The following is a 54,890-nucleotide window of genomic DNA, read 5'->3' as shown; positions in this document are numbered from 1 at the left end:
CTGCTCATGTCGAAGAACCCGACCAGGTCCGCCACATGCGCGATCCAGACGGCGTCGTCCTCACATGGCCATCCATGCACCACCAGCAGCCGGGCCGCCTCGTCGTAGGCCTCCTCGGCCCCCTCCCCCGCCCGCGCCACCGCCTGCACCAGCCGGTGCACCGAGACGGTCCCGTCCTCGCGCAGGCTGATCATGCTGTGCGCGGCCAGCCGCCGCAGGGCCTCCGTGACGTCCGCCGCGTCGGCCAGCGGGTCGAGGTACGTGCGGGGGATCCCGTCCGGCGCCCACCACGCGATGACGCGCAGGATGCGCTCCGCGACCGGCGTGTCCGCCAGCCGGTCCATGGTCACCCGCCACACCCGGGCGACGGTCTGCTCGCCGTCCGCGCCCTCGGCGCCGCTCGCGAAGACACGTTCGGGACTGCGCGCGAGCAACTCCCGGTAGGCGGCCGGCGTGATCCGCGCCTCGGCGCAGTAGGCCGCCGCCTGTTCCACGGCCAGTGGCAGACATCCCAGCTCGGCGCAGAGTTCCTCGACGCCCTCGGCCGTCCCGCCGTGGATCCGCTCGAACAGCTCGACCGCCTGGGGCAGTTCCAGCACGTCGAGCGAGAGCGGCTCGGCGATCCCGTGCCACCCCGAGGCCCGCCGCGTGGTGATCAGGAAGCGGCCGCCGGTCGTCCGCCCCAGCAACTGCCGTACGTCCGCCGGGTCGGAGACGTTGTCCAGCACCAGCAGCCAGCCCTCGTGCTCCGCGAGCCACCGCACGGCCCGTTCGCCGCGCGCCTGCGGCGACAGCGCGTCCCGCAGGGCGGGCTGGAGTGCCACGGCCAGGTCGGCCAGCCCGGCCCGGAGGTCGTCCGGCGTCTCGGCGGTGATCCACCAGACCGGGTTGTACGCCCCCGTCCGCCCCGCGGCCCACTTCGCCGCCAACGTCGACTTGCCGATGCCGCCGAGACCGTGCACGGCCTGCACGACGACGCCGCCCGTGCCCTCGAACGACGCGTCCAGCCGGGCGAGTTCGGACTCCCGGCCGATGAACAGGCCGGTCCGTTCGGGCAGGTTGACCAGGTTCGGCGGAGCTTCGAGCGGTAGCTCCAGGGCCTCCGGCGGCAGCGTCAGGGACGTCTCCACGTAGTGCGCGACGACGCCGTCCCCGGTGAGCGCCTGCCGGATGGCGCCGGCCGTGGCGATCGAACGCTCCCCGGAGGCCTCCGTGCCCCCGCTCACGCGTCGTCCCCCGTCGACACGGAACCGATGTCGCCGCCGGCCGCGACGGACCGTTCCCCGGAGGCGGTGACAGGACCGCTCGCCGGCCGGGACGGCGCGGCGGGCATCGTCGGCGCCGGCCCGGCCGTGGCCCCGTCCCCCGTCGCCACGGCCCCGATACTCCCGCCCGCGGCAACCGACCGCGTGCCACTCGCCGTCACGGAAGACGGGGAAGCCGCGGCAGCGGGCGCCGCTGCGAGGAGGGCGTACAGCGTCACCGCCAGCCCGATCAGCCCCGCCGCTCCCCCGGCCACGCTCGCCCAGGGATCCGCGGCGTCGACATCCAGCACACCGCCGACGATCAATCCCACGGCCCCTGCGACGCAGAGCCCGACTCCCGTCCACACCAACGCCTTCGACCGAGTCGCCATGGCCCCATCATGGAGCAGTCCGGGCGTGACGGGTGAGGGGCTCCCCGGAAACCGCACATCACACCCGCCCGCCGAACAACGCCGCGAGCCCGTGGTCCAGTTCGGCACCCACGGTCTCCTCGCCGGGCGCGATCACGGTGTAGGTACGGGCCAGGAAGCGGAACAGGTCCGAGGTGGCGAACCGCAGCACGGCCGGCCCGACCGGCGAGTGGTACTCCACGTACGTGTGCGCCGCCCCGCACGGCCGCACCCGCACCGTCCCGAGCCCGGCGGGCCCGCGCAGCCCCTCGCCCAGCAGCACCCGGGCGAACGTCCAGGTCGTGCCCTCCCCGTCGAGCGTGACGTGGGGCGGGAAGTCGATGTGCACGGCCAGCGGGTCGGCCGAGGTGTAGCGGAGGGTGGCCGGTATCGCGAGGTCTTTGTCCGCGGCGATGACCAGACGGGCGCCGGTCGGCTGCTCCAGGGTGACGTGCATGGGCGGGCTCCGATTCGAAAGGGCGGGGGGCCGCCGTGGTGCGGGTGTGTGTGCCTGTGAGACCGGCCAGGGCGCCCGCGCATTACGCCACTTCAGAAGCCTTTTCCTGTAACCCCCGTCACCTTCCGTCCCTCCCGCACCCCCCGCGCGATCCGCACGGCTACGGTCCCGGGATGGAGATCTTGCGATACGTGGCCTTCAGCAGTGATCCCGCGGGCGGCAACCCGGCGGGCGTGGTGCTCGACGCCACCGGGGCCGACGACGCCACGATGCTCGCGACGGCCGCCGACCTCGGCTACTCGGAGTCGGCGTTCGTCGTCCCGGCCGGCGATGACGGCACCCTGGGCATCCGGTACTTCAGCCCGCTCGCCGAGGTGCCGTTCTGCGGACACGCGACGATCGCCACGGCCGTCGCCTACGCGGAACGGCACGGCACCGGCCGGCTGCTGCTGCGCACCCAGGCGGGCCCGGTCACCGTCACCACCGACCGGACCGCGGACGGCGCCGTGGTCGCGACCCTGGTGAGCGTCCCGCCGCATACGACGCCGATCCGCGAGGCCGACCTGGCCGAGCTGCTGGCGATCCTGGGCTGGACCGCGGACGACCTGGACCCGGCACTGCCGCCGCGGGTCGCCTTCGCCGGGGCCCGGCACCCGGTCCTCGCCGCCTCGACGCGGAAGCGACTGGCCGGCCTGGACTACGACATGGCCGCGCTCGGCGCGCTCATGGCCCGCGAGGACTGGACCACCGTCGACCTGGTCTGGCGGGAGTCCGCCACGGTGTTCCACGCCCGTAACCCGTTCCCGCCCGGCGGCGTGGTCGAGGACCCGGCCACGGGCGCGGCGGCGGCCGCGTTCGGCGGCTATCTGCGGGAGCTGCGACTCGTCGCCCCGCCCGCCACCCTGACGATCCATCAGGGCGTGGACATGGGCAGGCCGAGCACGATCACGGTGACGGTACCGGCCGAGCCGGACACGGGCATCGGCGTGACCGGCACGGCCGTACGGATCTGACGAGCCGACGAGCCGACGGGTCCGGCCGTCGGCTGACGGAGCCGCGCTACTGCCGCTGGGCGGGCCGCATTCCGAGCGGTCCGCCGATCTCCTCCGCCATGACCTTGCCCGCCTCGAACTCCAGCGTCTCGTCGCCCATCATGCCCTGGTCCGTGTCCAGGCCGTCCAGCTCCTCCAGGGGCTGGTTCAGGCGGACGTGGGCCAGGACCGAGTGCAGGGCGCGCAGGGTCGCGGAGGCCGTCGTGCCCCAGTTGGAGAAGTACGAGAACTGCCACCACCACAGGGCCTCCGTGGTGCGGCCGGCGCGGTAGTGCGCCATGCCGTGGCGGAGGTCGGTGATGACGTCGGCGAGGTCGTCGGAGATCCGGGCCGGCACCGGTGCCTTGCGGGGCTCGTAGGGGTCGAAGACCTCCGAGTAGACGTCCACCGGGTCCAGCAGGCGGGCGAGGTTCTCACGGAGTTCGTCGACGTCGCCCTCCGGGCCCAGGTCGGGCTCGTAGCGCTCGTCGGGGACGATGTCCTCGTGGGCGCCCAGGCGGCCGCCGGCCAGGAGGAGTTGGGAGACCTCCAGGAGGAGGAAGGGCACGGTCGAGCCCGGCTCGTCGCCCTTCGCGACCTCCGTGACGGCGACCAGGAAGCTCTCGATCTGGTCCGAGATCTGGACCGCGAAGTCGTCCGGGTCCGGCTCGGTCGCGTGCAGCGTGGCGTCAGACATCTAGGAGTCGTCTCCCCTCGAAGGCGCGGCCGAGGGTGACCTCGTCCGCGTATTCCAGGTCGCCACCCACCGGGAGGCCGCTGGCCAGGCGGGTGACCTTCAGGCCCATGGGCTTGATCATGCGGGCGAGGTACGTGGCCGTGGCCTCGCCCTCCAGGTTCGGGTCGGTGGCCAGGATCAGTTCCGTGACCGTCCCGTCGGCCAACCGCGCGAGAAGTTCCCGTATCCGCAGGTCGTCCGGTCCGACACCCTCGATGGGGCTGATCGCGCCGCCCAGGACGTGGTAACGGCCGCGGAACTCACGGGTCCGCTCGATCGCCACGACGTCCTTCGGCTCCTCGACCACACAGATCACCGCCGGGTCACGGCGCGTGTCCCGGCAGATGTTGCACAGCTCCTCCTGCGCGACATTGCCGCACGTCGCGCAGAAGCGGACCTTCGCCTTGACCTCCATGAGTGCCTGGGCGAGACGCCGTACGTCCGTCGGTTCCGCCTGGAGGATGTGGAAGGCGATCCGCTGCGCGCTCTTGGGACCGACGCCGGGCAGCCGCCCCAGCTCGTCGATGAGGTCCTGGACCACGCCTTCGTACAACGGACTGCCGTCCTTCCTGGGGTTCCTTACGGGACGTACGGTAGTTGGCGGCGGCCCCTCTTAGAAAGACAAGCGGGGAACACCCGGAACGTCGGGACGTCAGAACGGCAGACCGGGGATGCCGCTGCCGCCGCCGCCCAGGCCCTGGGCCAGCGGGCCCAGCTTCTGCTGCTGAAGCGTCTGCGCGTTCTCGTTGGCCGCCTGTACGGCCGCGATGACCAGGTCGGCGAGGGTCTCGACCGTCTCTTCAGCGGATGCAGCCTCGGGGTCCACCGCCTTCGGGTCGATCTTGAGCGCCCTGAGTTCGCCGGAGCCCGTCACGGTGGCCTTCACCAGGCCGCCGCCCGCCTGGCCCTCGACCTCCGTCTGAGCCAGTTCCTCCTGCGCCCTCGCCAGGTCCTGCTGCATCTTCTGGGCCTGCTGGAGCAGCTGCTGCATGTTGGGCTGGCCACCACCGGGGATCACGATCAGCTCCTTGCGTATGACGGGTGCTGTACGGGGTTTCCGCTCGGGTTTCCCGTTCAGCACGAGCCTACGTGGTCGGCGTGGCCGTCGCCGCAGCACTCTTTCGAGTGAGAGGAACTGGAGTCCTATATCTGAGCAAGACCTGATCAAGACCCTCTTCTGGGCGGAAAAGAGGCGAAAGGCATCTCTTCGCCACCCATTGGGCGGTAGGAAGGGTCCGGCGCGTCAGCCTCAGGTGTGGCGGGACGTTCCGTGCGCCGCGGGGGTCGTACCCGGGTCGCACGCGAGGTCACGCACCGTGATCAGTAGGGAGTGCCGGGTGGGTCAACCGGAGATGCAGCCCGACAGGTCGCCGCAGGACAGGCGGGGCGGTGAAGGGACGGCCGGGCTGGGGCCGGGCGATCTGCGGGGGCGGGCGTTTCCGCTCGGGGACTGGGGAGAGCCGGCGGTACGGCTGCACGAGCTGTACCGGTGGGTGGAGCGGGGGGCGCTGGACACTGCGGCGTGGTATCTCGCGGATCGGGTGTGGAAGCGGCGGGGCGCCTGGGCGTTGCGGGGCGGGGCGGCGGCGGGGGCGGTCGTCGGGGCCTCGTTGCCGCTGCTGGATCTGACGGGGGTCGCGCGCGGGGCGGCGCCGTGGGGGTATCTGGCGTTGCTGCTGGCGGTGGCGTGTGTGGTGGTCGACCGGTTCTTCGGGGTGACGTCCGGGTGGATAAGGGACCTCGCCACGGCTCAGGCGGTGCAGCGGCGGCTGCAGATGCTGCAGTTCGACTGGGCTACGGAGAGCGTGCGGGAGGTGTTGGGCCCGGCCGAGGGGACGGCGAGTGAGGCGGCTGAGCGGTGCCTCGGGGTGTTGCGGCGGTTCTCGGAGGACGTGGCCGAGTTGGTGCGGGCGGAGACGGCGGACTGGATGGTGGAGTTCCGGACGGGGTCCGCGCCTCTGGGGATCCAGTCGGCTGTGGCCGGTGCGGCTCGGCAGGATGTGGGGGTGGGGTCGGGACGGTTCGGTGTGGCACCGGGCCATGGGGCTCGGCCGAACATGCCTCGGCAGCGGCCGCCGGAGCCTCGGTGAGGGGTTTCGCCCCCGCCGCCCCTACCCGTCCCATCCCTTGAAGGGGCTCCGCCCCTTCGACCCCGCCAGGGGGCTCCGCCCCCTGGACCCCCGTCGGCCCTTCGGGCCTCGTCCTCAAACGCCGGACGGGCTGAAAATGCAAACGCCGGACGGGCTGAAGGTGCCAGGGGTCACTGTCTGGTGTACGTCAGCTTCTCCCCGCTGCTGGTGTTCAGCCGCTCCAGCCGGCCGTCCGGGAGGAGGGTGATCTCGGTGGCCTCGCCCGGTGAGCAGGAGGTGGCGGGCTCGCCTGTGGTCACGGTGGAAGGGCCGATCTTCAACGGGCCGTCCGTGCCGGGGGCTTCGGTGAGCGCGGCCGTGAACTCGCAGTGGTAGGTGCCGGTTCCGGCCGGGCCGTCGGCGACGAGGGTGAGCACCGTGTCGCCGACCTCGCCCTGCCGGATGGTCAGCCGGCGGGAGTTCTGGCCGGTGGCGTTGTCGATGGAGGCGGTCCAGGTGCCCAGGTAGCGGGTCGGGATCGCGCCGTCCGTGGGCGCCGAGTCGGTCGGGTCCGGGGTCGGGGAGGTGGCCTGGTCGGTCGGGCCGGAGGTCGCGGTGGTGGGGCCGGCCGTCGGATTGCCGTTCGCGCCGTCGTCCCCGCCGCCGTTCATGAGGGCGTAGACCGAACCACCGGCCGCGAGCGCGACGACCAGCGCGACGAGGACGAGCGCCACCGTGGAACGGCCGCTGCGTCGGGGCTCTTCGGGCGGGGGCGCGGGGAGATACGGCAGGGGCGGGCCGTAGGGCGGGGTGGGGTTGTACGGCGGGGTCGGGCCGTACGTGGGGGTGGGGCCCTGGGGCGGGTACGGGCCGGCCTGCGGATAGCCGTAGCCCGGCTGCTGCGGCTGCTGCGGCTGTTGTGCATGTTGTTGCGGGTGCTGCTGCGGGGAGCCGTATGCCGGGTGGGCCGGGGTGCGGCCGGGGGCGGCGGCCTCTCCGAAGGGGCCGACGGGCGGGGTGCCCGGGGGCGGCGGGGTCGGGCCGGTGTGAGGCGCGGCCATGGTGGGGAGCTGGTCGGGCGGGGTCGGCGGGGCGGCCGGAGCGTGCTCGGGGGAGGCCGCGGGGGTCGGCTCGGCGGCACCCGGCACGCCACCGGAGCCCGGAGCCCCCGGACCGCCGTCACGCGCCGGGGCCTGCGCTTCCCCGGCCCCTGCCGCCGGACCCGCCGGACCCGCCGGACCCGCCGGGTCCTCGGTGTCCAGCAGCCGTACCGCGTGCCGGCCCAGCTGTGCCACCAGCGCGCTCGGCAGCCACGGGTCCCGGGACCGGCCGCCGTAGACGGTGTCCTCGGCGCCCGTGCGCTCCAGGATCCGGTCCAGCGTGGGCCGGGCGCCGGGGTCCTTGCGCAGACAGTCCCGCACCAGGTCGGCGATCCCCTCGGGCACGCCCTCCAGATCGGGCTCCTCCTGGGCGATCCGGAACATCACGGCGTGCGCGCCGCTGTCGACGGAGCCGAAGGGCAGCGTGCCGGTCGCGGCGTAGGCGAGCACCGAGCCCAGGCAGAACACGTCGCACGCGGGCGTGATCCGGTCCCCGCGCACCTGCTCGGGGGCCATGAACCCCGGCGACCCGACGAGCGCGCCGGTGCGGGTGAGCCCGGTCTCGTCCACGGTCTCCAGGGCGCGGGCGATCCCGAAGTCGATGACGCGCGGGCCGTCGATGGTGACGAGCACATTGGACGGCTTCAGGTCCCGGTGCACGATCCCCGCGGCATGGATGTCCTTGAGCGCGTGCGCGAGGCCCGCCGCCAGGATCCGGACCGACCGCTCGGGCAACGCCCCGTGGTCCCGCCCGACGACCTGCTGGAGGCTGGGCCCGGCGACATAGCCGGTGGCGACCCAGGGCACGTCGGCCTCGGTGTCCGCATCGAGCACCGGTGCCGTCCAGAACCCGCCGACCTGCCGCGCGGCCTGCACCTCCTGCCGGAACCGGGCGCGGAACTCCTCCTGCGCGGCCAGTTCCCGCCGTACGAGTTTCACGGCGACGGTACGGCCCCGGTCCGACCGGGCGAGATAGACGTCCCCCATGCCGCCCGCGCCCAGCCGCGCCAGCAGCCGATAAGCCCCGATCTTCCCCCAGTGCTGAACGCCTGGGGGGACCCCCAGTGGATCACCCGATCCCAGCTGCTCCATGCCACGCCCCCAACCCCGCCGACGCACGCCCCCGCTTGCGCAACGTCCCCACGATAGTGCGGCATATGGGGAGGTGAGCGGGTGGGCGTCTACGGTTCCGTAACAGGAACGGCGATCTGGTCGAGAGCCTTCGACAACCGTTCCAGAACCCGTACGGCCTCGGCGAGTTCCGCCTCCCCGACGGACTCGGCCAGCCGGTCGGCGAGGGCCGCGTGGCCGGGGTCGATGCGGGAGACCGCCGCGCGTCCCTGCTCGGTGGGCGCGAGGAGCTTGGCGCGGCGGTGGGCGGGGTTGGGCCGGTACTCGGCAAGACCCTTGTCCACCAGCAGGTCGGCGATGCGCTGCACGCTCTGCCGGGTGATGCCCATGGCGCGGGCGATCCCGGAGACGGGCAGGGGCTCGCCGAGCACCGCGCCGAGCACCTGCCACCAGGCCGCCGTCAGTCCGACGGGCCTGGCCAACTCCTCGGCGACCGCGAGGAACTGGCCGTTGAGCCGGAAGACACCGAGCGCGCTGCGGCTGAGCAGATCCTGTCGTTCCCGGCTCACAGGACACCGGCCTTCTCCAGCACGGCGTACGCCTCGGCGTCGGAGTCGTGGAACAGGCGGTACCAGGCGTCGACGGCCTCGTCGTCGTACACCTTCAGCAGCCGCAGGATCTCCCGGGCGAAGGCGACGGGTTCGGTGGGGCCGGCGGTGACGAGCCCGCCGTCGGTGACGGCGTCGGCCTCGACGTACCGGTGGCCGCCGGCGTATCCGGTCGCGGCCAGATAGAAGGAGACCGCGCTGGTGTGGTCCCGGTCGTCGAGCAGCCCTTCGCGCGCCACGCCGACGGTCGCTCCGCAGATCGCGGCCACCGGCACACCGGCGTCCAGGAAGGCGCGGGCCATGCGGGCGAAGGGGGCGAGCTCGTCGCCAGCGTCCCAGAGGTCGGCGCCGGGGAGGATCAGCAGGGACGCGTCGGACGGCCGTACGTCGGCCAGGGCCAGGTCGGGCTGGATGCGCAGTCCGCCGACGGTGGTGACGGGTTCGCGGGTCGGGCCGACGGTACGGATCTCGTATCCGGCGCGGGCCAGCTGGGCGGTGGCGTGGCCGGGTTCCCAGTCGGCGAGGGTGTCGTAGACGGCGAGGTGGACGGGCTTGCGGGCGTTCATGGCTCCTCCTGGGGATTGGACCTCAAGAGCGCCGCCTCGAAGGCGATGCCGTTGACAACATGCTGTCACTCAGACAGCACACTGTCAACGCTCCCCTCGGCATCCGATCGACACCAACGGGGCATAACAGGACATCCTCTCGCCGTCACCGTCGTTGGGCCGGGCATGAAGATCATCGCTGCCGCCGCGCTCGCCAGTGCGGCTCTCCTCGCCGCCGCCCTCCCCGCCGCCGCGGACGACGGGCCCCTCGACTTCGGCATCTTCCAGGGCGTCAACGACACCAAGGGTTCGAACTCCACGGGCAACGGTCCGGCCTGGGGCCAGACGGACAACGGGACGGACGGGACCGTCCCCCGCTCGGCGCTGGGCCTGCTGGTGGAGAGGCTGGTCTAGGTGGAGAGGCTGGTCTAGCAAGACAGGTCGACAACCTGTCGCGGAAAGCCACCGACCGCAGACATGACGCCGATATCGCGTCGCGGCGCCGGTTCCTACGCTCGGCTGTATGACCCCTCAGCCTGATCCAGAGACCGGCGCCGCCGTGAAGGCCGCGGACCGTGCGCACGTGTTCCACTCCTGGTCCGCGCAGGAACTCATCGACCCGCTCCCCGTCGCCGGTGCGGAGGGGTCGTACTTCTGGGACTACGACGGCAAGCGCTACCTCGACTTCACCAGCGGGCTCGTCTACACGAACATCGGCTACCAGCACCCGAAGGTCGTCGCCGCGATACAGGAGCAAGCCGCACACCTGACCACCTTCGCGCCCGCCTTCGCCATCGAGACCCGCTCCGAGGCGGCCCGGCTGATCGCCGAGCGGACGCCGGGCGACCTGGACAAGATCTTCTTCACCAACGGCGGCGCGGACGCCGTGGAGCACGCGGTGCGGATGGCCCGGCTGCACACGGGCCGTCCGAAGGTCCTCTCGGCGTACCGCTCGTACCACGGCGGCACCCAGCAGGCCGTGAACATCACCGGCGACCCGCGACGCTGGGCCTCCGACAGCGCCACCGCCGGGGTCGTGCACTTCTGGGCGCCGTTCCTCTACCGCTCCCGTTTCTACGCCGAGACCGAAGAGCAGGAGTGCGCGCGGGCGCTGGAGCACCTGGAGACGACGATCGCCTTCGAGGGGCCGTCGACGATCGCCGCGATCATCCTGGAGACGGTCCCGGGAACGGCGGGCATCATGCTGCCCCCGCCCGGCTATCTGGCGGGCGTCCGCGAACTCTGCGACAAGTACGGGATCGTCTTCGTCCTGGACGAGGTCATGGCCGGGTTCGGGCGGACCGGGAAGTGGTTCGCGGCGGACCTGTACGACGTCACCCCCGACCTTCTGACCTTCGCCAAGGGCGTGAACTCCGGCTATGTGCCGCTGGGCGGCGTCGCCATCTCCGGGGCCGTCGCCGAGACCTTCGCGAAGCGGCCCTACCCCGGCGGTCTCACGTACTCCGGTCACCCGCTGGCCTGCGCGGCCGCCGTCGCGACGATCAACGTCATGGCCGAGGAGGGCGTGGTCGAGAACGCAGCCCGGCTGGGCTCCGAGGTCGTGGCACCCGCGTTGCGCGAGCTGGCCGAGCGGCATCCCTGTGTGGGCGAGGTGCGGGGTGTCGGCCTGTTCTGGGCCGTCGAGCTGGTCAAGAACCGGGAGACCCGTGAGCCGCTGGTGCCCTACAACGCCGCCGGTGAGGCCAACGCTCCCATGACGGCGTTCGGCTCCGCCGTGAAGGCCGGGGGTGTCTGGCCGTTCATCAACATGAACCGAACCCATGTCGTGCCGCCGTGCAACGTGAGCGAGGGGGAGTTGAAGGAGGGACTGGCCGTGCTGGACGCCGCGCTGACCGTCGCCGACGAGTACGCGGAGCAGACCTCACGGTAGGCAGCTCGGCACCTTTCGACGCCGCCCCGGACGCTTTCAGCCCGTCCGGCGTTTGAGGACGAGGCCGTTCAGGCCGATGGGGGTCCAGGGGGCGGAGCCCCCTGGACGGGGTCGAAGGGGCGGAGCCCCTTCAGGGAAACGTGGCCCGGAACCCGAACGCGTAAGGTGGCGTGCTCGTAGACATATACGTGTACGCACAGACCCAGACACGCCACCACATCGCGACGACGGGAGACGCCCCGACCATGCCCGGCCCCGGCGGCAACGGCTCCGTTACCCGGAGCACCCTGCGGCAGCAGATCGCGGACGCCCTCCGCGACGAGGTGCTGGCCGGCCGCCTCCAGGCAGGACGGGAGTTCACCGTCAAGGAGATCGCCGAACAGTACGGCGTCTCCGCGACCCCCGTCCGCGAGGCCCTCGTCGACCTCTCCGCGCAGGGCCTGCTGGAAGCCGACCAGCACCGCGGCTTCCGCGTGCACGAGTACTCCGTGGACGACTTCCGCGGCATCGTCGAGGCCCGCAGCCTGGTCACCAACGGCATGTTCCAGGTCCTGGCCACGGACACCGCCCGCCACCGGGACCCCGACGACCCCCAGGTCCACGCCGCCGTGGTCGGGGTACGCCGCCGCGCCGAGGAGGCCCAGCGCGCCGCGACGGCAGGCGACCTCACCGTACTGATCGGCTACGACCTGCGTTTCTGGCGCGAACTGGGCGCTCTCTTCGGCAACCCCTACCTCTCCGACTTCCTGCACAGGCTGCGCGTGCAGTCCTGGGTCTGCGCCGTCCAGCACCTGCGCCACATCGACGATCTCCGCGGCCACCTGTGGTGCGGGCACACCGACCTGGTCGACGCCCTGATGCGCCGCGACCTGTCCAAGGCCCGCTCGATCATCGCCGACCACGACGCGGGCTCCCTGGCCCTGATCGAGCGACTGGCAGCCGAATGAGCCGCGAGCGGGAGCTGCCGAAGGCCCCCGACCGCTCCCAGGCACCGGCCCACCCGGACCTCTCGGTCGTCATCCCCGCCTACAACGAGGCACACCGCCTGCCCCGCACCCTCGACGCCCTCACCGACCACCTGTCCACCGCCGACACCCCCTGGGCGAACTGGGAGATCATCGTCGCCGACGACGGCTCCACCGACGCCACCGCCGATCTCGTCACCGCCCGCCAGGACCCCCGTATCCGCCTGGTCGCCACCCCCCGCAACCGAGGCAAGGGCCACGCCCTCCGCCTGGGCGTCGCCGCCTCCGCCGGGCGCCGGGTGCTCGTCACGGACGCCGACCTCGCGACGCCGGTCGAGGAGCTGGAGCGGCTGGACAAGGCGCTCGCCGAGGGCAACAGCGCGGCGATCGGATCCCGTTCGGTCCCCGGGGCCACGATCGGCGCCCGGCAGCACCGGCTGCGCGAACTCCTGGGCCGCGCAGGCAACTTACTCATACGCCGCACGGTCGTCCCGGGCATCCGCGACACCCAGTGCGGCTTCAAGCTCTTCGACGGCGACCACGCCCGCGAGGCCTACGCCGCCTCCCGCGTCAACGGCTGGGCCATAGACGTGGAGGTGCTACGGCAGCTGCGCCGAGCCGGCCTGACCATCGCCGAGGTCCCCGTCCACTGGTCCCACCAGCCCGGCTCGAAGGTCGCCCCGCTGGACTACGCCCGCGCCCTCACCGAGTTCACCCGCATCGCCCTCCGCCCGCCGCACTCCCCCCGCTCCCCCAGCTTCCCCCGCTCCCCCCGCTTCCCACGGAGCCCGCGCCGCCCCGCCGACCTCCTCGCCCCCTTCCTCTTCCTCCTCATGTCGGTGGCCCTCTACTCCGGCCGCTTCTTCGACCCGGCCCGCCGCTACCTCCCGGACTCCCTGCGCGACCAGGACCAGTGGGAGTGGTTCTTCGCGGTCACGGCCGACAACGTCGCCCACTTGCGCAACCCCCTCTTCTCCGACCTCCAGGGCTTCCCCGACGGCGTGAACCTCATGGCCAACACGGTCATGCCGGGCCTGTCCGTCCCGCTGACGCCCCTCACCCTGGCCGCCGGTCCCGCGGTCACCCTCAGCCTGGTCATGACGCTGGGCCTGGCCGCCACCGCGGCCGCCTGGTACTGGCTGATCGTCAAGCACGTCGTACGCGGCCGGATCGCGGCCTTCCTCGGCGCGTCCCTGGCCGCCTTCGCACCGCCCATGGTCAGCCACGCCCACGGGCACCCGAACTTCATCGTCCTCTTCATGATCCCGCTGATCATCGACCGCGCCCTGCGCCTGTGCACGGGCACCCGGGTCGCCCGGGACGGGATCGTGCTGGGTCTGATGGCGGCGTACCAAGTCCTCCTCGGCGAGGAGCCGTTGCTGCTGGCGGCGCTGGGCATGCTGCTGTTCGCCGCCGCCTACGCCGTCGTACGACGGGATGTCGCACGCGCCGCCTGGCGGCCGCTGCTCCGAGGCCTGCTCATCGGCGCCTCCGTCTGTCTCCCCCTCGTCGTCTACCCCTTGGTCTGGCAGTTCGCCGGGCCGCAGAGCTACACGGACATCGAGCACAACCCGCGCTCGTTCAACAGCCCTCTCGCCCTGCTCTCCTTCGCCGAGCGGTCCTGGCTCGCGGGCGACGCCGAGACGGCGAACGCCCTGGCCTTCAACACCACCGAGCAGAACGCCTTCTACGGCTGGCCACTGGTCCTCCTCGCCTCCGTGATTCTCGTACGGCTGTGGAGGCAGGCCCTGGTCAAGGCGCTGGCGTTCACGGCGGTGGCGGCGGCGTTCCTGTCCCTGGGACAGGAGTTCCGCATTCCGCTGACGGACGTCACCCTGCCCGGCCCCTGGGCACTCCTCGCCGACAAGCCGCTGTTCGAGGCGGTCATCGAGAGCCGGGTCGCCATGGTCTGCGCCCCCGCGCTGGGCATGCTGATCGCCATCGCCGTGGACCGGCTGCCGGCGGCCCACCCCGCGTGGACGCGCCAGGTCGGCCTACTCGGCGTCGGTCTCGCCCTGCTCCCCCTCGTCCCCGCCCCGCTCCGGGCGGTCGACCGCGCCGAGGTGCCCGCGTTCATCGCGGACGGGACCTGGTCGGCGTACGTCCGCGAGGGCGAGTCGCTCGTGCCGGTGCCGCTGCCGGACCCCGGCGACGCGGAGGCACTGCACTGGCAGACCGAGGCCGGCCTCGGCTTCAAGCTGCCCGGCGGCTACTTCAACGGCCCCTACGGCGACGAACGCGTCGGCATCTACGGCGCCGAGCCCCGCTTCACCTCCAACCTCCTGCGGGACGTACGCAACTCGGGCGAGGTCCCCCCGGTCAACGCGTCCTGGCGGGAGCAGGCCCGGATCGACCTGGCGTACTGGCGGGCGGGCGTCCTGGTGCTCGCCCCGCACCCGAACGACAGCGCCCTGCGTGAGACCGTGGAGAAGCTGGTGGGCCGCCCGGGGAGGTGGGTGGACGGAGTGTGGGTATGGGACCTGCACGAGCGGGGACTTGTCCGAGGGACCGCACGAGACGGGGCCTAGGGGGGTCCGCCCCCGAGCCGCACCGATTACCCTTCCCTGACCGACGTGCTACGCGACTGTGCGAGGAGCCCTCTTTTGGCCTGTGACCTGTGGCTGGTACCGCTTGTCGACGTGTTGTGCCACACCCCCGACAACCCCTTCGCCGAGGAACTCGCGCAATACAACAAGGTGCTGGCCGAGGCGGGGCTGCCGCCGGTGCCGGTGTACCAGTACATGCCGGGCCTGTCCGGGGACGTCGCACCGGTCGCCGGCTTCGACTACGACGCGCTGCACTTCCTGCGCCGCGCGTACCTGCTCCAGGTCTGCGGCCTCCCGGTGACCCCGGTCGACGAACTGGGCGGCGACTACGAACAGCTCCTGGAGATGTTCGAGACCACGGCCAAGCAGTCCCACCTGGTCTGGCACTACGACCACGCGGGCGCCTACGTCCCCGTGGACTTCCCCGGCCCGCTCTCCAACGACGAGCTCCTCGCGGGCGGCGGCCCGCTGGGCTCCTCCCAGGCGCTCCTGCGCGAGCTGGAGTTCGTGGCCCCGGTCATCGGCATCGACCCGGCCAACCCCCCAGCGGCCCCCCAGGCCCCGCTCACCCCGACGGCCTTGGAGGAACCGGCGGTCCCGGCTCCCTACGACCCGAGCCCGTTCGCCCGTGAACGGCACGTGTGGCTCGGGCTGCACGCGGCGGCGACACGGAGCCTGGCACAGGGTTCGATGATCGTCTTCAGCTGACCGCTGACCTACCGGCCTACTTCAGCTGGGACAGCCCCTTCTGCACGTCGTCGAGATTCATCACCGGCGTGTAGTCCACCTGTGCCCCGAACTGCTCGAAGAGCGGCTCGGTGAGCGGCGGCATCTGGGCGGAGTCCTGCATGTCGAAGACCAGGAACATCGTGCGGACCCCGTTGGTCGCGGTGAAGTAGGACGCCTCCGGCTTGAACGCCTCCATGAGCTCCTGCATCACCTGCGGCATCTTGCCGCTGCGGATGACGTCGTTGGTCTTGCCCGTGTCGAGCCGGGCCTGGAGCAGCACGCGCATAGCACTCCCCTTCCTCGGGTCCTGTTTCCACGCTATGCGCGCTATGCGGGCTATGCCCGCTGAGGGGAGGGAGCCAAGGCCCCTCCCCTCGGGATCATCTCCGGGTCACCGCTGACACGGCAGCCTGATGGTGCGAACGAGGGGCATGTCCGCGTACTGATCCGGCTCGACCGTCAGGACGTGACGCCCGTCCGGCCAGTCGGGCGTCGGCCGGGACAAGTGGACCGCATGGCCGAGCCGCCACTCCACCCCGTCACGCAGCAGAGCGCCCACGGTCGACGCACCCGCGAAGTCCAGCTCGACGATCTCAACGGCGGGCAGAGCTGCGACATGCTCGGCGAGCCCCTTGCGCATACCGTCGGCGGCGGCCAGGCAGAGTGCCGGAACGTACACATGCCGAGTGGGCCCGTGCTCGGTGTTCGAGACGAACTGCGAGGCCAACGAGTTCCCCGAGCCCAGCGCCAGCAGAGCCGACTCGTCGAAGACGACGCCGGTCGACCCGGCCCTCGTCGCACTCACAGGCTGTCCACGGGCCGACCGGCCTCAAGGTCCTGCCAGACCTTCTCCACCCTGTCGTGGTCCTCGTCCGTGAGCGTCACACCGAAGTGCGTCTCGCAGTACGCCTTGGTCTCCTCGTACCGCTTGCGCAGCTCCTCCTGCGTCGGCGTGGCCCCCGCCAGCTCTGCGATCAGGTCGCGCATCGTCATCCCGCGCTCGCGGGCGAGCACCATGAGGCGGTCACGGACAGCGGGGTCGACCTTGACGGTGGTGTCAGCCATTACGCCAGTATACCTGCGGTATACCGTCTCGGTCCGCTCAAGTAATGCAGTCATCGCATTCCTTCCTGTTGAGTTGACCCGGCCCTACGGCTGCACGACCGGGAGTCCCCATTCGCCTACGCGGGCACCGCTCGCCCCTTCAGCAGCCCCCGGACGAGTTCACCGCCTCGTCGCACGGCCGACCGCCACGACCAGGCATCGGACCTGCGGAGCTCGACCTCGACCACCGTGACGGGAGAGACGGTTGGCGCGGGCGGACAGCCGCGCCTCAGGCACGCCTCGACATGGGCCGCCGCCGAGTACACCGGCCCCGGCCACTCGTACGCCAGCGCCGCCCGCACCCGCGCGACGCCGGCACCCCGCGCCCACCACTCCTCCACGAGCGGCGCGAGCCGCATCGCCTCGGGGCCGTCGAGCGTGAGCCGGGGATCGATGTCCCGGAGCGAGATGAGCAGGTGCGCGGCACGCACGGTCATCCGGCTCGGCGCGTGCCGTTCCTCGGTTTCCTCGACTTCTGCGAATTCACCCGTGGGTGGTAAGACTTCGCACGGCGAGTCGAACACCTCGTAGACGACGGTACGTCGACCGGCCCGGTCACCCTCCCGCACCACCCGCCGCAGATACCGCAGTTCCTCCAGCTCACGCAGGGCGGCAGCGCTCCCGCCCCGACCGGTTCGGGTGCTCACGCGGGCACCGTTCGGGAGGGTCCATAGGTACGCCAGTACGTCCACCGCGGGCCAGGAGATGCTCCGGTCGCGGAGAAGGGCGGCAGAGAAGCCTGAAAAGACGCGCGCAGGCGTCGTACGATGAGAAAGCATCCGGAGGTGTTCGCTCCTGGTGTCGAGCCCCCGGGTGTTGGCGCACCGCGGGGGCATTTCTTTGCTGCCGTGACTCTAAGGCCACGCAAAGCGCGGATTGCAAGCTGAAACCACCTTTTCCCAGGCGGAAGTTCACGTTCTTCACTCCTGCGAGTGAAGGACGGTGCACAGCAGGCGCGTGTGCACCAGGCGGTCGGGGGTCGGGCCAGGCGCGGTGGGACGTACTGCCGACCGGCACGAAGAAGTAGACCCCGCGCCGGCCCGTCGCAGACTCGACGATCGGCCCCGGATCACCACCGGTCATCCGAGCGAGCCAGTCGGCGACGTCCCGGCCCTCCTCGCCGTCGACTCTGATCGCGTCGAACTGGACGCCCGCCTTGCGAAGTTGAATGCCGGTCGCCGGAACCCAGCTCAGGTCGGTTTGCGTTTTCACAGGGCCAGTTTGCGGGCGCGCAGCTAGCTTGATCCATGACTCTGAGTCGCCGGTTGAACACGGTTGAGTGGCGGCGTCCGCGAGTTGTGACCGGTTGAGTTCGGTTGAGTTCGGAGGTGACCGCAATGGCGCGGGCGGAGAACAAGTCGGAGGCGGGCGGCACGGCACATCTGGTCGCCGCCCTGGCGAAGCGTTGCGTGAGCAACAGGGGCTTACGCAGCCGCAGTTGGGCGAGAAGCTCGGGTACACGGCGGCGGCGATCAGCGCGATGGAGACATGTGCGCAGCCCGCGAGCGATCAGATGCTGGTGGGGTTGGAAGCGGAGCTCGGGAGTGGGCTGGGCGTCTTCGAGGAGGCGCGTAGGTGGATGTTGCTGGAGAAGTACCCGGCTCGCTTCCGGGGGTTTTCGGGGCTGGAGGCAGGGGCGAGCACGATCTGCTCGTACGAAACCTTGGTCGTCGACGGACTGTTCCAGACCGAGGACTACGCACGGGCACTGATCGGCGGTGGCTATCCCCCGGTGTCCGAGCAGAAGCGCGAGGAACTGGTCGAGGCCCGGCTGGCCCGTAGGGCCCTCTTCGAACGGGACCCGGCACCGCTGATCGAGCTGATCCTCGAAGAAGGCGTGCTGCGGCGGCCGTTTGGTAGCCGGGAGATCATGCGTGGACAATTGCGCTCGCTGGCCGAGGACGCGCAAAGGGACAATGTGTGCGTGCAGGTGCTGCCTCTGGAGCGTGCGCTGCGCGGAACGTACGCAGGCGCCTGCGGCCCCATGAAGCTCGTAGAGACCGAGGACCACCAGCACGTCATCTACTTGGAAGTCGAAGACCAAGGGATTCTCGTCAGCGATCCGGCGGAGGTATCCCCCTGAGTCCCGACGAATCACTGGCCTTCATCGAGCGGTTGGCAGGAGAGGAACGATGACAGGCACCGGAAGCCTTCGCTGGTTCAAGTCGAGCTACAGCGACAGCAGTGGCGGCAACTGCCTCGAAGTCGCCGCATGCCCCCACACCCCCACCGCCACCGCCACCATTCGCATCCGCGACTCAAAGAACCCGGACGGGCCCATGGTCGCGGTGTCCGGCGATGCCTGGGCGGCCTTCCTCCCCACCGCCCCCCTCACCCCTTAGCTCGAAAAACTGCAACACCTTCTCCTCATCTGTCGCACTTTCGCCGAAAGGCTCCCTCCCTCGGGCTGCCATGCTCCCCGGCATGAGCGGATCGACCCCCTCCGTCTGGCAGCCGGGCCGGGCCACGGTATATCGCGCGGTCTTGGACGCGCTGACCGAGTACGGCCCCCGGCGGACCGGAGTGACACACATCGCGCGCCTGGCCCGCTGCAACCGCTCGTACCTCTACCGGAACTGGGCGAACCCGCAGGCGCTGCTCCGGGAAGCCACGCTGTCCGAACTGCGACGCGTGCTGCACGTGGCCCGTGAGGTACGGGAACCTTTGCCGGCCGGGTGCCTTGAGGCACGCGTCGTGGTGCGCGCGGCGCGCCTGGTGCGGGAACACCCAGTCGTGCGGACCATGGCCCGTACGGATCCGGAGCTGTTTCACGCCGCGATCCTGCGACCGACCACCGCCTGGCACACACTGACGTGGTTCTGGCTGCACGAGCATGTGACGGGACGCCTTACAGGAGCCGCGGAGCGAGACCGCACCAGCCTGGCCGTCCTCACCACGGCACTCCCCTACGCCCTCACACCCCCCGCGGACCCCTCAGACGCCGAGGAACGCGCCAAAATCGACGCCCGACTGAACACGACCATCCACCTCTGCCTCACACTCCCCTTGCCGTGCACTGACTGTGACCTCTGAAGTGCCCGGCAACCGAGGCTTGACATCTCCAACTGTGGCTCATCACACGGTAGTTGACCACCGCCCTCTGGGGATGCTCCGATGGTCCGTTGCTGCTGCTCGCTGTCGTCGGTCCCTGTGGGCAGCGTGGCGCAGACATCTCTGTCCAGGCGGCTGGGCCTACGCCTTGAGCGTGGCACCGTCCACGAGCTGAAGCGGGCGGCTCATGCCGAGCGCTCGGAGGCCAAGAACGCCGTCGACGCCACCGAAACTCGGCGGCGGCAACGCATCCACACGTTGGAGCGTCAACTGGCCGAAATACGCTCGCCGAGTGACCCCTTGTTGCGACCTCGACTGGGCGAGCTGGCACTGCACCGATCGCCGACAGACGCCGTACAAGTGCCCGCACGCACAGTCGACGAAGCCGAGTTTCTCGAAAAACGTGAGGCAGACGAAGCCAGGCTGAAGGAAGAACTGGAGCTTGCCAGGGGCGACACCTCCGATCAGGACGCAGCGCGTGAGCGACTGTCGCAGGTGACGCTGGAACAACAGCAGGACCCCCGCCCCGAGCACGCCCGCCGCGAGCTGGAGGCGGCGCGGGACCGCTGGCAGGCGCTCACCGGACGTCGTCCGCCCGGTTGAGCGCCTGCCGCGGAGGGATCTACAGGAACGAGTTGATCTCGATCGTCTCGTCCCGGCCCGGCCCGACGCCGATCGCGGAGATCGGCGCGCCGGACATCTCCTCCAGCGCCTTGACGTACGCCTGGGCGTTCTTCGGGAGGTCGGAGAAGGACTTGGCCTTGCTGATGTCCTCGCTCCAGCCCGGCAGCATCTCGTAGACCGGCTTCGCGTGGTGGAAGTCGGACTGGGAGTACGGGAGTTCCTCGACGCGCTTGCCGTCGATCTCGTACGCCACACAGACCGGGATCTGCTCCCAGCCGGTCAGGACGTCCAGCTTGGTGAGGAAGAAGTCGGTCAGGCCGTTCACGCGGGTCGCGTAGCGGGCGATCACGGCGTCGAACCAGCCGCAGCGGCGGTCACGGCCGGTCGTCACGCCCCGCTCGCCGCCGATGCGGCGCAGCGCCTCGCCGTCCTCGTCGAAGAGCTCGGTCGGGAAGGGGCCGGAGCCGACGCGGGTCGTGTACGCCTTGAGGATGCCGATGACCCGGCTGATCTTCGTCGGGCCGACACCGGCGCCCGTGCAGGCGCCGCCCGCGGTCGGGTTCGAGGACGTGACGAACGGATACGTCCCGTGGTCGATGTCTAGCAGCGTGCCCTGGCCGCCCTCGAAGAGGACCACCTTGTCGTCCTCAAGGGCCTGGTTGAGGATCAGGACCGTGTCGGCGACGTACGGCTTGATCTTCTCGGCGTAGTCCAGCAGCTCCTCGACCACCTGGTCGACGGCGATGGCGCGCCGGTTGTACAGCTTGGTGAGCAGCTGGTTCTTGACGTCGAGGGCCGCCTCGACCTTCTGGGTGAGGATCGACTCGTCGTACAGGTCCTGCACGCGGATACCGACGCGGTTGATCTTGTCGGCGTAGGTCGGGCCGATGCCGCGACCGGTGGTCCCGATCTTCCGCTTGCCGAGGAAGCGTTCCGTCACCTTGTCCACCGTCACGTTGTACGGCGTGATGATGTGTGCGTTTCCGCTGATGAGGAGCTTGGACGTGTCGACGCCGCGCTCGTTCAGACCGCTCAGCTCGGAGAGCAGGACCGACGGGTCGACGACGACGCCGTTGCCGATGACCGGGGTACACCCCGGGGACAGGATTCCGGAAGGGAGCAGGTGGAGGGCGTACTTCTGATCACCCACGACTACCGTGTGGCCGGCGTTGTTGCCGCCCTGGTAGCGCACCACATAGTCGACGGATCCGCCTAGCAGGTCCGTCGCCTTTCCCTTGCCTTCGTCACCCCACTGAGCACCGAGCAGCACAAGTGCGGGCACGCGCGTACACCCCTTCCGGGCGGGGCATGTCCAAGGTCAGGGGTGTACACGGAGGGTCTTGACCGTGTACACCACGACAGGTCGCGACCGTCGTTGGCCGTGAACCGTCGGACCGGATGGCCCCGGAATAGACGAAGCCCCTGGCGCAATAGCGCAAGGGGCTCTTGCACAAAGATGCTACCCGAGGAAGCGAGGCATGGCCGAGGTGGCGACTTTCGCGATGTCCGATCAGCTGCTGGTGGTGATCGATCCGGTTGCCCGGCGGACGGACGGGGAGTCCGTCAGGATCGCGAAAGACGTGCTCAGCGCGGGTGCGGCGACGAAGGTGTGTCTGCCGGACGATCCGGACGAGTTCGCCCGCGCACTGACCCGCAGGGGCTCGCGGCGACCCGTGGTCGTGGGCGACGACCGGGCGCTGACCCGTGCCGTGACGTTGCTGCACCGGCAGCGGGAGCTGGCGGAATGCGTGCTGTCGGTGGTGCCGGTCGGCGCCGCGCTGTCGCTGGCGGAATCCCTCGGGGTGCCGACGGGGGCCGTGGCGGCGGCCCGGGCCGTCCTGGACGGCGCGGAGCGGCGCCTGGACCTGCTCGTGGACGACAGCGACGGCGTGGTTCTCGGCGGACTGCACATCCCGCCGATACGAGACCCCGCCGCGCCGGCCGGGGCCACCGCGGTGGGGGCGGGCGCGGGACGGCCCTGGCTGCGGACCTGCCAGTCGCTGGTGCGGACCCTGGTGCCTGCCCGGGGCGACTCCCCGGCCGCGTCCGGGCCGTCCCGGCTGCGCGTCGAGGTCGACGGGGCGACGCTGGTGGACCTCGACCAGCCGGTGGAGGCGGTGTCGGTGGCGCCGGGGGTCGCCGGGGTGGCCGAGGTGGAGGTCCGGCCGCTGTCGGTGGGCGCGGAGGCCTCGCCGCTGCTGGCCGCGGGGCGGACCGTGACCGTGTCGGGGGCGCATTTCCGGTACCGGGCGGACACGGAGGTGTCGGGGCCGGTGCGGACGCGGACGTGGGTGGTTCGGGAGGGGGCTTGGGGGCTTACGGTGCCGGGGCGGACGTGACCACGTCGTCGTCTTCGGGTCCCTCGAAGTCGGCGGTGTCAAGCGGGCAGTCGAACGGCTCCGGAAGGTAGAGCTTTTCACCGAAAGGCTTGGTGAACCGCCCCTGGTAGCCCTTGTCCGACGGGGACCAGAAGACGGTGGCCTGCTCCTCCTGCATGTCCAGGACCAAGTAGACGGGAACGCCTGCCTTGCCGTAGACCTCGACCTTGTCGGTCAGGTCGTCGTCCCGGGTGGAGGGGGATGTCAGCTCGGCGACGAAGGAAAGGGCTTCTCCGTCAAGACGGTTGCTGGTGCTGCGGCGGGCCCGCCGGTGAGCAGCGTGGATGTCGGGGCCGTAGGCCCGTTCGAGGCCTGGGAAGACGTAGAGCAAGGGGCCCCATGTGATGCGGTGCTCGTCGGGCAGATGAGGACGCAGTTGATCGCAGACCACATCCATCACGTCCGCGTAGTACGCCTTCGACCACGGCGACATGACGATGCTCCCCCTGATGATCTCGGCCTTGTAGCCGTCGGGCACGTTCAGCTCGTCGAGGAGGTCCAACAGCTCCTCGAATTCGTTGCGAGGCTTGGTGCCGCTCATCACCGGTCGCTCTGCCATGAGTGTCATGATGCGCCCTCCCCCTCGATACGGACCAGCCGCAACTCAGCGTAGCCACTCCACTACACCTGCGCAGTCGATCACCGGAATAGGAGATCAGCCCTGCCCGAACGTCCGCTCCCGGTGCACCCGCCAGCGCTCCATCATCGACGCGACCTCGACCTCGACGAACTCGAAGAAGGCGAGGGTCTCGGCCAGGCGGCGGCCTGCCGGGGTGTCCGGGCCGAGGCTGTTGACGCCGTCGCGCAGGGCCGCCTCCCATCGCTTGAGGACGGCCTCCCGGTTCGTCAGGGCCTCGTACCACTGGTCGCCGTGCACCCGGTAGCGCTCCCGGCGCGAGCCGGGCTCCCGCTCGCGCGACACCATGTGCGTCTGGGCGAGGTAGCGCACCGCGCCGGAGACGGCGGCGGGGCTGATCTGGAGCTGTTCGCTCAGTTCGGCGGAGGTCAGCACGCCCTTGTCGGAGGCGAGCAGCGCGGCGAAGACGCGGGCGGCCATGCGCTGCATGCCGGCCTCGACGAGCTGCGCCGCGAAGGACTCCACGAACTTCGACACGGACTCCGCGTCCCGGCCGGCCCCGGCTGATTCCGTCATGCGCGTATCCGTGTGCCCGTCCATGCACCCATCCTATCGGGGCTTCATACGCTTCCTTAACTTCACAAATTTCTGAAAGAAGCGTACGTTCTGAAGCATGACGAAGGCAATCACCGTCTCCGGACTGCACAAGTCGTTCGGCAGGACGCACGCGCTCGACGGCCTCGACCTGGACGTCGAGACCGGCGAGGTCCACGGTTTCCTCGGTCCCAACGGCGCCGGCAAGTCCACCACCATCCGTGTCCTGCTCGGCCTGCTGCGCGCCGACTCCGGCGGCGCGCAGGTGCTCGGCCGCGACCCCTGGGCGGACGCGGTGGAGGTGCACCGGCGCATCGCCTACGTGCCGGGTGACGTGACGCTGTGGCGCAACCTCTCCGGCGGCGAGGTCATCGACCTCTACGGCCGGCTCCGCGGCGGCCTCGACAAGGGGCGGCGGGCGGAGCTGATCGAGCGATTCGAGCTGGACCCGACCAAGAAGGGCCGGACCTACTCCAAGGGCAACCGCCAGAAGGTCGCCCTCGTCGCCGCGTTCGCCTCCGACGTCGACCTGCTGATCCTCGACGAACCGACCTCCGGCCTGGACCCGTTGATGGAGGAGGTCTTCCAGCGCTGTGTCGAGGAGGAGCGCGAGCGCGGCCGTACGGTCCTGCTCTCCTCGCACATCCTCAGCGAGGTCGAGGAACTCTGCGACCGGGTCAGCATCATCCGCAAGGGCCGTACGGTCGAGAGCGGTTCGCTCGCCGACCTGCGCCATCTGACCCGGACGAACGTCACGGCCGAACTGGCGGGCCCGCCCAACGGGTTGTCCCACCTCCCCGGGGTCCACGACCTCGACGTCCAAGGCATGCGCGTCCGCCTCCAGGTCGACACCGACAAGCTCGACGCCGTACTGCGCTCGCTCAGCGAGTCCGGCGTACGGTCGCTGACCTCGACGCCGCCGACGCTGGAGGAACTGTTCCTGCGGCACTACCAGGACGACGTGCCGGAGGAGGTGGCCGCACGATGACCGCCACCGCCTTCGGCGTACGACCGGCGGGCTCGCGCCAACTGGCGGGCACCGCGACGCTGTTGCGCTTCGCACTGCGCCGCGACCGGCTGATGATCCCGGTCTGGGTGGGCGTGAACGCGCTCATGATCCTCTCCATGCCGAACACCCTGGAGAACCTCTACGCCAGCCCGGCGGACCGCGCCAACCTCGTCCAGGACACGGCCGCCAACGCCTCCTTCCGCGCCCTGATCGGCCCGGTCTTCGACGACTCGATCGGCGCGCTGACAGCCTGGCGCGTCGGCGTGTACGCGGGCGCCCTCGCGGCCGTACTGAGCATGCTCCTCGTCGTACGGCACACCCGGGACGAGGAGGAGAGCGGCCGTCAGGAGCTGGTGGCGTCCGGGATGGTGGGGCGCAGGGCCTCTCTCACGGCGGCGCTGCTGACGGCGGTGGTCGCGAACGCCGTACTGGCGCTGCTGGTCACGGCCGGGCTCGCCGGCCAGGGCACCGCCGGCGCACTGGCGCTCGGGCTCGGTCTCGCCGGGGTCGGCATGGTCTTCGCCACGCTGGCCGCGATCGTCGCCCAGTTCACGGAGAGCGCGCGGCTGGCGCGGGGGCTGACGGCGGGGCTGGTGGGCGCCGCGTTCGTGCTGCGCGCGGCGGGCGACTCGGCGTCGGACGACGGTTCGTCGGTGCTGACGTGGGTGTCGCCGTTGGGGTGGCTGGAGAACCTGCGGCCGTTCGCGGGCGAGCGGTGGTGGGTGCTGCTGCTGTTCGCGGGGGCGGCCCTGGTGCAGGGTGCGGTGGCGTACGAACTCGCCGGGCGCCGGGATGTGGGGATGAGTTTCCTGCCCGCCCGGCCCGGGCCGGCCACCGGCCGCCTCGGCACGGCTGCGGCGCTGGCCTGGCGGCTGCAGCGCGGGAGCGTGCTCGGCTGGTCGATCGGCTTCTTCCTGGCCGGGGTCGTCTACGGCGGGCTGACCGACGGGGTGGCCGATCTGGTCGGGGACAACGACAACGCGCGGGAGATCTTCGAGCGGATGGGGGGTCAGGCCGGCCTCACGGACGCGTTCTTGGCGTCGATGGTGGGGATGCTGGGACTGATCGCCGCGCTGTATGTGGTGGCGTCGGTGCTGCGGCTGCACGGCGAGGAGACGTCGGGGCGGGCGGAGCCTTTGCTGGCCAACGCGGTCGGGCGCCTGCGGTGGGCCTCCGGCCATCTGACCATCGCCTTCGGCGGCTCCGCGCTGATCATGCTCCTGGCGGGGCTGGGCTTCGCGGTCGGCTACGGCAAGGAGGTGGGCCCGATCCTGGGCGCCTGCCTGGTACAGCTCCCGGCGGTGTGGGTCGTCGGCGGCCTGGCGGTCCTGCTGTACGGGGTGCTGCCTCGGGCGGCGATGGGGGCGTGGGGGGTGGCGGGGGCTGTGCTGCTGATCGGCTGGGTGGGCCCTGCGCTGGATGCTCCGCAGGCGGTGCTGGATCTGTCGCCGTTCGGGCATCTGCCGAAGTTGCCGGGTGGGGGGATGGAGTGGGGGGCCGTGCTGGTGCTGCTGGTGCTGGCGGTGGGGCTGGCCGCCGCGGGGCTGGTGGGGTTGCGGCGGCGGGACATGACGAGCTGAGGGGATCGGTTCAGTCGACGTACTGCTTGAGCTTCTCTGTGTCGAGTTCGATGCCGAGGGGCTCCGGGACTACGAGCGGGACACCGAAGGGTGCTGTGCGGCAGTTGCCGTACCCGACATCCCGTTCCGGATCGCTGTAAAGCTTGGCCGTGCAGGCGTCCCGGTCGATCAACAAGTAGAACGGGATACCTGCGGCGCCGTAGGCAACCGGCTTCTCCTGGCGGTCACGCTTGTCGGTGTCGGAGACGTACGACGTGACCTCAAGTACCAGGAGCACTCCGCTCGGATCGGCCCACTGGCCGTGCCCGGCGAAGTAGTCCTCGGGCACGACCACCGCGTCAGGAACAGCCCGCCCCTCGCGGTACTTCTCCACCCTCAGTCCTTGCCCCTGGTACACGTCCAGGTCCGGCCTCGCTCGCAAGCAGCGCTTGTTCAGCCACACGACAGCGCTGTTGTGGTCGCCATCGGCCACCTTCTTGACCCCGATCCGTCCGTTGATGAACTCCAACCTGACGGCGTCGTCGGTCTCCCTGGCCGCGAAAGCGGCGATCCTCTCGAACTCTTCCACCGACATCTGGGGCGACTGCAACACGCGCTCTGCCATAACCGTCATGGTGCCTCCCTTCGCAGGCGGGCACCAGCTTGACGAGACACTCGTGAAGGCCGCTCGGAATCGCTCGCTGATCACTCGAACAGGTGATCACCGAACCTCAACGCTCAGCCCCTCCAACCCCCGGATCACGAAGTTCGGCTTCCGCTCCGGCTCGGCGGCCAAGCTCAGAGTCGGCGCCTGTTCCAGCAGCGCCGTCATCGACGCCGCCAGCTCGATGCGGGCCAGCGGAGCCCCGATGCAGTAGTGGATGCCGGCGCTGAAGGAGATGTGCGGGTTCTCCGTGCGGGTCAGGTCGAGGCGGTCGGGGGCGTCGAAGACCTCGGGGTCGTGGTTCGCGGAGCCGAACAGCATCGCGATCTCCGTGCCCCTCGGGATCACCGTCCCGTCGATCTCGATCTCGTCCAGCACCCACCGCTCGAAGAGCTGCAGCGGGGTGTCGTAACGCATCAGCTCCTCGATCGCCGACGGGACAAGGGAGTGGTCGGCGCGCAGGGCGGTCAGCTGGTCGGGGTTGCGGAACAGGGCCCACCAGCCGTTGACCGTGGCGTTCACCGTGGCCTCGTGGCCGGCGTTGAGGAGGAGGACGGCCGTGGAGATCATCTCCTGCTCGGTGAGGCGGTCGCCCTCGTCGTGCGCCTCGATCAGGCCCGAGATCAGGTCGTCGCCCGGCTCCTTGCGGCGGGCCGCGATCAGCTCACGGAGGTACTCCGAGAACTCGACCGAGGCCCGGACCGCCTTCGTCGCCGTCTCCTGCGACGGGTTCAGCTCGTACATCCCGCAGATGTCCGCCGACCAGGGGCGGAGCGGGGCCCGGTCCGACTCGGGGATGCCCAGCATCTCGGCGATCACCGCCACCGGCAGGGGCTCCGCCACGTCCGTCAGCAGGTCGCCGCCGCCCGCCTCCACCAGCCCGGACACCAGCTCACCCGCCAGCTGCTGCACATACGGCTTCAGCCGCTCCACCGTGCGCGGCGTGAACGCCTTCGACACCAGCCGTCGGATCCTGGTGTGGTCCGGCGGCTCCAGGTCGAGCATCCCGTGGTCGTTGAGGACGTGGAACGGCTCGTGCTCCGGCGGGGGCGCGGTCCGTCCGAAGTCGTCGTGGGTGAAACGGTGCTGGTACGTCCGGCCCAGGCGGCGGTCGCGCAGCAACGCCGAGACGTCCGCGTGGTGCGGGACCAGCCACTGGTTCGTGGGCTCGTAGCGGTGCACCCGGCCCTGGGCACGCAGTTCCGCGTAGGCGGGGTACGGGTCGGCCAGGAACGCCGGGTCCCACGGGTCGAAGGCGAGGGCGGAGGGAGCTGCCATGTCCGGACGTTAGCCCGGGCTCCCCCTGCCTGACCAGGGGGTCGGTCGGTGGGCGCGGGTCGGTCGGCGGGTGCGGATCCGCTCAGCCCGGTGTGACCAACCGTGCCTCGTACGCGAACACCGCCGCCTGCGTACGGTCCCGCAGCCCCAGCTTCACCAGGATCCGGCTGACGTGGGTCTTGATCGTCGACTCGGCGACCACCAGCCGCTCGGCTATCTCCGAGTTCGACAGGCCCTGCGCGATCAGCACCAGCACCTCGGTCTCCCGCTCGGTCAGATCCCCGTACGCCGCGTGCGCGGAGGACATCAGACGGGGGGAGTCGGACAGCTTGGAGAACTCCGTGATCAGGCGTCGGGTGACGGAGGGCGCGAGAAGGGCCTCGCCGGCCGCCACCACCCTGACCCCGTCGGCGAGCTGGCGGGCCGAGGCGTCCTTCAGCAGGAAGCCGGAGGCTCCCGCGCGCAGCGCCTGGTACACGTACTCGTCGAGGTCGAAGGTGGTCAGCACCAGCACCTTGGACGTGCTGTCGGCCGCGACGATCTCGCGGGTCGCCTCGATGCCGTTCAGCTCCGGCATGCGGATGTCCATCAGCACGATGTCGGGGGAGAGTTCACGGACCCGGTCCACCGCTTCCCGGCCGTTGACCGCCTCGCCGACGACCTCGATGTCCGGCATCGCGTTCAGCAGGACCGAGAAGCCCTCGCGCACCATCATCTGGTCGTCCGCGATCAGCACGCGGATGGTCATGAGCCGTCCTCTGTCGTCGTCACGACCGGCAGGAACACGGCCACCTCATAGCCGCCGTCCTCCGTCCGGCCCGCCGTCATCTCGCCGCCCAGCATCGTGACGCGCTCCCGCATCCCGGTGATGCCGTGCCCCGCACCCGGTGAGGGCTTCACCAGGGCCGGCGCGGGCGGCGGGCCGCTGACTATGCGCAGTCCGAGGCCACCGAGCACGTACCCGATCTCCACCCGGGCACTCGCGCCGGGCGCGTGCCGCAGGCTGTTGCTGAGCGCCTCCTGCACGATCCGGTACGCCGACAGCTCCACGCCCGGCGGCAGCTCGCGGACCGCGCCGGTCGTCGTCTTCTCGACGGTCAGTCCCGCGTCCCGCACGTTCGCCAGCAGCGCGTCCAGGTCGGCGAGGGTGGGCTGCGGGGCGTCCGGGGCCTCGTAGTCCTCGGCGCGGACGACGCCCAGGATGCGGCGCAGTTCGGTGAGCGCCGCCACCGCGTTCTCCCGGATGGTGACGAAGGCCCGCTCCAGCTCCGGCGGCGGGTTCTCCACCCGGTAGGGGGCGGCCTCCGCCTGGATGGCGACGACCGACATGTGGTGGGCGACCACGTCGTGCAGCTCCCGCGCGATCGTCGTACGCTCCTCCAGCAGGGTCCGCTTGGAGCGCTCCTGCGCGGTCACGGTCAGCTGGGCGGTGACCTCCTGCCGGGCGTCGCGGCGTATGTGCCAGAGGGCGACGACGAGGAGGACCATCGTGGAGATGACCATCATGGGGCCGGTGTTGGTGCCGTAGTAGCCACCGCCGACACCGGCGTCCGCCAGGAGGCCGTACGCCCCCGTCACCCCCCACATCCACACCGCCGTGCGGGGCCTGGTGCGAACGGCCACGACGGTCAGCACGGTCAGGTGGCAGGCGAGGCTGCCCGGCATCCACGGCCATTCGCCCGCGCCGCCGATCACCGCGACGATCGGGGTGGCGGCCATGGACAGCCAGAACGCTCCGACGGGCCGCGCCATGGTCAGCAGAATCGGGATCGCGCAGAGGGGCCCCACCAGCAGGGCCGGCCCGTTGGTGTCGACACTGCCGATGAACAGGGTGAACAGGGCCGCCGTGGCGATCACGGCGTGCGGTGTCCAGGCCGCGTACTCACGCAGACGGCCGGGCAGTCGGCGGGTCAGCGGGCCGTCCACCCGCATGCGCTGCAGCGGACGGTAGGCGAACGCGTCGTGGAACAGGTCCTGCCGCAGCCCTTGCAGGGCGTCCGCGGCCAGCCGGAACTCCGGGCTGCGCGGCTTGGCCCCGTCCCCCGGTGGCGGTGTCTGCATGTGAGTCGTCTCGGTCACGTACAGAACGGTAGGCGCAAGGCGGTGTCGCGGTCGTCCCCAGTGAGAGGGGTTCCCGCAGGTCCATCTCAGGTACTACGGGTATCGCCGCTGGTGGCACCGGATGTGACGGCCGGGACGCGACGGCCGCGACGCGACGGCCGCGACGCGACGGCGGGGACCGCGCTCAGCGTCCCGACGGCCGCACCAGACCCGACTCGAACGCGAACACCGCCGCCTGCGTCCGGTCCCGCAGCCCCAGCTTCACCAGGATCCGGCCCACATGGGTCTTCACGGTCTGCTCGGCCACGACCAGGCGCTCGGCGATCTCCGCGTTCGACAGGCCCTGCGCGATCAGTGCGAGCACCTCCGTCTCGCGTTCGGTCAGCTCACCGACCCGCTGCTTCAACGGGGCCCGGGGCCGCTTGTCCAGGCGGGAGAACTCGGTGATCAGACGGCGGGTGATGCCCGGCGCGAGGAGGGCGTCGCCGGCCGCCACGACCCGGACCGCCTCGGCCAGCTGGTCGGCGGAGGCGTCCTTCAGCAGAAACCCCGAGGCGCCCGCGCGCAGCGCCTCGTACACGTACTCGTCGAGGTCGAAGGTGGTCAGCACCAGCACCTTGATCTGCGGTGTCGCCGTGGTGATGCGGCGGGTGGCCTCGATGCCGCCGAGCTCGGGCATCCGGATGTCCATCAGGACGACGTCGGGGGTGAGCTCGGCGACCTTCTCGACCGCGTCCAGGCCGTCGACCGCCTGGCCGACCACGTCGATGTCGGGCTTGGTGTTGAGCAGCACGGTGAATCCCTGCCGGACCATCTGCTGGTCGTCGGCGATGAGTACGCGGATGGGGCTGCTCGTCATGGGGTCGGTTCTCCTGTCAGGGGTGGACGGTCGGCGGGGTGTCGCCCCGCGGGAGGAAGGCCGAGATGGCGAAACCGCCCTGCTCCGTGGGGGCCGCGGTGAGGTGGCCACCCAGCATCGTCGCTCGCTCGCGCATGCCCAGCAGGCCGTGTCCCGCACCGGGGGAGGGTGGCACGGTCCATTGCGGAGGGGAGTTGACGACGCCCAGACGCAGCCCGTGGAAGTCGTGGGAGATCTCGACGCGTACCTCCGATCCCGGCGCGTGCCGCAGCGCGTTGCTGAGCGCCTCCTGGACGATCCGGTACGCGGACAGCTCCACCCCCGTGGGGTAGGGGGGCGCCTCGCCGCTGACGTCGGTGACGACGTCCAGTCCGGCGGCACGGGTGTTGTCGATGAGGGCGTCGAGCCGGTCCAGCATGGGCTGGGGGGCGTCGGGGGCGGTTCCGGTGCCGGGTTCGCCGAGGCCGTAGGGGTCCTCGCGGTTCTCGGAGCGCAGGACGCCCAGCACATGGCGCAGTTCGGTGAGCGCGTCCAGGGCGTTCTGCCGGATGCCCGCGAGGTTCTCCTTCAGCTCCTCGGAGGGGTTCTCCACCAGATGCGGGGCCACCTGGGCCTGGATGGAGATCACCGACATGTGGTGGGCGACCACGTCGTGCAGTTCGCGGGCGATGTTGGCACGCTCCTCCAGCAGGGTGCGCCGGGCCCGCTCCTCGGCGGTGATCGTGGTCTGCCGGCCGAGTTCGGCCTTGGCTTCCCGGCGACCGCGCAGCGCCATGCCGAGCGCCGCAGCGACCGCGAACAGCAGGATGGCGAGCACCGCGGTGCCCTGCTGTTCCGGCGCACCCACGATGTTCTGCAGGACATAGGTGACCAGCAGGGACAGGGCGAGTGCCTCGGCCGCCACCCGCGCGGGCACGCGCAGGGCGAGCAGCAGCAGCACGACGAGGTGCGCGATGAGCCCGCCCGCCGTCCACGGCCAGGTGAAATCGTGCGCGTCCCCCGCCAGCAGCCGCTGCCGCACCGCGAGGGCCCCGAGCAGGGTGGCCGCCAGCGACAGCCACCAGGCCGGGATGGGCCGCCGCAGGGCGAGCACCACCGCGCCGCCCTGCGCGACCGCGATCGGGAAGGCCAGCCCGAAGACCAGCCGCCCGTTGTCCTGGAGCTGTGCCGTGTCGCCGATGGTGATGCCGAGCGCGGCCAGGCACAGCACGGCGTGCGGCAGCCACCGCAACCGCTCGAAGCGGGGCAGCGGATCCGCCCTGAGGGTCCACAGGTCGTCGCGCAGTACGCGCAGCCAGCGCCGCACTCGGCTCGCGAACGAGCGCCGGGTCCCCGTCTCCGTCACGTGTCCAACCCTAGGCATGGTGGTGTTCCTTCACGTCACTCGCGCGAGCGGTCGGGCGGGACCGGACGATCCTGGACCGGCGGCCGGTCGAACGGCGAGGACCCTGTTCGTAGCCGCGGAACGCCGTCCAGCACAGGGCCAGGGCCAGGGTGAACAGCGGCAGCCAGGCCAGCCGGGCCGCCACCCAGCCCAGGTTCTCGGGGGCGGTGTGCAGGCCGGGCAGGTGACCCGTCGGCAGGAGCGTGGCCGTGGTGGCCATCAGGGCCGTCTGGTGCCAGAGGAAGATCGTCATCGCGGAGAGGTTGAGCAGGGCCACCGCCGCCCAGGCAAGTGGACGGCTCATCGCACGGCGCAGGGGTTCGCGCAGCAGCAGGGCCAGGCCGCACTGGGCCAGGCCGAAGGCCACGGCGGCCAGCGTCGGCGGGTTGAGGTTGGAGATGCCCGCGCCGGGGACGCCGACCATCGACGCCGGATAGCCCGCCCAGGCGACCAGCGCGGCCGTCGCCGCCGCGCCGCCTGTCAGCAGGATCCAGCCCGCGCGACGGCGCTCCAGCTCACCGCGGGTCCAGGCCGCGCCCAGGGTGTACGGCACGAGCCAGCCGGCCGCCACGTTCACCCAGCCGAGCCAGGCGGGGGCGCCCAGTCCGAAGCGGAGGAGGTCCACATGGAGGACGACGGCCAGGGGCCACAGAGGGTTGAGCCGCAGCAGGAGAGGCGTCGCCGCCGTCAGCGCCGCGAAGACCAGCAGGAACCACAGGGGGGACAGGGCCAGTTCGGCCAGGGTGTGGATCGTGTCGACGTCCGTGCCGGACACGAACAGCAGAGCCGACGCCGCTGTCCACAGGATGAGGACGGCCGCCACCGGTTTGAACAGGCGGGACAGCCGGGACCTCAGCCACTGTCCGTACGTTGTCCCGCGCGCCCGGGCCGAGGAGTAGCCGCGGGTCGCGACATGGCCGCCGACCAGGAAGAACACGGCGAGCGTCTGGAAGACCCAGGAGATCGGGGCCAGCCAGGGCATGTGCCGCAGCGGGCTCGCGGTGTGCAGGCCGGTTCCGTCACCGCCCGCCACCAGGGCCGTGACCAGCCAGTGGCCAAGGACCACGCCGAGGATGGCGAAGGCCCGCAGGGCGTCGACGGCCCGGTCCCGTCCGGCGGGGGTGGCTGCGTCGACACGCGCGGCGCCCTGCCGCACGCCCGTCCACAGGGACGACGGGGACGACGGGGGCGACGGGGACGACAGGGACGACAGGGACGCTGTGGACTCAGCCATGGGATGCCTCCGGAGTCTCGCCGAGGACGATGCGAGTCAGGTTCGCCAGCGAGGTCGAACCCGGCCTGAAGTAGTCGCTGTGACCGCCCGCGCCCGCCGCGAAGACCCGGGCGCCGAAGGACGGGGAGACCGGGTCGGTGCCGAAACCGACCGTCGTGCCGAGCAGGTCGAGCCGGACGTGCGGCACCTCCGCCACCCAGTCGTCGCTGCCGCGGGCCGCCCAGACGCGGGCCGGGGTGTGCAGGGCCGCGGCGGTGTCGGCGCCGGTGCCGGGGCTGCCGACCAGGGCGATGTCGTCCACGGCGACGTGGGAGGCGGCGCGTCCGCAGACCACCGAGCCGTAGGAGTGGCACAGGAGGGAGATGCGCGCCCCCTGGCCGGCCGTGACGGCACGCAGCTGCCGTACGAACTCCCGGAGCTTCGGGGCCGCTTCCTCGGCCCGGGCCGGCGTCGTGACCGTGGTGCTGACCGTGGCCGGTGTCTGGTAGCCGAGCCAGGCCACCACCGCGGTGCGCGTGCCTTGCGGGGCCTGTCGGGTGAGCCGCTCGTGCAGGGCGCGGGCGGCGTCGCGGAAACGGTCGTACGTGTCGATGGAGGTGTCGGAGCCCGGAACCAGCACCGCGACACGGTCGGCCCGCGCCAGGTCGCCGAAGACCTCCGTCGCCAGGCCGGCGCCGCGGCCGTCGAAGGAGAGGAAGTGACGGGCCGGGTCGGCCATCGCACGGTCCGCGGTGGCGCGTTCACGGTCACCGTGGGCCGCGGCCATACGAGACGCCTCGGCGGCGTTCACCCGATTCGCGGCGTACGTCTCGTCCAGCGTCGCCGCCGTCACCGGGGTGGCGACAGCGGCCGGGGCCGGAGCCGGTATCTCGGGGCGCGTGGCACCGGACAGCGGGACGACCACGGCACCGGTGATCAGGGTGGCGAGGAAGGCCCGTCGCAGTCTGTGGGCGCGGTGCCCCTTCTTCGGCCGGTCCGGCCCATCGGACCCGGCCGACCCATCGGACCCGGCTGAACCGGCGGACCCGGCTGAACCGGCGGACCCTGCGTACCCATCGGACCCGGCAGAACCGGCGGACCCTGCGTACCCATCGGACCCGGCCGAACCGGCGGACCCGGCAGAACCGGCGGACCCGGCGGACCCATCGGACCCGGCCGAACCGGCGGACCCGGCGGACCCGGCGGACCCGCCCGAACCGCCCGACGAACTCCGCCCGCCCAGCTCACCCGCCCCGCCCGACGCACGCACCTTCTCCGACGCGTTCGCCTCGGCCGCTTCCGCAGTGCGCCCCATGGTCGACTTCCCTTCCAGTCCGCCCGGCCATCGGGCTTGTCTGGATGGGAAGTTACGGATCGGCCTGGGTCACCCGCGTCACGCCAGGGAGCTCACCTGCGACGTAGCTCTCAGGTATTACGGGTATGAAGGGGCCTGCCCCTTCCGGGAGGACTCGCGCTGCGATACCCGCCGTCTCACCACGCCAACTGCGCGATCTCCTCCACCACCACCGCGCACGCGTCCGCCGCCGGATCGATCAGCGGGAAGTGGCCGACCTCCTCCAGCAGCGTCAGTCCGACCACCTCGCCCGCCTTCGCCGCCGCGTCCGCGTAGGACTCGGCGACCGCCTGCGGGACGACATTGTCCGTGCGGCCCTGGACAAGGGTCGTCGCGATGCCGGTCGGGAGCAGGAGCGCGGGGTCTGCGTAGGGCCGGCGTTCGGCGAACTCCACGCCGCCTCCCAGGAGTTGCCGCGCGGCACCCCCGCACACGTCCAGCTTGTCGGCGACCGTGAAGTCGGCGATCGGGGCCAGGGCGACCACGCCGCGCAGTGGCGCGGGGCGGTCGGTGCGCCAGGAGGAGTCGGCGGGCAGGACATGGCGGGCCGCGGCCCAGAGGGCCAGGTGGCCGCCGGCGGAGTGCCCGGTGAGGACGGTGCGGCGCGGGTCGGCCTGCGGGAGCGTCTCCCGTACGAGCGCCGGCAGCGCGTCCAGCGCGGCGGCGATGTCGTCGAAGGTGTCCGGCCAGCGCCCGGCGACCGGCCCACCACCGGCACCACCGGCACCACCGACACCACCCGCACTATGCACACCACCAGCACCACTGGCACCACCAGCACCACCAGCACCACCAGCACCACCAGCACCACCGGCACCACCAGCACCACCAGCACCACCAGCACCACCAGCACTATCCGCACCACCAGCACGACTGGCACCACCAGCACCACCCGCACCCCCGCCCTCGCCGTCCCCGGCCTCCGCCCCCCGCCGGTACTCCACGCTGGCCACCGCGAACCCCCGCCGCGCGAGGAAGTCCGCGAACGGCGTGACATGCCGCCGGTCGTAGGGCGCCCGCCACGCGCCGCCGTGCAGGACGACGACCAGCGGGGCCGGTTCGCCGGGAGTGGCCTCGCCGCGCGGGGCGTAGAAGTCGATCACCTGGTCGGGGTGGTCACCGTAGGTGGCGATGGCGTCGGGGTCGACGGGCGGGTGCGAGAAGACGGACTCCTCTTCGGCGGCGGCCCGGGCTGCTGCGACGTCGTCCGGCATGCTCCAACCTCTCAGCGACGAAACGGTTTTGGACGGAAGCGGGGGTGGCGGACCAGGTGGGAATTCGGCCGTTGGCGGGGACGGTATCAGGCGGGTGACGTGCGTGGACACGCGGATGTCACGCTGGGTGAGGGGTAAACGGTTCTGCTGTTTCGTTACGCTGTCATCGCGGCACGCACCGCAGCCGATCCCCGCACCAAGGAGGCCGATATGTCCGCCGAACCCGGCACCGTACGTCCCGGAGGGCGCACCGCGCGTGTCCGTGCGGCCGTGCTGCGGACGGCCGGGGACATCCTGGTGGAACAGGGTTTCGACGGCCTCGACCTCGCCGACGTCGCCCGCCGCGCCGAGGTGGGCAAGACGACCGTGTACCGGCGCTGGGGCTCGGTCACCGGACTGGTGGCCGACCTGCTCGCCGACATGGCCGAACAGTCCCTGCCGCGCGAGGAGACCGGGTCCGTCCTCGGGGACCTGCGGGCCAACGCCGCGCTGGTGCAACGGACGTTGGCCGATCCCCGTCAGGGCGCCCTGTTCCGCGCCGTCATCGCCGCGGCGACCTGCGACGAACGTACGGCGCACGCGCTCCGCCGGTTCTACGAGGTGCGGGTGGCGGAGTGGGCGCCCTGCGTCGGGCAGGGCGTCGCGCGCGGCGAGTTGCCCGTCGGGACGGACGCCGAGGAGGTCGTACGGGCGGTGTCGGCCCCCCTCTACTACCAGTTGCTGACGACCGGGGTGGTCCCCGACGCCCCCGCCGCGGAGCGCGCCGCGCGGGCGGCGTATGCGGCTGCCGCGGCGGGGGTGTACGTCGGTTAGCGCGGCGCCTGCCGGCCTGGCGTTACGCCGACCGGGCGAGCACCTGCCCCAGCACGCGCGCCGCCCGCTCCACGTCCGCGAACCCGACGTACAGCGGCGTGAACCCGAAACGCAGCACGTCAGGGCGGCGGAAGTCGCCCACCACACCATGCTCGACCAGCGCCTTCATCACGTCCCCGGCGCCCTCGCAGCGCAGCGCCACCTGGCTGCCGCGCTCCCCGTGGGCCACCGGAGTCACCGACTCCACGCGCCCCTCGGGGACGTACGCCGCGACGCACTCCAGGAAGAAGTCCGTCAGCGCGAGCGACTTGGCCCGCACCGCCTCGATCGACACGCCGTCCCAGACCTCCAGGGCGGCCTCCAGGGCCAGCATGGAGAGGATGTCCGGCGTGCCCACGCGACCGCGCGGCGCGCCGTCCGCCGGGGTGAAGTCGCCGCGCATGCCGAAGGGGTCGGCGTGGGAGTTCCAGCCGGGCAGCGGCGAGTCGAAGCGGTCCTGGAGGTCCCGGCGTACGTACAGGTACGCCGGTGAACCCGGCCCGCCGTTCAGGTACTTGTACGTGCAGCCGACCGCCAGGTCGACCCCGTGCTCGTCCAGGCCGACCGGCAGCGCGCCCGCGCTGTGGCAGAGGTCCCAGACGGCGTACGCCCCCGCCGCGTGCACGGCGGCCGTGAGGGAGGGCAGGTCGTGCAGCCGGCCGGTGCGGTAGTCGACGTGGTTGAGCAGGACGGCGGCCGTACGCTCGCTCAGCGCGGCCGGCACCTCGGCGGGTGTCACGGGGCGCAGGGTACGGCCGGTCATCCGCGCGGCCGACTCGGCAATGTACCCGTCCGTGGGGAAGGTGGTCGCGTCGACGAGGATCTCGTCCCGGCCGGAACCGGCGGGCTCCGCGGATTCGGCCATCCGGATGGCCGCCACAACCGCCTTGAAAACATTGACACTTGTGGAGTCACCGACGACGACCTGTCCGGCGGCCGCCCCCACCAGCGGAGCGATCCGGTCGCCGATCCGCTCGGGCGCGGTCCACCAGCCGCTCTCGTCCCAGGACCGGATCCGCAGCCGGCCCCACTGCCGCAGCACGACGTCCTCGACCCGTCCCGGCACGTTCGCCGGGAGGGCGCCCAGCGAATTGCCGTCGAGGTAGACGACCTCGTCGAGCACGAACTCGGCTCGCTTGCCCGCGAGTTCGTCGTCCGCGTCCAGCTTCTCGGCCTTCATGGCGAGCTCGGCCTTCATGGCGAGTTCAGCCTTCATGGCGAGCTCGGCCTTCATGGCGAGTTCAGCCTGCTCAGACATGGGACCTCGCCGTCCACAGCTCCGGGAAGACGTTCTTCCGCGCGCGCTTCTCCAGCCAGGCCACCCCGGCCGAGCCGCCCGTGCCGGACTTGGCGCCCATCGCGCGCCGGGTGGCGACGAGGTGGTCGTTGCGCCAGCGCCAGACCAGTTCGGCGACGTCGGTCAGCGCCTCGCCGAGGCGGGTGAGTTCGGAGTTCTGGTCGCCGGAGTAGATGTCGGTCCACACGGCCTCCACCGCGTCCGACGGCTCGTACCGCTGGGACACGTCGCGGGTCAGCACGCTCCGCGGGACCGGGCAGCCGCGCCGGGCGAGGAAGCGCAGCACCTCGTCGTAGAGGCTCGGCTCGTGCAGGGCCTTCTCCAGCTCCGCGTGGACGCGCGGGGCGCCGCGGTGCGGGACCAGCATGGACGCGGACTTCTCGGCGAGCAGGAACTCCATCCGGCGGTACATCGCGGACTGGAAGCCGGAGCCCTCGCCGAGGGCGCTGCGGTACGCGTTGAACTGGGCCGGTGTGAGCTGGCCGAGGGGCTTCCAGGAGGCGTTCAGGGCGTCCAGTTCCCGTACGGAACGCTTCAGGGCGTCGATCGCCACGCCCGGCCGGTCCTCGCGCAGCGCCCGGGCCGCGGTCTCCCATTCGTGGACGATGACCGTGAACCACAGCTCCATCACCTGGGTCGTGACCAGGAAGACCATCTCTCCGGGGTCGTCGGAGAGGGTGTGCTGGAGGTGGGTGAGCACGTCCGCCTTGACGTAGTCCTCGTACGGCGTCGTGCCGGCGAAGTCGAGATTGGGAGTCTCGATCTCCTGAGGGTGGGACATCGCTGTCTCCTGTGTAACTCCGGGTAGCGGTCCGCCCTGCCGTTATCGACAAAGGGGCCCCGGTCCCCACCCGGCATCCTCAGGTATCTCCCCCCGCATCGCAAGGCCCGCCCTGGTCACGCGGCGGGCCTCACGTGGGGCCGGTGACGGCAGGCCTAGCCCAGGGTCTGGGCCGCCGTCGGCGAGGAGTCCTTCAGGAACTGTGTGCAGCGCTCGTACTCCTCTTGCTCGCCGATGGATCCGGCGGCGCGGGCGAGGGCGTGCAGGGCGCGCAGGAAGCCGCGGTTCGGCTCGTGCTCCCAGGGGACCGGGCCGTGGCCCTTCCAGCCGCTGCGGCGCAGGGAGTCCAGGCCGCGGTGGTAGCCCGTGCGGGCGTATGCGTACGACTCCACGACGCTGCCGCGCTCGAACGCCTCGTCGGCCAGTTGGGCCCAGGCCAGGGAGGAGGTGGGGTACTTCGCGGCGACGTCCGCGGGGGCCGTGCCGCCGGCGAGGAGCTCGCGCGGCTCCGGGTCGTCGGGGAGGTGGGTCGGGGGCGGGCCCCCGAGGAGGTTTTCGTGAATGGCCATGGGTTCAAGTGTGGGCCATAGCCCCCGGCCCCGCGCACAGTCCCTCGCCCCCGCCGCCCCTACCCGTCCCATCCCTGGGGGCTCCGCCCCCAGACCCCCGCTGTCGGCCCTCCGGTCCTCGTCCTCAAACGCCGGACGGGCTGAAGGGCCTGTAGGGGCGCGGGGCTGTGTCGATTTGCGGCTCCGCCGCGTGGGCGCGACCAGCCCCCGCCGGCCCGCACCCGAAGAACGACCCGGGGTCGAAGGGGCGGAGCCCCTGGGGATGGGACGGGTAGGGGCGGCGGGGGCGAGGAGAGTGGTCAGGCGGGCGCGTCGCCCTCGACCGTCAACCGGCCCCTGCTCCGCACCCCCTCCAACGGCGGCGCCGTGACCGACCCGTGGTGGAGGCATTCCGGCTTGCGGCAGTCCGGCGGAAGGGGACGTACCGTCGCGAAGGCGACCACGGCACCGACCACGAGGGTCCCCGCACACCACACCATCGCCTGCCCGAACGAGTCGTCGAAGGCGGCCGGCGAGCGATACGCCTCCTCCCCCATCCCGGCGAGCAACGGCAGCGCGGCCACCGCGACCAGCCCCGCGGCCCGCGCCGCCGCGTTGTTGACACCGCTGGCCAGCCCCGCCCGGGCGGTGTCGACGGAGGCCAGGACGGTGGCTGTCAGAGGCGCCACCAGGGTGACCATGCCGAGCCCGAGGACGAGCAGGGCAGGAAGGACGTCGAGGAGGTACGAGGCGTCAGGACCGACCCGCAGCATCAGCAGCATCCCGGCCGCGCACAGCAGCGGCCCCGCCGTCAGCGGGATCCGGGGCCCGATCCGGTCGGCGAGGGCACCCGAGCGGGCCGAGAACAGCAGCATCAGGGCGGTCGTCGGCAGCAGGGCCGTACCGGCGCCGAGCGCGGAGTAGCCGACGACGACCTGGAGCTGGAGGGCGGCGAGGAAGAAGAAGCCGCCGAAGGCCGCGTAGACGCAGAGAGTGACGAGGTTGACCGCCGTGAACTGGCGGGATCTGAAGATGTCCAGCGGCATCATCGGATCGGGACGACGGCGCTCGACGTACACGAAGGCCACCCCGGCCGCCACGCCCCCCACCGCGGTGAGGGCCACGACCAGCGAGCCCGACCGGGCCTCGATCAGCGCGTACGTCACCAGGGCGAGGGACAGCGCGCCGAGGACCGCGCCCAGTACGTCGAAGCGGGCGGCGTGCGCCCGGCCGTCCCCCGACTCCGGAACGTGCCGCAGCGCGATCGGCACGCACACCAGCGCCACCGGCACGTTGAGCAGGAACACCCAGCGCCACCCCGGCCCGTCCACCAGCCAGCCGCCCAGGAACGGGCCCACCGCGGCGCCGATGCCTCCGAACCCCGACCACAGGCCGACGGCCCGCCCCCTGTCGTCGGGGTGGAAGGACGCCTGGATCAGCGCCAGCGAGCCCGGCGTGAGGAGCGCCCCGCCGACCCCCTGCAGCGCCCTGGCCGCGATGAGGACCCCGGCGTTCGGGGCGATCCCGCACAGCAGTGAGGCCACGGCGAACCACACCACGCCCACCACGAAGATCCGACGCCGCCCGTAGCGGTCCCCCAGCGAACCGCCGAGCAGGATCAGCCCGGCCAGCGTGAGCATGTACGCGTTGACCGTCCACTGGAGCGCCGCGAGGTCGGCGTCCAGGTCCTCACCGATACGCGGGAGGGCGACGTTGACGACGGTCGAGTCCAGCATCGCCATGCTGGAGCCGAGGACGGTGGTGAGCAGGATCCATTTGCCCTGCGGTGAGGCCAGCCGGACGTCGGGCATGACCCCAGGTATACAACGAGCCCGGCGCCGTGGGCAGGCGCCGGGCTCGGAAGTCCCCGACAGGTCCCGACAGGTCCCGGGAGGGACCCGGGAGGGACCCGGAGAACTACTTGATCTTCGTACCCGTGGACCGCAGGTGGCCGCAGGCCTCCGTCACGCGCGCGGCCATGCTGGCCTCGGCGAGCTTGCCCCAGGTCCGCGGGTCGTAGGTCTTCTTGTTGCCGACCTCGCCGTCGACCTTCAGGACACCGTCGTAGTTCTGGAACATGTGGGCCGCCACCGGACGCGTGAAGGCGTACTGGGTGTCGGTGTCGATGTTCATCTTGACGACGCCGTTCTCCAGCGCGGTCGCGATCTCCTCGGCGGAGGAGCCGGAGCCGCCGTGGAAGACGAAGTCGAACGGGGACGCCTTGCCGTACTTGGCGGCGACGCCGTCGTTCAGCTCCTTCAGCAGCTCGGGGCGGAGCACGACGTTGCCCGGCTTGTACACGCCGTGCACGTTGCCGAAGGAGGCGGCGAGCAGGTAGCGGCCCTTCTCGCCGAGGCCGAGGGCCTCGACCGTACGGAAGGCGTCGTCGACGGTCGTGTAGAGGGAGTCGTTGATCTCGTGCGAGACGCCGTCCTCCTCGCCACCGGTCGGGGTGATCTCGACCTCAAGGATGATCTTCGCGGCGCGGGCGCGCTCCAGGAGCTCCTGCGCGATGGAGAGGTTGTCGGCGAGGGTCTCGGCCGAGCCGTCCCACATGTGCGACTGGAACAGCGGGTTCTCACCGCGCGCGACACGCTCCTCGGACACGGCGAGCAGCGGGCGTACGTACCCGTCGAGCTTGTCCTTCGGGCAGTGGTCCGTGTGCAGGGCGACGGTGATGTCGTACTTCTTGGCGACGATGTGCGCGAACTCGGCCAGGGCGACGGCGCCGGTGACCATGTCCTTGCTGTGCTGGCCGCCGAGGAACTCCGCACCACCCGTGGAGATCTGGATGATGCCGTCGCTCTCCGCCTCCGCGAAGCCGCGCAGGGCCGCGTGCAGGGTCTGGGAGGAGGTCACGTTGATGGCCGGGTAGGCGAACTTGCCTGCCTTCGCCCGGTCGAGCATCTCGTTGTAGACCTCGGGGGTTGCGATGGGCATCTGTCCGCTCCTTGGAGTGTGCGGGTTGACGTACTGACTGCGTACGTAACTGCGTACGGCGTTCTTCTTACGGCCCTGACCTAGACCTTGGGGGGGTTGCGACGTCGTCGTCGGCCCCATCTTTCCAGACGAACCGGGATGGTCCGAGCGTCTGTCACGTGCCGAGACGGCGGCCTTTTTCGGGACCGCCGATCAGTCCAGCCCGAGCTCGTCCTTGGCGTAGGCGAAGAGGTACGGCACCCCCGCGCCCTCCTGGATCTTCTCGGCGGCGCCGGTGGCCCGGTCGACGATCGTCGCGACGCCGACGACCTCGGCGCCCGCCTCGCGCACGGCCTCGACGGCGGTGAGCGGCGAACCCCCGGTGGTGGAGGTGTCCTCGACGACGAGCACGCGCCGGCCCGCGATGTCCGGCCCCTCGACCCGGCGCTGCAGCCCGTGCGCCTTGGCGGCCTTGCGCACCACGAAGGCGTCCAGCCGCTTCCCGCGCGCGGCGGCGGCGTGCAGCATCGCGGCGGCGACGGGGTCGGCGCCCATGGTGAGCCCGCCCACCGCGTCGAACTCCAGCTCGGCCGTCAGATCGAGCAGCACCTGCCCGACGAGCGGGGCCGCCTCACCGTCGAGGGTGATCCGCCGAAGATCGACGTAGTAGTCGGCTTCGAGCCCCGACGACAGGGTCACCTTGCCGTGCACCACGGCCTTGTCCTTGATCTGCTGCAACAGCTCGCCACGTACGTCAGTCATGCCGCCCAGCTTAGAGGCGCCGCCAGCTCCAGACGGTCGTGGCCTCCAGCGGTTCCAGGGGCGTGACCAGGCGAGGCAGGCTGTTCAGGCCGTTGGGCGGCCCGGTCTGCGGCTCGACGCACACGGCGGCCTCCTGCTCGTCGTACACGACCACCCACTCCTCCCGGCTGCTCACCTTCAGCTCCAGCTGCCCCGGCCAGGTGAGCGTGACGTCGACCCCGTCCGGCATCCCGAAGCAGTCGTCCCAGGGCCCGGGAAGCGGCTCGATCCGCTCCCCTGTGGGCAGATGGTCCTCGCCCCGCTCCTCCTGCCACCCGGGCGTGAAGTCGACCCGGACGTCCTGCGCCCCCTCCCCGCCGAGATTCCGGTTGAACCAGGGGTGCCAGCCGATCTGCGCCGGGAAGGACGTCTCGTACGTCTCGACGGCCATGGTCAGGCTGAGACTGTCCGCCGCGAGCCGCACGACCTGCGTGACCCGGCCGGTGTAGGGCCACGGCTCGACCAGGTCGTACGTGATGACGGCCTCGTCACCGGTGACCCGGGCGACCTTCCAGGCACCGTCCCGCGCCGTGCCGTGGATGGCGTGCGGCGGGGCGTTCAACGGCATCTGCCGCACCACGGCCCCGTCCAGGAAGCGCCCGTCCCGAATCCGCCCGCACCAGGGAACCATCGGAAAACACCCGAACCGCTCCCCCTGCCGCAACAACTCCCGCCCCGCGACCCGCAGGCCCCCGACCCGCCCACCGTTCCCCGGCAGCACGTCCACCTCCGCGTCACCCGCGGTCAGCGTGATGTGTTCGTTACTCACGGGACGACCCTACTGGGACGATCAACGCCCGTCCCATCCCCAGGGGCTCCGCCCCTTCGACCCCGGGTCCTCCTTCGGGTGCGGCCCGGCGGGGGCTGGTCGCGCAGTTCCCCGCGCCCCTCCTGGGGCTTCGCCCCAGGCATTCTCAGCCCGTCCGGCGTTTGAGGACGAGGCCCGCAGGGCCGACAGCGGGGGTCTGGGGGCGCAGCCCCCAGGGACGGGACGGGTAGGGGCGGCGGGGGCGAGGAGAACTCACCGCCGGCGCCGCATCACCCGACTCACCACGATCGCCGAGGCCAACACCACCGCGGCCGCCGGCGCAGCCCACCGCAACGCCGACCCCGGCACAACCGTCTGCGGCGCGGGAACCGGCGCATACCGCCCCCGCGGAGGCGCATGGTCCACTTCCTCCGCACTCCGCCCGATCATCGTCCGCCGGGCATGAGCCGCCTCGGCCACGGGAGGCTCACCGTCACCGGCGTCCCCGGGCGCCGCAGCGTCATCCGCATCCGGCGTCGTCTCGAAGTCACTGGTGACACGGGTCTCGAACTCCCCCGGCGCCAAGCCCTCGTCGGCAGTCCCGTCAGCAGTCCCGTCGGCAGCCTCCCCGGCAGTCCCGTCGGCAGCCTCCCCGGCAGTCCCGTCGGCAGGACTCCCGTCCTCGACGTCACGCCCCTGATCCGCCACCACCCCCAACTGCTCCCCGAACCGGTTCAGCAGCCGCCCCACAGCCGCCGACACCGCGTCGGCCGAGAACTCCGCAACCCGCCCGTCCGCGGAGGCCGACCCCTCGAACCGCACCGTGGCCCCCGAGCCCTCCTCGGCGTCCCGCACCCACACCGTGAGCGCGAGCTTCACCGACCCGGTACCGCGCGCCTCGGTCGCGTCGCCCTCGACGGCGTACGACCCGTCCTCGCGCGCGGACACCCGAGCGGCACCCCGATAGGTGATGGTGTGACCGCCGACCCGCACCTTCAGCCGCCCGGCGACGGGCTCGGCTCCGGCGTCCTGCTGGAGCCCGGGGACGGCCCGGGCGACCCGCGCGGGATCGGCCAGCACCTCCCTGAGCCGCTCGGCCGCAACCGGAACGAACACCTCATGCTCCATGAGGCCCGAGCCTACCCAGCATGGCGAGAAGCGCACCCGAACATCCGGGGATTCTCACCGGGCACCGTCCCCGCGGGCGTATGCTCCCGGCCCCCGACCGCCCACTCCGCTGCCCCGCTGTCCGCTGGCCGCTGGCCGCTGGCCGCTGGCCGCTGGCCGCTGGCCCGAGTACCGCGGATGCACCAGGGTCGACGCCGCCAGCCCCCAGACCCGCGTCCGCTCCGCGGCCCGTGCCCCCGCCACCAGCCCCGCCCGCGTCAACGTCCCCAACCGCGGCGCCCCTTCCCCCGCGCCGAGCCGCAGCGCCGGCCGCTCCCCCCGGCCCGCCAGGATGAACCCCCAGTCCTGTGGCGCCCGCGTCGGCCCCGCCGAACGGTCGGGCCCCGCCGTGAAGCCGTAGCCGCCCCCGCCCGTGCCGGTGCCGGTGCCGGTGCCGGTGCCTCTGACGCTGTACCGGGCGGTGCGCAGCCCCGCGGCACGCAGCGTCGTGTCGACGGTCCAGAAGGCACGGGGCCGGGAGGAGACGGGTCCGGCGTGCACGGCGAGGCGGCCGGCCGGGGTCAGGGCGCGGCGGGCGAGGCCGTAGAACTCCTGCGAGTACAGCTTGGTGCTGGCCGTGATGCCGGGGTCGGGCAGATCGGAGAGGACGACGTCGTACGTCGCCCGTGGTGCGGCGCGCAGCCACTGGAAGGCGTCGCCGGTCATGACGTGGACGCGTTCGTCGTCGTAGGCATGGCCGTTGAGGGCGGACAGGGGAGGGTCCCGGCGGGCGAGGCGCACCACCTCCGGGTCGACCTCGACGACGTCGACGCGGTGCACCCCGGGGTGGCGCAGGACCTCGCGCAGCGCCAGTCCGTCGCCTCCGCCGAGGATCAGCACACGGGTGTGCTCGCCGCTCATCGCGGGGTGGACCAGCGCCTCGTGGTAGCGGCGTTCGTCGCGGCCGCTGACCCGTAGCCGGCCGTCGAGGAAGAGGTCGAGGGGGCGGCCGTGGGTGCCGCCGGTGATGACGACCTCCTGGAGGCCGGTCTGCAGTGCCACGCGTACGTCCCGGCCGTACACGGCGTGCCGGGCGGCTCGTTCGAAGTCGTCGACGAGGACGGCGGCGGAGGCGAGGACGCCGAGGACGGTGACGTTGGCGATCACCAGGAGCCAGCGGGCGCGGCGGGTGAGGTCGCGCCGGAACAGGCCGAGGACGAGCGCGCCCCCGGCGACCGCGTTGACGGCGCCGGTGATCAGGGCCGCGGTCAACTGGCCGAGCAGGGGCAGGAGCAGGAAGGGGAAGGCGAGGCCGCCGACGAGGGCGCCGACGTAGTCCGCGGCGAACAGGTCGGCCACCGCGCCGCCCGCGTCCTGCCGCCGGATGCGCTGGATCAGCTCCATCAGCAGCGGGATCTCGGCGCCGATCAGCAGGCCGATGGTGAGGGAGAAGGCGACGAGGAGACAGCGGGGGCCGCTGGCCCACAGGCCGCCCCAGTCGCCGGTCCAGGCGAAGACGGCGTACAGGGCGAGCGCGCTGCAGCCGCCGACCAGGGCGAGGACGGCCTCGATGGCGCCGAAGCCCGCCGCCGCGTAGGGGCGCAGCCGCTTGGCGACGAGGGAGCCGATGCCCATCGCGAAGACCATGACGGACAGCACGACGGAGGCCTGGGTGACCGAGTCGCCGATCAAGTACGCGGCGAGGGCGACGAGTTCGAGTTCGTAGACGAGTCCGCAGGCGGCGCAGACGAAGACGCCCGCGAGGACCAGGAACCGTCCCGTGCCCGGCCGGACCGGGAGCCGCGCGGGGCCGGCCCAGGGTGGCGGGGCACCGGGCGGGGCGGGCGCGTGCGGTTCGATCACGTTGCCGACGGTACGTTACGCCTGGGGCACGCTGGGTCACCCACACGTGTGGTGTTGACGCGGGGAACGTTTGCCTCAGGACCGCGGAGATCCCGCCCTGCGCCGTGGCGTGGCCGCGACCGCCCGTACTCCCACCCTGGTCCGTGTGGCCACCAGCTGCCCGTCCTGCGGGTAGGCGTGCCAGGTCCGCCAGTGCACCTGTCCCTCGTGGTGCTGGGCGAGCATCGCGGTGAAGGCGTGGGGGCTGCCGGGGAAGACCCCGGCGAGGCCGTGCGGGTGGTCGGCGACGAGGGCCAGCAACTCCTGTGCGCGGCCCGCGAACTGACCGGGTGACAGCATCTCCACGCGGGCCGCGAACTCGTACTCCCAGTCGCCCGCCCGCTTGGCCACCCCGAGCGGCAGGGGCGTGCTGCTGCCGGGCATACAGGCCACCGTCTCCGAACAGATGCCGCGCTCCTCCTCCAGGAGCACCTGGTGGGACGCGCCGAGCAGTCGCAACTGGAGTTTCGTGCCGGTCAGTTCGAGGTCGAGTGTGGCCAGCGAGGGCAGCGGTTCCCGCCCCAGGGCCCAGGCGAGGTCGGCCGCGCGCGTGTCGGTATAGGCGGTGTTCAGGGTCGTGAGCATGGGTCGGCTCCGCAAGCACGCAAAGAAAGGGAGGAAGGTGTCGGGCTCCGGCGGCGCTCCCGGCCGACACCGGGTGGGACGGCCCGGTCAGCCCGGTCGGCCGGTCAGAAGGGGTGTCCGCGGGACTCCGAGGGGCTGCGTCGGGGAATTTCACTGAATCATGAACTGTGGTGCCGCCACAGCGTTTTTACCCAAGTTCGTAGGCTTTCCATCCCTCAGAGGGCTTATCAGCTCAACTGTTCAACTCCGGCGTGCGCCGGGCGCACAGAGCGGGGCCGGTCCCAGGTACCGGCCCCGCTCCGTCCGGATGCGGTTCCCCCTGCTCGGGGAGCTCAGCTGCCCCGTGTCAGCTGCCTCCGCCACCGCATCCGCCTCCGCCCCCGCAGGACGACCCGCCTCCGCAGGACGAGCTGCTCCCACAGGACGAGCTGCTCCCACAGGACGATCCGCTGCTGCTTCCCCCGCTGGTCCACCAGCTGTCGCTTCCGCTGCGCCGCGAGCCGCTCCGGCGGCTGTACGTGCGGTGGGTCTGACCTCCGGCGGCGCGTGCGATGGACACGACGATCCCTACGAACACCAACGCGACCAGCGCCCCCACGATGACTGTGGCCATGGCGTCAGCCTCCTTCCGTTCCCCCGAAGCGGCCCGAGGCGTCCCCCCGTGGGCGCCTCCCGCTCGGTGCGTGGCAGTCAGATGCCCGGCCGTCTCACGGGCCAAAGCAGAGTTGAGGAACTCCAGAGCTTGGGCGCAGGATGACCGGCATGACCTCCACCTCCCGCCCCCTGCTCAACCGCCGTCTCGCCGAGTTCGGGACGACGATCTTCGCCGAGATGTCCGCGCTGGCCCTGAGCACCGGGTCCATCAACCTGGGGCAGGGCTTCCCCGACACCGACGGGCCCGAGGAGGTCCGTGAGGCGGCCGTGCGGGCCCTGCGGGACGGGCGCGGCAACCAGTACCCGCCGGGGCCGGGCGTTCCCGCGCTGCGTGCCGCGATCTCGGCGCACCAGGAGCGGCGCTACGGGCTGTCGTACGACGTCGACACCGAGGTCCTGGTCACCGCGGGTGCCACCGAGGCCATCGCGGCGACCCTGCTGGCGCTGCTGGAGCCGGGCGACGAGGTCATCGCCCTGGAGCCGTACTACGACTCCTACGCGGCCTGCATCGCCATGGCGGGCGGCACGCGCGTGCCGGTCACGCTGCGTCCGCACGAGGGCAGTTTCCGGCTGGACCTCGACGAGCTGCGTGACGCCGTCACCGACCGCACCCGGCTGCTGCTGATCAACACCCCGCACAACCCGACCGGCACGGTCCTCACCCGTGCGGAGCTGGCCGCCGTCGCCGAGCTGGCCGTCGAGCGGGATCTGCTGGTCGTGACCGACGAGGTGTACGAGCACCTCGTCTTCGACGACGCCGAGCATCTGCCGCTGGCCGGCTTCCCGGGGATGCGGGAGCGGACGGTGACGATCGGGTCGGCGGGCAAGACGTTCTCGTTCACCGGCTGGAAGGTCGGCTGGGCTACCGGCAGCCGGGAACTCGTGACCGCCGTCCGTTCCGCCAAGCAGTTCCTGACGTATGTCTCGTCGGGCCCGTTCCAGTACGCCGTCGCCGAGGCGCTCGCGCTGCCGGACACGTACTTCGAGACGCTCCGCGCGGACATGCGGGCCAAGCGGGACGTGCTGGCGGCCGGGCTCGCGGAGGCGGGGTTCGAGGTGTTCCGTCCGGCGGGCACGTACTTCATCACCACCGACATCCGGCCCCTCGGCGAGTCCGACGGCTTCGCCTTCTGCCGGGCGCTGCCCGAGCGCGCGGGCGTGGTCGCCATCCCGAACGCCGTCTTCTACGACCACCGCGAGGCCGGAGCGCCCTTCGTGCGGTTCGCCTTCTGCAAGCGGACAGATGTGTTGCAGGCAGCAACAGATCGACTACTTCAGCTGCGGAAAGGCTGAGCTTCGAACGCGTCACACTGTTGCTCTCCTGTGAACTGCGAACGGTTGTCCGTAGCCAGATAGCTCAAGGCGGCGCCCAGGCGCTCCGGGGAGTCCTTGAACGCCCGGAGGCCCCGGAAACAGTCCCGGCACAGGGCGCCGCGCACGGATTGCCGCCCTCCGGGGCCTTCGCGTGCAAGACAGGAGCACCGGTCACACGCCGGCTGCCGGGCCTCGCACGAGTGAGGCGCAGCCCGAAGGAGACTCCACGCCAATCCACACGGAATCCCGGACGTTGACGGACATCACTGCAAACTTGCCCCTCCCGCAGGGAAGCATCAACCCGTTACGGATGCGCACACCAGGGTGCACAACACCTTGCCCAGGGAAGGGACTTACGCATGCTCGACGCAGCGGCCATAGCCGTGATCACCGGCGCTGCCAGCAACATCATCGCTTACATGGCCCAAGGGCGGATCGATGCCTTACGTACCCGGCTCTCTGCGATCTTCCAGCGCGGGACCGTGCAGCAGCAGGACGACGCGTTGCGCGCGCTTCACGAAGACGCGGACGCGCTGGCGCAAGGCAGGATCAGCGAGGCGGAGGTCACCGCTCGATGGACTGCCTTCCTGACAGCGGCCTACCCGGACGCTGAGGCAGACATCGAGGCTCTGGCCTCCGCCATGCCACCCGGCACGAACACGGTCAACATCGGGTCGCAGAACAACTACGGGTCCGGGACCTTCATCGGCCGAGACAACCACGGCGACATCAACCCCACCCGTCAGGAGTCCTAATGGCGACCACCCGCCCCGAGGGGGAAGGAGCCCACGAGCAGCACAATCACGGCTCGGGGACCTTCATCGGCCGAGACAACTACGGCGACGTCCATAACGAGATGGTCGACCCGAAGACCAAGGCCCTGTTGGCGAAGATGACCGTACAGGCCCCGTCGCTGGCCAAGCTGCTCGACCAGGCCCTCCGAGACGGCGTGATATCACCGGATACCGTAAACGCTCTCGCGAGGGCGGCCCGAAATATCAATGAGGACGTCGCCAGTGCACTCCGGGAGGCGGGCCGTAACATCAATGAGGACGTCGCCCGCTCTCTCATGTTCGCGGGAAAAAGCATCAACCCCACCGTCGCGGACCAAATATTGAGGGCTACGGAAATTCTCAGCAAGGCCACTCAAGGACTAAGTATTGACGACCTCCACAAGGTCGCCTACAGGTTCGAGAGAACCAAGGAATCCCTGAATGGGTCAGCAGGTACGTTGGAACGTCTGGAAAGCGGCACCGGCCCATTCAGCCGCATAGACACAATCACGAGCGCCCTAAACAGTGCGGCCGAGCGGATCGAGCGCGTGGTGACTCCACCTCCGCCGAAGATCATCATCGATCGCGAGGCAACCGTGAAAAGCTTTCTTCTGGGGGGTCGCAGTAGGAATGACAGCGATCGTCGTCTTCCTGATAGCGCGCTAATACAGGTCCGCCTCCCGACACTTTGCGGCACCGCACCCGGTCGCCTCGTCACATGAAGAGGCGACCGGGCTCTTCGCTATGCGTTGCATCCTTATGCCGCCTCTTGGTCCGCGTTTGCGCCCTGGAGCCACAGCCGCCGGAAACGGTCGCGCCCTCGGGCTCGTATGGAGCGGACCCGATTCCGGCAACGCCTACTGCTGCAGCAAGTTCTGCCTCGCTGTCCGTTCCGTAACAGGCAGAGGAAAAAAGCCGTACGTGCGAAGATGGATCTGTTACTCACCCAGACGATTCAGGGTGGCGGCGTGCACCTGTCCCGGATAACCCTCCGCCGATGGCTTGCGGCGTCCTGGGGATCCGGGGTTTCGCCCGGCGCCCCGGCGTCGGGCACGGTCCAGCCGAGGGGCCGCTGACCGCGTTGTGTCAGCACGCAGGTCACCACACCCGACTCCTTCACGCCTTGTTCACATTCGTTACTTCTGAGTCGCGCGCTTCCGCGTGGCCGCACGTGCCTTGGCAACAGCCGCATATGCAACGTCACTCGCGTGATGAGCCCGGGTCGAGATGGCATTGCCGAGCGGGCACCAGCCGAATACCAGCGCGATGACGGAGGCCGCAGCCGCACTCGCTCCGCTGCTCCTCGCCAGCCCGCGTGCGAACACGGTGTTAGTCCTGGCCGCGAGGCGCCATCGAGGCGCATTCGACACCGCCGAGTCGGCCGCTGACTGCACCCAGTCGGCAAGGATTTCCGCCAGGCAGGCAAGGGCGTACCCCACGCAGGCAATCAACCCGCCGCCGAGGAAGAAAAGCCAGAAGATCTGGACGGCAAGGGAAGGCGTCGGGCCGTCGCCCGCGAGGGGCTCGCCCTGGATGATCCGACACATGCCGTAAACAGCCACGTACGCGAGGAAGAGTGTGGCTAGAAATCGGACTCGGGGTGTTTCCTCCTCGATGTCGCTGTGTTCTGCGTCAGTCGGCCGCCGTGCGGCTCCCGGCCCTCCTGTCGGCTGCCCAACGCTGCGCCCGGAGCGGATGAAGACATTGCGCACCTGGTTGACCACATTACCGATCAGATCCCGGCCGACGAATGTGCCGGATCCTTCGTTGCGCTGCTCTGTAGTCGACGGCTCGCTCGGAGGCGTCGTACTCACTGGGCCGAACCGCCGTGATTGATCGTCAGGTCGCCTACATGGTCCCGGCCGACAAAGACGCCACTCCCAGTATTGTGCTGGTGGTAGGTGACGGCGTTCAGGTCGGCAGCAGCGGCCTCGACTTCGGGCCGCGCATCAGGGTGAGCAACGAGGTGGGCCGCGATAAGGGCGGCCAGAGCCTCAATTCTCTCGGCCTCGGTACGCCCCGAGGGGCTTTCGGCGGCGGCAACTGCGGCGTCCTGTTCCTGGGCGGTGCCACGACGAAACAGTGCGACGACCCGCGCACGGAGCGCCTGCGCGCCGCTGGTAACACCTGCTGCCACGAGGGTGCCAGCGGCGCCACTCGCCACCGTCATAATCTCGGCCTCGTATACGAACTCCTCCCCCGACCATGCAATGGTCCGCATACAGGAGGAGAACTTACCTTTGGCGCCTACTCTCCCGGAGCCGTTTGCCGCCGTCGCTGAGCGCGACGTCTGTCACAACGCGGCCTTCCACCCCGGGCGTTCCAGGGCAGGGGCTCAGCACGGTGGGGCCATGCAGCGGACGCGTACTGCTCTCTGCGCGCGTCTCCGGCGACGGGAACACTCCTGTGCGCCCCTCCTCGGTAAGCATCCTCGGGGCTCCCGTCCCACGCGTAATGGAACCGCTCCGGGTGACCGGCGTCCGGCCTACACCGAACTTCGGACCTACGCAGACGCCATCGAGGCCGAGCCTCAGCAACGTGCGCTGCTTCTCCAACGCGGCACCCTTCCACGCCTCCCGGATCAGCTCGGCGTCCATGAGGTACCCGATGTCCGCCGTGGGCTCCGGCACTCGGCGTACCGGCCACACGTACACGGCTGCCCCGAGCCGCCACGCACCCGCGTCGCCGCACCGGGAGTCCTTCGTCAGCGGGCGTCCGACTCGGGCTCCGGACGCGGGAGTTCGTCCAAGTCGAGAGTGAAGATGCGGCCGTCGGACAGGGGGATGGGGAGCTTGCCCGTGCCGTACTTGTGGGTGTGTGCGGCGATGTAACCGGTGGCGGTCGGCTGGGTGTGAAGGACGACTTCCTGGGCGTAGGGGTCCACAACCAGGTAGATCGGGATTCCATAGCGGCCGTACTTCGCGGTGCAGTCGTCGTAGTCCTTGCGCGCGGAAGAGGTCGAGACGACCTCGGAGATCAGCAGGATGTCCTCGAAGCTGTAGCGCTTGCCTTCCTTGCGTGCGTCCTCGCGCAGGATCGCGAGGTCGGGGGCGGAGTTCTCGTCGGCGGGGAAGTCGATGTAGACATCGGAGGTGACCTTCGCGTGACGGCCGAGGGCAAGAGCGGAGTCGATCTGCATCGACCTGATGGTGCTGGAGTGCTCTTCGCTCTGCGGGGTCATGATCACCTTTCCGTCGGCCCCGAACAGGACCGAGTACCCCTTGGGAAACTCGGTGTGCACGATCGCGTCGACGCTCATGGACGGCTCCTTCCCGTGTGTGGTCAGGATACGACGGACAGTGCCGCGTCACCGAGCCCATCGGCACGGTCGGCAGACCGGTCCGGACAGGTTGTGCGGCCCGCTCACCGCCGGTGCCGGAGATCCGCAGCGGGGCCTGTCGCACGACATAGGAATAGGTAGGCCAACGAGGAGTCGGCTGGGTGACCGCGGCGTCCGCTCTGGTCACGGCGGTACGGTCGGCGAAGCAGTTCCTGACGTACGTCTCGTCGGGGCCGTTCCAGTACGCGGTCGCCGAGGCGCTCGCCCTGCCCGACAGCTACTTCACAGCTTTCCGGGAGGACATGCTGGCCAAGCGTGACCTGCTGGCGGCGGGTCTGACGGAGGCGGGCTTCGAGGTGTTCCGGCCCGCGGGCACCTACTTCATCACCACCGACATCCGCCCCCTCGGCGAGAGCGACGGCTTCGCCTTCTGCCGCGCGCTGCCGGAGCGGGCCGGGGTGGTCGCCATCCCCAACGCGGTCTTCTACGACCACCGGGACGCGGGGGCGCCGTTCGTGCGGTTCGCGTTCTGCAAACGGACGGAGGTCCTCCAGGAGGCGGTGAGGCGGCTCAAGTCCCTGGCGGGCTGAACCCGCGGACCAGGCGGCCCGCGGGCTGAGCCCTCGGACCGGGCGGCCGTCCACAGGCTGTGGACAAAGGGGGGTGGCGCGGCCGGCGCCAACGGCGAGAGCCCGGCCCGGCACGGCCGTGACGGCCGGTGCCCGGGCCGGGCTCTCCCTTTCGCGGCTGGTGCGCCGCCTTACTCGTCGTCTTCCTCGGGCTTGTCCGCCTCGTTGATCTCCTGCTCCAGGCCGAGCTGCTCGACGAGCCACTTGTCGAACTCGATGGCGGCCCGCACCCAGCTGACCGTCGAGGAGACGAAGTGCTCCAGGCTCACGCCGGTGCCGATCAGCATCTGCGCCTCGCCGATCAGGCGGACGGTGCCGTCGTCGTGCGTGTGGCTGTAGACCTTGGGCCACAGGGTCCGGCGGTTCCAGTCGTCG

The 54,890-nt window shown here is 71.1% G+C and carries 57 protein-coding genes and 2 pseudogenes (2 of these 59 cut by a window edge); 19 read left to right on the top strand and 40 right to left on the bottom strand.

Features of this window, described 5'->3' with window-relative positions:
• The 3 genes in view from AQJ67_RS37870 to AQJ67_RS37860 are tightly spaced (at most 58 nt apart) and all read right to left on the bottom strand, a layout consistent with a single transcriptional unit that may run on beyond the window.
• Window positions 1-1,226, bottom strand: the 5' portion of a protein-coding gene (locus tag AQJ67_RS37870; RefSeq protein WP_062724018.1) for a tetratricopeptide repeat protein. 736 nt of this gene lie to the left of the window's left edge; 1,226 of the gene's 1,962 nt are visible here — the first part of the coding sequence; the start codon lies at window positions 1,224-1,226; the stop codon falls past the left edge of the window.
• Window positions 1,223-1,636 (bottom strand): hypothetical protein, encoded by a 414-nt coding sequence (locus tag AQJ67_RS37865; protein WP_079056433.1) that lies wholly within the window; start codon window positions 1,634-1,636, stop codon window positions 1,223-1,225. The genes AQJ67_RS37870 and AQJ67_RS37865 overlap by 4 nt, the downstream gene beginning before the upstream one ends.
• 58 nt (window positions 1,637-1,694) lie before the next feature.
• Window positions 1,695-2,111, bottom strand: a complete 417-nt coding sequence (locus AQJ67_RS37860) for an SsgA family sporulation/cell division regulator (RefSeq protein ID WP_062724017.1) — start codon at window positions 2,109-2,111, stop codon at window positions 1,695-1,697.
• Window positions 2,112-2,284: 173 nt separating this feature from the next.
• Between AQJ67_RS37860 and AQJ67_RS37855 the strand changes: the two genes are divergently transcribed.
• Window positions 2,285-3,124 carry a PhzF family phenazine biosynthesis protein gene (locus AQJ67_RS37855; RefSeq protein ID WP_062724016.1) on the top strand — a complete coding sequence of 280 codons (840 nt, stop codon included), beginning with the start codon at window positions 2,285-2,287 and terminating at the stop codon, window positions 3,122-3,124.
• A 46-nt stretch (window positions 3,125-3,170) separates the two neighbouring features.
• Here AQJ67_RS37855 and AQJ67_RS37850 read toward each other — a convergent pair whose 3' ends face one another.
• The 3 genes from AQJ67_RS37850 to AQJ67_RS37840 form a co-directional block, all read right to left on the bottom strand.
• Window positions 3,171-3,839 (bottom strand): DUF5063 domain-containing protein, encoded by a 669-nt coding sequence (locus AQJ67_RS37850; RefSeq protein WP_062724015.1) that lies wholly within the window; start codon window positions 3,837-3,839, stop codon window positions 3,171-3,173.
• Window positions 3,832-4,431: a recombination mediator RecR gene (recR, locus tag AQJ67_RS37845; RefSeq protein ID WP_030053254.1), complete on the bottom strand. Its 600-nt coding sequence runs from the start codon at window positions 4,429-4,431 to the stop codon at window positions 3,832-3,834. The genes AQJ67_RS37850 and recR overlap by 8 nt, the downstream gene beginning before the upstream one ends.
• A gap of 99 nt (window positions 4,432-4,530) precedes the next feature.
• A complete protein-coding gene (locus tag AQJ67_RS37840) occupies window positions 4,531-4,896 on the bottom strand; it encodes a YbaB/EbfC family nucleoid-associated protein (RefSeq protein ID WP_062724060.1) in 366 nt (121 codons plus the stop codon).
• Between the two features lie 319 nt (window positions 4,897-5,215).
• Here AQJ67_RS37840 and AQJ67_RS37835 point away from each other — a divergent pair, with 319 nt between their 5' ends.
• Entirely contained in the window at window positions 5,216-5,968 is a 753-nt protein-coding gene (locus tag AQJ67_RS37835) for an SLATT domain-containing protein (protein ID WP_062724059.1), read from the top strand.
• Window positions 5,969-6,138: 170 nt separating this feature from the next.
• Here the strand turns inward: AQJ67_RS37835 and AQJ67_RS37830 are convergent, their stop codons facing one another.
• The 3 genes from AQJ67_RS37830 to AQJ67_RS37820 form a co-directional block, all read right to left on the bottom strand.
• Complete coding sequence (locus tag AQJ67_RS37830; protein ID WP_062724014.1) at window positions 6,139-8,139, bottom strand: serine/threonine-protein kinase; 2,001 nt, start codon at window positions 8,137-8,139, stop codon at window positions 6,139-6,141.
• A gap of 89 nt (window positions 8,140-8,228) precedes the next feature.
• Window positions 8,229-8,687 (bottom strand): MarR family winged helix-turn-helix transcriptional regulator, encoded by a 459-nt coding sequence (locus tag AQJ67_RS37825; RefSeq protein WP_062724013.1) that lies wholly within the window; start codon window positions 8,685-8,687, stop codon window positions 8,229-8,231.
• Entirely contained in the window at window positions 8,684-9,292 is a 609-nt protein-coding gene (locus AQJ67_RS37820) for a type 1 glutamine amidotransferase family protein (RefSeq protein WP_062724012.1), read from the bottom strand. Before AQJ67_RS37820 ends, AQJ67_RS37825 begins: the two co-directional genes overlap by 4 nt.
• 165 nt (window positions 9,293-9,457) lie before the next feature.
• Between AQJ67_RS37820 and AQJ67_RS37815 the strand changes: the two genes are divergently transcribed.
• The 5 genes from AQJ67_RS37815 to AQJ67_RS37795 all read left to right on the top strand — a co-directional run bounded on the left by AQJ67_RS37815 (window position 9,458) and on the right by AQJ67_RS37795 (window position 15,381).
• Entirely contained in the window at window positions 9,458-9,685 is a 228-nt protein-coding gene (locus AQJ67_RS37815; protein ID WP_062724011.1) for a hypothetical protein, read from the top strand.
• A 109-nt stretch (window positions 9,686-9,794) separates the two neighbouring features.
• On the top strand, window positions 9,795-11,162 hold the full coding sequence (locus tag AQJ67_RS37810; RefSeq protein WP_062724010.1) for an aspartate aminotransferase family protein: 1,368 nt from the start codon (window positions 9,795-9,797) through the stop codon (window positions 11,160-11,162).
• 245 nt (window positions 11,163-11,407) lie between these two features.
• The gene (locus AQJ67_RS37805) at window positions 11,408-12,109 is read left to right on the top strand and encodes a GntR family transcriptional regulator (RefSeq protein ID WP_062724009.1); all 702 of its coding nucleotides are present in this window, start codon (window positions 11,408-11,410) and stop codon (window positions 12,107-12,109) included.
• Entirely contained in the window at window positions 12,106-14,655 is a 2,550-nt protein-coding gene (locus AQJ67_RS37800) for a dolichyl-phosphate beta-glucosyltransferase (protein ID WP_062724008.1), read from the top strand. Before AQJ67_RS37805 ends, AQJ67_RS37800 begins: the two co-directional genes overlap by 4 nt.
• Window positions 14,656-14,730: 75 nt before the next feature.
• On the top strand, window positions 14,731-15,381 hold the full coding sequence (locus tag AQJ67_RS37795; RefSeq protein ID WP_062724007.1) for a phospholipase D-like domain-containing protein: 651 nt from the start codon (window positions 14,731-14,733) through the stop codon (window positions 15,379-15,381).
• 16 nt (window positions 15,382-15,397) lie between these two features.
• Here AQJ67_RS37795 and AQJ67_RS37790 read toward each other — a convergent pair whose 3' ends face one another.
• From AQJ67_RS37790 to AQJ67_RS37775, 4 genes are all read right to left on the bottom strand, one after another.
• Complete coding sequence (locus AQJ67_RS37790; protein ID WP_062724006.1) at window positions 15,398-15,688, bottom strand: hypothetical protein; 291 nt, start codon at window positions 15,686-15,688, stop codon at window positions 15,398-15,400.
• A gap of 105 nt (window positions 15,689-15,793) precedes the next feature.
• Complete coding sequence (locus AQJ67_RS37785; RefSeq protein ID WP_062724005.1) at window positions 15,794-16,207, bottom strand: PIN domain-containing protein; 414 nt, start codon at window positions 16,205-16,207, stop codon at window positions 15,794-15,796.
• Window positions 16,204-16,467 carry a hypothetical protein gene (locus tag AQJ67_RS37780; RefSeq protein WP_232108223.1) on the bottom strand — a complete coding sequence of 88 codons (264 nt, stop codon included), beginning with the start codon at window positions 16,465-16,467 and terminating at the stop codon, window positions 16,204-16,206. Before AQJ67_RS37780 ends, AQJ67_RS37785 begins: the two co-directional genes overlap by 4 nt.
• Before the next feature lie 116 nt (window positions 16,468-16,583).
• A complete protein-coding gene (locus AQJ67_RS37775; RefSeq protein ID WP_107123089.1) occupies window positions 16,584-17,153 on the bottom strand; it encodes a hypothetical protein in 570 nt (189 codons plus the stop codon).
• A gap of 681 nt (window positions 17,154-17,834) precedes the next feature.
• Between AQJ67_RS37775 and AQJ67_RS37770 the strand changes: the two are divergent.
• From AQJ67_RS37770 to AQJ67_RS48000, 4 genes and pseudogenes are all read left to right on the top strand, one after another.
• Window positions 17,835-18,642, top strand: a pseudogene (locus AQJ67_RS37770) (helix-turn-helix domain-containing protein).
• On the top strand, window positions 18,639-18,848 hold the full coding sequence (locus AQJ67_RS46180) for a DUF397 domain-containing protein (RefSeq protein WP_079056432.1): 210 nt from the start codon (window positions 18,639-18,641) through the stop codon (window positions 18,846-18,848). Before AQJ67_RS37770 ends, AQJ67_RS46180 begins: the two are co-directional and overlap by 4 nt.
• Before the next feature lie 82 nt (window positions 18,849-18,930).
• The gene (locus AQJ67_RS37765) at window positions 18,931-19,539 is read left to right on the top strand and encodes a TetR/AcrR family transcriptional regulator (RefSeq protein WP_159058914.1); all 609 of its coding nucleotides are present in this window, start codon (window positions 18,931-18,933) and stop codon (window positions 19,537-19,539) included.
• A gap of 126 nt (window positions 19,540-19,665) precedes the next feature.
• Window positions 19,666-20,160, top strand: coding sequence for a hypothetical protein (locus tag AQJ67_RS48000; protein WP_159058913.1), 495 nt, complete (start codon window positions 19,666-19,668; stop codon window positions 20,158-20,160).
• Between the two features lie 19 nt (window positions 20,161-20,179).
• On the opposite strand, the gene AQJ67_RS37755 is transcribed toward AQJ67_RS48000, so the two are convergent.
• Window positions 20,180-21,463, bottom strand: coding sequence for an adenylosuccinate synthase (locus AQJ67_RS37755; protein WP_062724000.1), 1,284 nt, complete (start codon window positions 21,461-21,463; stop codon window positions 20,180-20,182).
• Window positions 21,464-21,659: 196 nt separating this feature from the next.
• Between AQJ67_RS37755 and AQJ67_RS37750 the strand changes: the two genes are divergently transcribed.
• A complete protein-coding gene (locus tag AQJ67_RS37750; protein ID WP_062723999.1) occupies window positions 21,660-22,520 on the top strand; it encodes a diacylglycerol kinase family protein in 861 nt (286 codons plus the stop codon).
• Here the strand turns inward: AQJ67_RS37750 and AQJ67_RS37745 are convergent.
• Together AQJ67_RS37745 and AQJ67_RS37740 are read right to left on the bottom strand one after the other, a co-directional pair.
• Window positions 22,498-23,127, bottom strand: coding sequence for a Uma2 family endonuclease (locus AQJ67_RS37745; protein WP_062723998.1), 630 nt, complete (start codon window positions 23,125-23,127; stop codon window positions 22,498-22,500). The genes AQJ67_RS37750 and AQJ67_RS37745 overlap by 23 nt on opposite strands.
• 87 nt (window positions 23,128-23,214) lie before the next feature.
• Window positions 23,215-23,712 (bottom strand): GbsR/MarR family transcriptional regulator, encoded by a 498-nt coding sequence (locus AQJ67_RS37740; RefSeq protein WP_062723997.1) that lies wholly within the window; start codon window positions 23,710-23,712, stop codon window positions 23,215-23,217.
• Between the two features lie 97 nt (window positions 23,713-23,809).
• On the opposite strand from AQJ67_RS37740, the gene AQJ67_RS37735 reads away from it, so the two are divergent.
• Together AQJ67_RS37735 and AQJ67_RS37730 are read left to right on the top strand one after the other, a co-directional pair.
• Entirely contained in the window at window positions 23,810-24,718 is a 909-nt protein-coding gene (locus tag AQJ67_RS37735; RefSeq protein ID WP_062723996.1) for an ABC transporter ATP-binding protein, read from the top strand.
• Complete coding sequence (locus tag AQJ67_RS37730) at window positions 24,715-26,319, top strand: ABC transporter permease (RefSeq protein WP_062723995.1); 1,605 nt, start codon at window positions 24,715-24,717, stop codon at window positions 26,317-26,319. Before AQJ67_RS37735 ends, AQJ67_RS37730 begins: the two co-directional genes overlap by 4 nt.
• Window positions 26,320-26,329: 10 nt before the next feature.
• Here the strand turns inward: AQJ67_RS37730 and AQJ67_RS37725 are convergent, their stop codons facing one another.
• The 9 genes from AQJ67_RS37725 to AQJ67_RS37685 form a co-directional block, all read right to left on the bottom strand.
• Window positions 26,330-26,932, bottom strand: a complete 603-nt coding sequence (locus AQJ67_RS37725; RefSeq protein ID WP_062723994.1) for a Uma2 family endonuclease — start codon at window positions 26,930-26,932, stop codon at window positions 26,330-26,332.
• 87 nt (window positions 26,933-27,019) lie between these two features.
• Complete coding sequence (locus AQJ67_RS37720; protein ID WP_062723993.1) at window positions 27,020-28,240, bottom strand: cytochrome P450; 1,221 nt, start codon at window positions 28,238-28,240, stop codon at window positions 27,020-27,022.
• Between the two features lie 82 nt (window positions 28,241-28,322).
• Complete coding sequence (locus tag AQJ67_RS37715) at window positions 28,323-28,988, bottom strand: response regulator (RefSeq protein ID WP_062723992.1); 666 nt, start codon at window positions 28,986-28,988, stop codon at window positions 28,323-28,325.
• Window positions 28,985-30,319, bottom strand: coding sequence for a sensor histidine kinase (locus tag AQJ67_RS37710; protein WP_079056431.1), 1,335 nt, complete (start codon window positions 30,317-30,319; stop codon window positions 28,985-28,987). Before AQJ67_RS37710 ends, AQJ67_RS37715 begins: the two co-directional genes overlap by 4 nt.
• A 166-nt stretch (window positions 30,320-30,485) precedes the next feature.
• Window positions 30,486-31,160: a response regulator gene (locus AQJ67_RS37705; protein WP_062723990.1), complete on the bottom strand. Its 675-nt coding sequence runs from the start codon at window positions 31,158-31,160 to the stop codon at window positions 30,486-30,488.
• A gap of 16 nt (window positions 31,161-31,176) precedes the next feature.
• Window positions 31,177-32,523: a sensor histidine kinase gene (locus AQJ67_RS37700; protein WP_062723989.1), complete on the bottom strand. Its 1,347-nt coding sequence runs from the start codon at window positions 32,521-32,523 to the stop codon at window positions 31,177-31,179.
• Window positions 32,516-33,700, bottom strand: coding sequence for an acyltransferase family protein (locus tag AQJ67_RS37695; RefSeq protein WP_425264213.1), 1,185 nt, complete (start codon window positions 33,698-33,700; stop codon window positions 32,516-32,518). The genes AQJ67_RS37700 and AQJ67_RS37695 overlap by 8 nt, the downstream gene beginning before the upstream one ends.
• A gap of 70 nt (window positions 33,701-33,770) precedes the next feature.
• Window positions 33,771-34,682 (bottom strand): alpha/beta hydrolase, encoded by a 912-nt coding sequence (locus AQJ67_RS37690; protein WP_425264209.1) that lies wholly within the window; start codon window positions 34,680-34,682, stop codon window positions 33,771-33,773.
• A 566-nt stretch (window positions 34,683-35,248) separates the two neighbouring features.
• The gene (locus AQJ67_RS37685; RefSeq protein WP_062723987.1) at window positions 35,249-36,325 is read right to left on the bottom strand and encodes an alpha/beta hydrolase; all 1,077 of its coding nucleotides are present in this window, start codon (window positions 36,323-36,325) and stop codon (window positions 35,249-35,251) included.
• 210 nt (window positions 36,326-36,535) lie between these two features.
• Between AQJ67_RS37685 and AQJ67_RS37680 the strand changes: the two genes are divergently transcribed.
• The gene (locus tag AQJ67_RS37680) at window positions 36,536-37,138 is read left to right on the top strand and encodes a TetR/AcrR family transcriptional regulator (protein ID WP_062723986.1); all 603 of its coding nucleotides are present in this window, start codon (window positions 36,536-36,538) and stop codon (window positions 37,136-37,138) included.
• 22 nt (window positions 37,139-37,160) lie between these two features.
• On the opposite strand, the gene kynU is transcribed toward AQJ67_RS37680, so the two are convergent.
• The 11 genes from kynU to AQJ67_RS48750 all read right to left on the bottom strand — a co-directional run bounded on the left by kynU (window position 37,161) and on the right by AQJ67_RS48750 (window position 48,338).
• Window positions 37,161-38,375 carry a kynureninase gene (gene kynU, locus AQJ67_RS37675; protein WP_062724057.1) on the bottom strand — a complete coding sequence of 405 codons (1,215 nt, stop codon included), beginning with the start codon at window positions 38,373-38,375 and terminating at the stop codon, window positions 37,161-37,163.
• 52 nt (window positions 38,376-38,427) lie between these two features.
• Window positions 38,428-39,255, bottom strand: a complete 828-nt coding sequence (locus AQJ67_RS37670; RefSeq protein ID WP_062723985.1) for a tryptophan 2,3-dioxygenase family protein — start codon at window positions 39,253-39,255, stop codon at window positions 38,428-38,430.
• A gap of 155 nt (window positions 39,256-39,410) precedes the next feature.
• Window positions 39,411-39,824, bottom strand: coding sequence for a DUF3151 domain-containing protein (locus AQJ67_RS37665; RefSeq protein WP_048585710.1), 414 nt, complete (start codon window positions 39,822-39,824; stop codon window positions 39,411-39,413).
• A 299-nt stretch (window positions 39,825-40,123) separates the two neighbouring features.
• Entirely contained in the window at window positions 40,124-41,614 is a 1,491-nt protein-coding gene (locus AQJ67_RS37660; protein ID WP_062723984.1) for an MFS transporter, read from the bottom strand.
• Window positions 41,615-41,720: 106 nt separating this feature from the next.
• Entirely contained in the window at window positions 41,721-42,743 is a 1,023-nt protein-coding gene (gene fbaA / locus AQJ67_RS37655; protein WP_062723983.1) for a class II fructose-bisphosphate aldolase, read from the bottom strand.
• A 192-nt stretch (window positions 42,744-42,935) separates the two neighbouring features.
• Complete coding sequence (gene pyrE, locus AQJ67_RS37650) at window positions 42,936-43,484, bottom strand: orotate phosphoribosyltransferase (protein WP_062723982.1); 549 nt, start codon at window positions 43,482-43,484, stop codon at window positions 42,936-42,938.
• A gap of 10 nt (window positions 43,485-43,494) precedes the next feature.
• Window positions 43,495-44,292 (bottom strand): aldose epimerase family protein, encoded by a 798-nt coding sequence (locus AQJ67_RS37645; protein WP_062723981.1) that lies wholly within the window; start codon window positions 44,290-44,292, stop codon window positions 43,495-43,497.
• Between the two features lie 252 nt (window positions 44,293-44,544).
• Window positions 44,545-45,399, bottom strand: a complete 855-nt coding sequence (locus AQJ67_RS37640; protein WP_062723980.1) for an SRPBCC domain-containing protein — start codon at window positions 45,397-45,399, stop codon at window positions 44,545-44,547.
• Window positions 45,400-45,453: 54 nt separating this feature from the next.
• A complete protein-coding gene (locus tag AQJ67_RS37635) occupies window positions 45,454-47,241 on the bottom strand; it encodes a polyamine aminopropyltransferase (RefSeq protein ID WP_079056430.1) in 1,788 nt (595 codons plus the stop codon).
• 75 nt (window positions 47,242-47,316) lie between these two features.
• Complete coding sequence (locus AQJ67_RS37630) at window positions 47,317-47,865, bottom strand: DUF2617 family protein (protein ID WP_062723979.1); 549 nt, start codon at window positions 47,863-47,865, stop codon at window positions 47,317-47,319.
• A 332-nt stretch (window positions 47,866-48,197) separates the two neighbouring features.
• Window positions 48,198-48,338, bottom strand: a complete 141-nt coding sequence (locus AQJ67_RS48750) for a hypothetical protein (RefSeq protein ID WP_208615114.1) — start codon at window positions 48,336-48,338, stop codon at window positions 48,198-48,200.
• Window positions 48,339-48,618: 280 nt separating this feature from the next.
• Here AQJ67_RS48750 and AQJ67_RS37625 point away from each other — a divergent pair, with 280 nt between their 5' ends.
• The 3 genes from AQJ67_RS37625 to AQJ67_RS37615 all read left to right on the top strand — a co-directional run bounded on the left by AQJ67_RS37625 (window position 48,619) and on the right by AQJ67_RS37615 (window position 51,328).
• The gene (locus tag AQJ67_RS37625) at window positions 48,619-49,812 is read left to right on the top strand and encodes a pyridoxal phosphate-dependent aminotransferase (protein ID WP_062723978.1); all 1,194 of its coding nucleotides are present in this window, start codon (window positions 48,619-48,621) and stop codon (window positions 49,810-49,812) included.
• A gap of 380 nt (window positions 49,813-50,192) precedes the next feature.
• Window positions 50,193-50,588 (top strand): hypothetical protein, encoded by a 396-nt coding sequence (locus AQJ67_RS37620; protein WP_062723977.1) that lies wholly within the window; start codon window positions 50,193-50,195, stop codon window positions 50,586-50,588.
• A complete protein-coding gene (locus tag AQJ67_RS37615; protein ID WP_062723976.1) occupies window positions 50,588-51,328 on the top strand; it encodes a hypothetical protein in 741 nt (246 codons plus the stop codon). The genes AQJ67_RS37620 and AQJ67_RS37615 overlap by 1 nt, the downstream gene beginning before the upstream one ends.
• 414 nt (window positions 51,329-51,742) lie before the next feature.
• Here AQJ67_RS37615 and AQJ67_RS47995 read toward each other — a convergent pair whose 3' ends face one another.
• From AQJ67_RS47995 to AQJ67_RS37595, 3 genes are all read right to left on the bottom strand, one after another.
• Window positions 51,743-52,420 carry a hypothetical protein gene (locus AQJ67_RS47995; protein ID WP_159058912.1) on the bottom strand — a complete coding sequence of 226 codons (678 nt, stop codon included), beginning with the start codon at window positions 52,418-52,420 and terminating at the stop codon, window positions 51,743-51,745.
• Window positions 52,417-52,827, bottom strand: a complete 411-nt coding sequence (locus AQJ67_RS37605; protein WP_062723974.1) for a hypothetical protein — start codon at window positions 52,825-52,827, stop codon at window positions 52,417-52,419. Before AQJ67_RS37605 ends, AQJ67_RS47995 begins: the two co-directional genes overlap by 4 nt.
• Before the next feature lie 483 nt (window positions 52,828-53,310).
• Complete coding sequence (locus tag AQJ67_RS37595) at window positions 53,311-53,865, bottom strand: Uma2 family endonuclease (protein ID WP_062723972.1); 555 nt, start codon at window positions 53,863-53,865, stop codon at window positions 53,311-53,313.
• 173 nt (window positions 53,866-54,038) lie between these two features.
• Between AQJ67_RS37595 and AQJ67_RS37590 the strand changes: the two are divergent.
• Window positions 54,039-54,476 (top strand): annotated as a pseudogene (locus AQJ67_RS37590) (aminotransferase class I/II-fold pyridoxal phosphate-dependent enzyme); the annotation flags it as partial.
• Between the two features lie 170 nt (window positions 54,477-54,646).
• Here the strand turns inward: AQJ67_RS37590 and AQJ67_RS37585 are convergent.
• Window positions 54,647-54,890, bottom strand: partial view of a YbjN domain-containing protein gene (locus AQJ67_RS37585; protein ID WP_062723971.1) — the 3' portion only. It continues 284 nt past the right edge of the window; only the last 244 of its 528 coding nucleotides appear in the window; its start codon lies beyond the right edge, outside the window; it ends in the stop codon at window positions 54,647-54,649.

It is taken from the genome of Streptomyces caeruleatus, assembly GCF_001514235.1.
Classification (GTDB): Bacteria; Actinomycetota; Actinomycetes; order Streptomycetales; family Streptomycetaceae; genus Streptomyces; species Streptomyces caeruleatus.
Note: the sequence above shows the minus strand (reverse complement) of the source record. Positions and strands in the feature narration are given on the sequence as shown.

Bases quoted from the DNA above. Each gene is read 5' to 3' on its own strand.
- AQJ67_RS37620 (WP_062723977.1), top strand. From the start codon at position 50,193: ATGCTCGACGCAGCGGCCATAGCCGTGATCACCGGCGCTGCCAGCAAC.
- AQJ67_RS37805 (WP_062724009.1), top strand. From the start codon at position 11,408: ATGCCCGGCCCCGGCGGCAACGGCTCCGTTACCCGGAGCACCCTGCGG.
- AQJ67_RS37595 (WP_062723972.1), bottom strand. From the start codon at position 53,865: ATGAGCGTCGACGCGATCGTGCACACCGAGTTTCCCAAGGGGTACTCG.
- AQJ67_RS37830 (WP_062724014.1), bottom strand. From the start codon at position 8,139: ATGGAGCAGCTGGGATCGGGTGATCCACTGGGGGTCCCCCCAGGCGTT.
- AQJ67_RS37700 (WP_062723989.1), bottom strand. From the start codon at position 32,523: ATGCCTAGGGTTGGACACGTGACGGAGACGGGGACCCGGCGCTCGTTC.
- AQJ67_RS37780 (WP_232108223.1), bottom strand. From the start codon at position 16,467: ATGGCTGACACCACCGTCAAGGTCGACCCCGCTGTCCGTGACCGCCTC.
- AQJ67_RS37680 (WP_062723986.1), top strand. From the start codon at position 36,536: ATGTCCGCCGAACCCGGCACCGTACGTCCCGGAGGGCGCACCGCGCGT.
- AQJ67_RS37665 (WP_048585710.1), bottom strand. From the start codon at position 39,824: ATGGCCATTCACGAAAACCTCCTCGGGGGCCCGCCCCCGACCCACCTC.
- AQJ67_RS37705 (WP_062723990.1), bottom strand. From the start codon at position 31,160: ATGACGAGCAGCCCCATCCGCGTACTCATCGCCGACGACCAGCAGATG.
- AQJ67_RS37815 (WP_062724011.1), top strand. From the start codon at position 9,458: ATGAAGATCATCGCTGCCGCCGCGCTCGCCAGTGCGGCTCTCCTCGCC.
- AQJ67_RS37855 (WP_062724016.1), top strand. From the start codon at position 2,285: ATGGAGATCTTGCGATACGTGGCCTTCAGCAGTGATCCCGCGGGCGGC.
- AQJ67_RS37810 (WP_062724010.1), top strand. From the start codon at position 9,795: ATGACCCCTCAGCCTGATCCAGAGACCGGCGCCGCCGTGAAGGCCGCG.
- AQJ67_RS37625 (WP_062723978.1), top strand. From the start codon at position 48,619: ATGACCGGCATGACCTCCACCTCCCGCCCCCTGCTCAACCGCCGTCTC.
- fbaA (WP_062723983.1), bottom strand. From the start codon at position 42,743: ATGCCCATCGCAACCCCCGAGGTCTACAACGAGATGCTCGACCGGGCG.
- kynU (WP_062724057.1), bottom strand. From the start codon at position 38,375: ATGAAGGCCGAGCTCGCCATGAAGGCCGAGAAGCTGGACGCGGACGAC.
- AQJ67_RS37735 (WP_062723996.1), top strand. From the start codon at position 23,810: ATGACGAAGGCAATCACCGTCTCCGGACTGCACAAGTCGTTCGGCAGG.
- AQJ67_RS37800 (WP_062724008.1), top strand. From the start codon at position 12,106: ATGAGCCGCGAGCGGGAGCTGCCGAAGGCCCCCGACCGCTCCCAGGCA.
- AQJ67_RS37685 (WP_062723987.1), bottom strand. From the start codon at position 36,325: ATGCCGGACGACGTCGCAGCAGCCCGGGCCGCCGCCGAAGAGGAGTCC.
- AQJ67_RS37630 (WP_062723979.1), bottom strand. From the start codon at position 47,865: ATGCTCACGACCCTGAACACCGCCTATACCGACACGCGCGCGGCCGAC.
- AQJ67_RS37715 (WP_062723992.1), bottom strand. From the start codon at position 28,988: ATGACCATCCGCGTGCTGATCGCGGACGACCAGATGATGGTGCGCGAG.
- AQJ67_RS37615 (WP_062723976.1), top strand. From the start codon at position 50,588: ATGGCGACCACCCGCCCCGAGGGGGAAGGAGCCCACGAGCAGCACAAT.
- AQJ67_RS37670 (WP_062723985.1), bottom strand. From the start codon at position 39,255: ATGTCCCACCCTCAGGAGATCGAGACTCCCAATCTCGACTTCGCCGGC.
- AQJ67_RS46180 (WP_079056432.1), top strand. From the start codon at position 18,639: ATGACAGGCACCGGAAGCCTTCGCTGGTTCAAGTCGAGCTACAGCGAC.
- pyrE (WP_062723982.1), bottom strand. From the start codon at position 43,484: ATGACTGACGTACGTGGCGAGCTGTTGCAGCAGATCAAGGACAAGGCC.
- AQJ67_RS37745 (WP_062723998.1), bottom strand. From the start codon at position 23,127: ATGACACTCATGGCAGAGCGACCGGTGATGAGCGGCACCAAGCCTCGC.
- AQJ67_RS37720 (WP_062723993.1), bottom strand. From the start codon at position 28,240: ATGGCAGCTCCCTCCGCCCTCGCCTTCGACCCGTGGGACCCGGCGTTC.
- AQJ67_RS37765 (WP_159058914.1), top strand. From the start codon at position 18,931: ATGAGCGGATCGACCCCCTCCGTCTGGCAGCCGGGCCGGGCCACGGTA.
- AQJ67_RS37660 (WP_062723984.1), bottom strand. From the start codon at position 41,614: ATGCCCGACGTCCGGCTGGCCTCACCGCAGGGCAAATGGATCCTGCTC.
- AQJ67_RS37740 (WP_062723997.1), bottom strand. From the start codon at position 23,712: ATGACGGAATCAGCCGGGGCCGGCCGGGACGCGGAGTCCGTGTCGAAG.
- AQJ67_RS37820 (WP_062724012.1), bottom strand. From the start codon at position 9,292: ATGAACGCCCGCAAGCCCGTCCACCTCGCCGTCTACGACACCCTCGCC.
- AQJ67_RS37860 (WP_062724017.1), bottom strand. From the start codon at position 2,111: ATGCACGTCACCCTGGAGCAGCCGACCGGCGCCCGTCTGGTCATCGCC.
- AQJ67_RS37605 (WP_062723974.1), bottom strand. From the start codon at position 52,827: ATGCGGACCATTGCATGGTCGGGGGAGGAGTTCGTATACGAGGCCGAG.
- AQJ67_RS37865 (WP_079056433.1), bottom strand. From the start codon at position 1,636: ATGGCGACTCGGTCGAAGGCGTTGGTGTGGACGGGAGTCGGGCTCTGC.
- AQJ67_RS37725 (WP_062723994.1), bottom strand. From the start codon at position 26,932: ATGACGGTTATGGCAGAGCGCGTGTTGCAGTCGCCCCAGATGTCGGTG.
- AQJ67_RS37730 (WP_062723995.1), top strand. From the start codon at position 24,715: ATGACCGCCACCGCCTTCGGCGTACGACCGGCGGGCTCGCGCCAACTG.
- AQJ67_RS37640 (WP_062723980.1), bottom strand. From the start codon at position 45,399: ATGGAGCATGAGGTGTTCGTTCCGGTTGCGGCCGAGCGGCTCAGGGAG.
- AQJ67_RS37850 (WP_062724015.1), bottom strand. From the start codon at position 3,839: ATGTCTGACGCCACGCTGCACGCGACCGAGCCGGACCCGGACGACTTC.
- AQJ67_RS37790 (WP_062724006.1), bottom strand. From the start codon at position 15,688: ATGCGCGTGCTGCTCCAGGCCCGGCTCGACACGGGCAAGACCAACGAC.
- AQJ67_RS37750 (WP_062723999.1), top strand. From the start codon at position 21,660: ATGGCCGAGGTGGCGACTTTCGCGATGTCCGATCAGCTGCTGGTGGTG.